This window comes from Mycobacterium sp. PO1 (assembly GCF_017312405.1).
In the GTDB taxonomy this organism is placed as follows: domain Bacteria; phylum Actinomycetota; class Actinomycetes; order Mycobacteriales; family Mycobacteriaceae; genus Mycobacterium.
Window position 1 is genome coordinate 1 of the sequence record NZ_BLTG01000089.1, and the last position, 42,956, is coordinate 42,956.

At 68.6% G+C, this 42,956-nt stretch carries 39 protein-coding genes; 18 read left to right on the forward strand and 21 right to left on the reverse strand.

Going from position 1 to position 42,956, the window contains the following annotated elements:
* Positions 1–1,222: 1,222 nt before the first annotated feature.
* The 11 genes from J3476_RS23945 to J3476_RS23995 form a co-directional block, all read right to left on the reverse strand.
* Positions 1,223–2,188, reverse strand: a complete 966-nt coding sequence (locus tag J3476_RS23945; RefSeq protein ID WP_207068817.1) for a hypothetical protein — start codon at positions 2,186–2,188, stop codon at positions 1,223–1,225.
* A 280-nt stretch (positions 2,189–2,468) separates the two neighbouring features.
* Positions 2,469–2,807, reverse strand: coding sequence for a YbaB/EbfC family nucleoid-associated protein (locus tag J3476_RS23950; RefSeq protein ID WP_207068818.1), 339 nt, complete (start codon positions 2,805–2,807; stop codon positions 2,469–2,471).
* Positions 2,804–4,399: an ESX-1 secretion-associated protein gene (locus J3476_RS23955; RefSeq protein WP_207068819.1), complete on the reverse strand. Its 1,596-nt coding sequence runs from the start codon at positions 4,397–4,399 to the stop codon at positions 2,804–2,806. The genes J3476_RS23950 and J3476_RS23955 overlap by 4 nt, the downstream gene beginning before the upstream one ends.
* 25 nt (positions 4,400–4,424) lie before the next feature.
* On the reverse strand, positions 4,425–5,822 hold the full coding sequence (eccE, locus tag J3476_RS23960; RefSeq protein ID WP_207068820.1) for a type VII secretion protein EccE: 1,398 nt from the start codon (positions 5,820–5,822) through the stop codon (positions 4,425–4,427).
* The gene (mycP, locus tag J3476_RS23965) at positions 5,819–7,165 is read right to left on the reverse strand and encodes a type VII secretion-associated serine protease mycosin (protein WP_286183628.1); all 1,347 of its coding nucleotides are present in this window, start codon (positions 7,163–7,165) and stop codon (positions 5,819–5,821) included. Before mycP ends, eccE begins: the two co-directional genes overlap by 4 nt.
* Before the next feature lie 213 nt (positions 7,166–7,378).
* Entirely contained in the window at positions 7,379–7,765 is a 387-nt protein-coding gene (locus tag J3476_RS23970) for a type II toxin-antitoxin system VapC family toxin (protein WP_207068821.1), read from the reverse strand.
* Entirely contained in the window at positions 7,762–8,007 is a 246-nt protein-coding gene (locus J3476_RS23975; protein WP_207068822.1) for a type II toxin-antitoxin system Phd/YefM family antitoxin, read from the reverse strand. The genes J3476_RS23970 and J3476_RS23975 overlap by 4 nt, the downstream gene beginning before the upstream one ends.
* A 116-nt stretch (positions 8,008–8,123) precedes the next feature.
* A complete protein-coding gene (locus J3476_RS23980) occupies positions 8,124–8,381 on the reverse strand; it encodes an HPr family phosphocarrier protein (RefSeq protein ID WP_152514905.1) in 258 nt (85 codons plus the stop codon).
* Positions 8,382–8,437: 56 nt separating this feature from the next.
* Positions 8,438–10,438, reverse strand: a complete 2,001-nt coding sequence (locus tag J3476_RS23985) for a fructose-specific PTS transporter subunit EIIC (protein ID WP_207068823.1) — start codon at positions 10,436–10,438, stop codon at positions 8,438–8,440.
* 24 nt (positions 10,439–10,462) lie between these two features.
* Positions 10,463–11,440: a 1-phosphofructokinase family hexose kinase gene (locus J3476_RS23990; RefSeq protein ID WP_207068824.1), complete on the reverse strand. Its 978-nt coding sequence runs from the start codon at positions 11,438–11,440 to the stop codon at positions 10,463–10,465.
* Positions 11,437–12,216 (reverse strand): DeoR/GlpR family DNA-binding transcription regulator, encoded by a 780-nt coding sequence (locus tag J3476_RS23995; RefSeq protein ID WP_207068825.1) that lies wholly within the window; start codon positions 12,214–12,216, stop codon positions 11,437–11,439. The genes J3476_RS23990 and J3476_RS23995 overlap by 4 nt, the downstream gene beginning before the upstream one ends.
* A 102-nt stretch (positions 12,217–12,318) precedes the next feature.
* Between J3476_RS23995 and ptsP the strand changes: the two genes are divergently transcribed.
* Positions 12,319–14,016, forward strand: coding sequence for a phosphoenolpyruvate--protein phosphotransferase (gene ptsP / locus J3476_RS24000; RefSeq protein ID WP_207068826.1), 1,698 nt, complete (start codon positions 12,319–12,321; stop codon positions 14,014–14,016).
* A gap of 166 nt (positions 14,017–14,182) precedes the next feature.
* Here the strand turns inward: ptsP and J3476_RS24005 are convergent, their stop codons facing one another.
* Both J3476_RS24005 and J3476_RS24010 read right to left on the reverse strand, forming a co-directional pair.
* On the reverse strand, positions 14,183–14,440 hold the full coding sequence (locus J3476_RS24005; RefSeq protein ID WP_207068827.1) for a hypothetical protein: 258 nt from the start codon (positions 14,438–14,440) through the stop codon (positions 14,183–14,185).
* A gap of 62 nt (positions 14,441–14,502) precedes the next feature.
* Entirely contained in the window at positions 14,503–14,658 is a 156-nt protein-coding gene (locus tag J3476_RS24010) for a hypothetical protein (RefSeq protein WP_207068828.1), read from the reverse strand.
* A gap of 111 nt (positions 14,659–14,769) precedes the next feature.
* Here J3476_RS24010 and J3476_RS24015 point away from each other — a divergent pair, with 111 nt between their 5' ends.
* Positions 14,770–16,512, forward strand: coding sequence for an FAD-dependent oxidoreductase (locus J3476_RS24015; protein WP_207068829.1), 1,743 nt, complete (start codon positions 14,770–14,772; stop codon positions 16,510–16,512).
* A gap of 88 nt (positions 16,513–16,600) precedes the next feature.
* On the opposite strand, the gene J3476_RS24020 is transcribed toward J3476_RS24015, so the two are convergent.
* Both J3476_RS24020 and J3476_RS24025 read right to left on the reverse strand, forming a co-directional pair.
* The gene (locus J3476_RS24020) at positions 16,601–17,023 is read right to left on the reverse strand and encodes a hypothetical protein (RefSeq protein ID WP_207068830.1); all 423 of its coding nucleotides are present in this window, start codon (positions 17,021–17,023) and stop codon (positions 16,601–16,603) included.
* A gap of 129 nt (positions 17,024–17,152) precedes the next feature.
* Positions 17,153–19,939: a LuxR family transcriptional regulator gene (locus tag J3476_RS24025; protein WP_286183632.1), complete on the reverse strand. Its 2,787-nt coding sequence runs from the start codon at positions 19,937–19,939 to the stop codon at positions 17,153–17,155.
* A 132-nt stretch (positions 19,940–20,071) separates the two neighbouring features.
* Between J3476_RS24025 and J3476_RS28055 the strand changes: the two genes are divergently transcribed.
* From J3476_RS28055 to J3476_RS24050, 5 genes are all read left to right on the forward strand, one after another.
* Complete coding sequence (locus J3476_RS28055) at positions 20,072–21,217, forward strand: DUF5995 family protein (RefSeq protein ID WP_286183634.1); 1,146 nt, start codon at positions 20,072–20,074, stop codon at positions 21,215–21,217.
* Between the two features lie 126 nt (positions 21,218–21,343).
* Positions 21,344–23,053, forward strand: coding sequence for a carbon starvation protein A (locus tag J3476_RS24035; RefSeq protein ID WP_207068833.1), 1,710 nt, complete (start codon positions 21,344–21,346; stop codon positions 23,051–23,053).
* Positions 23,054–23,057: 4 nt separating this feature from the next.
* Positions 23,058–23,333, forward strand: coding sequence for a cory-CC-star protein (locus J3476_RS24040; RefSeq protein ID WP_207068834.1), 276 nt, complete (start codon positions 23,058–23,060; stop codon positions 23,331–23,333).
* On the forward strand, positions 23,324–24,385 hold the full coding sequence (locus J3476_RS24045; RefSeq protein WP_207068835.1) for an ArsA family ATPase: 1,062 nt from the start codon (positions 23,324–23,326) through the stop codon (positions 24,383–24,385). Before J3476_RS24040 ends, J3476_RS24045 begins: the two co-directional genes overlap by 10 nt.
* 200 nt (positions 24,386–24,585) lie before the next feature.
* Positions 24,586–25,560: a pirin family protein gene (locus J3476_RS24050; protein WP_207068836.1), complete on the forward strand. Its 975-nt coding sequence runs from the start codon at positions 24,586–24,588 to the stop codon at positions 25,558–25,560.
* Positions 25,561–25,906: 346 nt separating this feature from the next.
* On the opposite strand, the gene J3476_RS24055 is transcribed toward J3476_RS24050, so the two are convergent.
* Complete coding sequence (locus J3476_RS24055; protein ID WP_207068837.1) at positions 25,907–26,572, reverse strand: nitroreductase; 666 nt, start codon at positions 26,570–26,572, stop codon at positions 25,907–25,909.
* A 184-nt stretch (positions 26,573–26,756) separates the two neighbouring features.
* The gene (locus J3476_RS24060; RefSeq protein ID WP_207068838.1) at positions 26,757–27,236 is read right to left on the reverse strand and encodes a MarR family winged helix-turn-helix transcriptional regulator; all 480 of its coding nucleotides are present in this window, start codon (positions 27,234–27,236) and stop codon (positions 26,757–26,759) included.
* 236 nt (positions 27,237–27,472) lie between these two features.
* Between J3476_RS24060 and J3476_RS24065 the strand changes: the two genes are divergently transcribed.
* Genes J3476_RS24065 through J3476_RS24075 form a run of 3 tightly spaced genes read left to right on the forward strand, consistent with a single transcriptional unit; the run spans position 27,473 to position 31,229 of the window.
* Positions 27,473–27,958, forward strand: coding sequence for an MmpS family transport accessory protein (locus J3476_RS24065; RefSeq protein WP_207068852.1), 486 nt, complete (start codon positions 27,473–27,475; stop codon positions 27,956–27,958).
* Positions 27,937–30,783, forward strand: a complete 2,847-nt coding sequence (locus J3476_RS24070; RefSeq protein ID WP_207068851.1) for an RND family transporter — start codon at positions 27,937–27,939, stop codon at positions 30,781–30,783. Before J3476_RS24065 ends, J3476_RS24070 begins: the two co-directional genes overlap by 22 nt.
* Positions 30,780–31,229 (forward strand): hypothetical protein, encoded by a 450-nt coding sequence (locus J3476_RS24075; RefSeq protein ID WP_207068839.1) that lies wholly within the window; start codon positions 30,780–30,782, stop codon positions 31,227–31,229. The genes J3476_RS24070 and J3476_RS24075 overlap by 4 nt, the downstream gene beginning before the upstream one ends.
* A gap of 50 nt (positions 31,230–31,279) precedes the next feature.
* Here J3476_RS24075 and J3476_RS24080 read toward each other — a convergent pair whose 3' ends face one another.
* The 4 genes from J3476_RS24080 to J3476_RS24095 form a co-directional block, all read right to left on the reverse strand.
* The gene (locus tag J3476_RS24080) at positions 31,280–32,194 is read right to left on the reverse strand and encodes an MBL fold metallo-hydrolase (RefSeq protein WP_207068840.1); all 915 of its coding nucleotides are present in this window, start codon (positions 32,192–32,194) and stop codon (positions 31,280–31,282) included.
* Positions 32,195–32,347: 153 nt separating this feature from the next.
* Entirely contained in the window at positions 32,348–34,516 is a 2,169-nt protein-coding gene (locus J3476_RS24085; RefSeq protein WP_286183637.1) for an FUSC family protein, read from the reverse strand.
* Between the two features lie 19 nt (positions 34,517–34,535).
* Complete coding sequence (locus tag J3476_RS24090; protein ID WP_235682427.1) at positions 34,536–35,084, reverse strand: hypothetical protein; 549 nt, start codon at positions 35,082–35,084, stop codon at positions 34,536–34,538.
* Positions 35,077–35,643 carry a TetR/AcrR family transcriptional regulator gene (locus tag J3476_RS24095; RefSeq protein ID WP_207068841.1) on the reverse strand — a complete coding sequence of 189 codons (567 nt, stop codon included), beginning with the start codon at positions 35,641–35,643 and terminating at the stop codon, positions 35,077–35,079. Before J3476_RS24095 ends, J3476_RS24090 begins: the two co-directional genes overlap by 8 nt.
* A gap of 146 nt (positions 35,644–35,789) precedes the next feature.
* Between J3476_RS24095 and J3476_RS24100 the strand changes: the two genes are divergently transcribed.
* The 8 genes from J3476_RS24100 to J3476_RS24135 all read left to right on the forward strand — a co-directional run bounded on the left by J3476_RS24100 (position 35,790) and on the right by J3476_RS24135 (position 42,942).
* Positions 35,790–36,425, forward strand: coding sequence for a TetR/AcrR family transcriptional regulator (locus J3476_RS24100; protein WP_207068842.1), 636 nt, complete (start codon positions 35,790–35,792; stop codon positions 36,423–36,425).
* A gap of 134 nt (positions 36,426–36,559) precedes the next feature.
* Complete coding sequence (locus tag J3476_RS24105; RefSeq protein WP_207068843.1) at positions 36,560–37,492, forward strand: class I SAM-dependent methyltransferase; 933 nt, start codon at positions 36,560–36,562, stop codon at positions 37,490–37,492.
* Positions 37,493–37,609: 117 nt separating this feature from the next.
* Positions 37,610–39,019, forward strand: coding sequence for an aldehyde dehydrogenase family protein (locus tag J3476_RS24110; RefSeq protein WP_207068844.1), 1,410 nt, complete (start codon positions 37,610–37,612; stop codon positions 39,017–39,019).
* Between the two features lie 36 nt (positions 39,020–39,055).
* Entirely contained in the window at positions 39,056–39,919 is an 864-nt protein-coding gene (locus J3476_RS24115) for an SDR family oxidoreductase (RefSeq protein WP_207068845.1), read from the forward strand.
* Positions 39,920–39,926: 7 nt separating this feature from the next.
* Positions 39,927–40,889 carry an NADPH:quinone oxidoreductase family protein gene (locus J3476_RS24120; RefSeq protein WP_207068846.1) on the forward strand — a complete coding sequence of 321 codons (963 nt, stop codon included), beginning with the start codon at positions 39,927–39,929 and terminating at the stop codon, positions 40,887–40,889.
* Between the two features lie 68 nt (positions 40,890–40,957).
* On the forward strand, positions 40,958–41,674 hold the full coding sequence (locus tag J3476_RS24125) for a haloacid dehalogenase type II (RefSeq protein WP_207068847.1): 717 nt from the start codon (positions 40,958–40,960) through the stop codon (positions 41,672–41,674).
* Positions 41,675–41,684: 10 nt separating this feature from the next.
* Positions 41,685–42,416 (forward strand): methyltransferase domain-containing protein, encoded by a 732-nt coding sequence (locus J3476_RS24130; RefSeq protein ID WP_286183639.1) that lies wholly within the window; start codon positions 41,685–41,687, stop codon positions 42,414–42,416.
* A 40-nt stretch (positions 42,417–42,456) separates the two neighbouring features.
* Entirely contained in the window at positions 42,457–42,942 is a 486-nt protein-coding gene (locus J3476_RS24135; protein WP_207068849.1) for a DUF456 domain-containing protein, read from the forward strand.
* Positions 42,943–42,956: the final 14 nt, after the last annotated feature.

The following is a 42,956-nucleotide window of genomic DNA, read 5'->3' on the forward strand; positions in this document are numbered from 1 at the left end:
GGGCAGGAGTTGTTGGGGGGCCCAGAGGAACCGGGGGAGGAGCAGCCGTAGACCCGCCCACGGGAGCGGCGCCGACCGGAGCCGCGCCGCTCGGCGCGGCGCCGGAGGCAGCGCCACTTGCATTTGAAGACGAGGGACTTGCGGGTGTCACCGCAGACGCTGAAGAATTCGTTGGCGCTGTTGATGGAGAGGGTGAATTCGCGGGGGCCGCAGTGGAAAGCGGTGTGGACGGACTTTGCGTGGCCAACGTGGACGCCCTATTAGTAGACGAAGAAGAAGCTCCCTTCGACGCTTCGGTTGCCGTTGGACTCGATTGGACAGGCCCGACCGCAGTGGGGGAAGCCGGAGAGTTAGGACCTCCGACTGCCGGGCTGTTGGGAGATTGGGGTGCACTATTAGAAGTCCCGCTCGTTGCGCCTAGCTGCGCAGGCGTGGTTGTCGGAGCCGTCCCTCCGGACGCGGTGGTAGGCGCTGCAGAAGCCGTTGCGCCGGAAGCAGGAACATCACCCACCGTTGGGGGAACGGGTGAGGGATTAGAACTTTCGGCAGGTAGGGCAGTTGCAGTGCTAGGGGTCGGCGGCGGCTGCCGGACGAAACCATCGAGACGATTAGACGCTGAGGCAGGGGAGACGGGCTTGAACGTTGGGTTCGGCATCGTCTGCGGAGCGCCCCCGGTTCCAGGCGGATTCTGAGCCGGAATAGCCGGAGGTATCGAGCTCGTTGGGGGGTTCCATTGTCCAAACTGCGGTACCTGTCCACGCGCGCCGGAGACGATCTGCCGGTGGCTATCTCTTCGCCTACCGACTTCGTTCATAATTTCTTCTTGTTGGTTGACTGACGAATCCCCTCGAATTCGGTTGAACTCGACTTCAGCAGCTCCAAGGCTCGCGTTAATTGACAATTTGGTGTTTTCGACGATCATCGCAACCCAGTTGTAGTACGCAAATCCTTTAGCCAAATGTTCGTCAAGATTCTTCATCGCGCTTAAGCGAGATACAATCGATACGCCGCCTGCATCTGCGGCGCCGCCCGACCATATCCCGCCCTCAAACACACGCGCATACTGGCCATTCCACGCATTAGTAACCGACGCAATTTCATTACGTAGCAGCTGGAGCTGTTGCGCGCGCGCAAACAGTGTGGACTCGTCGGTGTCTGGCCAGCCGCCTCCAGCAGTCATCGCATCGACGAACTCGACCTCTAGTTTCTGGATTCCCACCCTTCAGACTCCGGTTGCTTGGCAAGCTTCGTCAATAGCGACCATTAGTTCAGTTGCCGCGCTGTCTAAGTAATTGTCCGCCGGCATATACGTCGGGATGGCTTGCACGTAAGCTCGGCGGTAGGTCGCCGCGAGCGCGGCAAAATCAATCCAGATAGAATTTTTGGTTGGTAGCGCAATCTGTTGCATGGTGCTGGCGTTCTCGCTCATAACCGTCACCATGTTGGCGAACAACGTTTGCTGCTCGGGGGACCACTGACTCGAAGGGAGGGCGGGATCCGACTTCTGCATCCATTCCGAAGTCGCGAGGCGGTAATCAGAAACCATATTTTGCCACTGCCCACAGGCTGAGGCATCCTCCTCACCTAGGAAGCGCGCGGGATTTGAAGCAAGTTCAGGCAGAGCCACTTCTTGAGGTGGCATGCCAGGTGGCAGTAGTTGACTCCGAGCTAATGCCGAGCCGTAAGCGATTGCCCCACAAATCCAGTTCACGGAATTCGATAAACCGCTTGCAGCGGTCGCAAGATGATCGTCGTTGGGGCCGTACTCACCGATCGCGGCCGCGTATGCCCGCCAGTAGGAAATTGTCTGAGAATATAATTCCCTCATTACACGGTGCGGCGTCCGGGCTACTAAGGCCTCGGCTTGATCAGCCGCTGCAGCCATGTCGGTCGCGGCTTTCTCGAAAATTACTCGCTGCGAAGACGTCCAGTCAGAGGCTGGTACGGATCGGTCAATTTGTCGCCAACCCTTATCCTGTTCTTCCGACAGTTTCTGCACGATCGGCCCCCAGGCTGCACACGTCGGGTCCTCAGTGATGATCCCGACTGGCCCCCGATCAGCAGCACTGGCGATGTCCGACGTGTCTGCTGAAGTGCTCGGCGGCGCCGACGCGGTGGGCTCACCAGAACCAGAACCGTCCCTTGTCACCAGCAACGTCGCGACGACGGTCAGACCGATGACGACCACCAGCGCGATCCCGCCGAGAATCCACTTCGCCCGGTTTCCGCGGCCATTCGGCGGCGGTTCCCACGGAGGCTGCGGGCCCCATGCGGGAGGCTGCTGACCAGGCCCGGGCGGCGGTGGCGGCCATGGACCCGAAGGCGGCATCGTCACCCGAACTGCCTCCCGTCACGCCTGACCATCCCATTCCTCCCAGATCCACCGCACGGAGCACGCGCGGCATGGCTCAAACCAGCTTACGAGAGGCTCGAGACCACCTGAGACACCGATTTGGCGCGAGAGGCCCCTACGACCCGCCCGGCATTTCCGCCGTGATCTCGGCGACTACCGCGTCGATGCGCTCCCGATCGGCATCGATCGAGGCAGACGCAGCCTCGTTGGCCTTCTGCAGGGCTTCGTTCACCCGCTGCTCGACGACTTCGGCCCCGAGGCGCAGCAGTCCATCCTGGATGTACACATCGGTGAGCAGATGGTGCCCGTTCAGCGTCACCTCGACGGTCTCGGTCTCATCCGAGGCGGTGAAAGTCTCGTTGGCCATCTTGTCCAGCTGCTCGTCCATCAACGACTGCAGCCGCTTCGCCTGCCGCAACACAGCCGCCACCTCGGGGTGCATGTCGTCGGTCATTGCGACTCCCTCTTCGACTCATCCGGTCCGCGGCGTCGCGGCCGATGCCCGATCACCGGCTCGGTGTGCGGCCGCTCCTCGGTGTAGATCTCTTCATCCTCCGACAATTGAGGGTTGCGCTTTTTGTCACCGCTCTCGCCGCCGCGCGCCCCGCCCATCATCGGAGCCATACCCCCCATGCCGCCGCCGGCCGTCCCACCGCCTGACGATCCGCCGGGCGCTGTTGTCGAGGAACCCGCCGCAGTGACCGGCGTCGGGGCGACTGTCTCGGCACCCACCGCCGGCTGCAGCGGAGACGACGGCATCCCACCGCCGCCTGCTCCGCCACCAGAGCCGCCACCGCCAGCCGCGGCAGGCCGCAGGCTCGGATCGGTGGGCAGCTTCGGATCTCCCTTGCCCAGCCCCGGCATTCCTGAGGGCGCTCCGCTCGACGCGCCCCCGCTGGGAGCCCCACCGGGCGAGCCGCCCTGCCCACCGCCTGGCGACCCTCCTCCTTGGGGGGCGCCCTGCGACGCGGCCTGACCGGCCTGCTCGGCCGCGGACATCGGCGACACCGGGGCTTCCTGCGGCATCCCCTCGGGTGGCGCCTGCCCGGCGCCGCCGGGCTGCCCACCACCGGCGCCGGCACCCGCCTGGCGCGCATCAGCGGCATCCGGGGCGGGCCGTCTGGCACGTCGGTGATCCTCCGCGGTCACCGGGGTTCCGGACACCACCGGGCTCGGCGGGTCATCCGGCTCGACCTGACGGGTCTGAGCACCGGCCGCATACGAGGTCCGGATCTCCTCGGACGACGCTTGAAGCTCGGCCATGCGCTCGAGGTTCGCCATCATTTGCGGGGTCAGCGGCTTGCCCATGGTCTGCTCTTCGAGCCGCTTGTACTCCTCGGCGATCGGCTGGTGCGCGGCGCGGGCCTTGTCGTGCTCAGAGGCGATCCGGTCGGCCTCGTCGGCCAGGTCCTTCCACGATTCGGCGAGGCTGACCAACCAGTCCCGGTAGGCGTTGAACTTCCCGTAGGCCGCGTCGGCGGCCTCCCCCTCCCAGTCAAGGCTGTTCACCTCGAACGCCTCTGCCGACGTCGCCAGCGACTGCCCGTTGGCCCGCCACATTGCTGCCGCCGCACGCAACGACTCGCCGTCGTCGCCGGCGTCCAGTGCGACCTCGGCCGCGCTGACGTCCATGAACCCCTGATCAGAGGCCAGCTGCCCCTTGGGGATCGGCATCGCCTCAGGCGACGGCAGTGCCGGGATGTCCACGGGCTTCGGGTAGACCGTCGCACCGGGACCGGCCGGAGCGGGGCCGCCGATCGTACTGTCGATGTCCTCACCGGACATCTCATCGATCTGGGCGTAGGCGTCGCCGACATTGCGCAACGTCTGCGCCAACCGCTCACCTTCCCTCTGGCCGTACGCCTGCCGGGCCCACAGGCCGTCGGCGTTGACTTGCAGGTTCGTCACGGCAACGCTGGCGATGACAAGTGCATCAGCCGATATCAGCGGCGGCTGCGCGGCCTGGCTCGGCCACGACAGCGCGTCAATCTGGGCGGCCTTGCCGTGCAGATCGTGCGGATCGACCTGCAGTTCCTCACCACTCATGTGCGTCCCCCGACCTCACGAGTCCTCAGCTCTCCAAGACCATTTGGTAGCGGCTCTCCTCACGCGGATTGATCAGCCGGATCGGCAGCTGTTTGTGCCGCGGTGTGGCGATGTAGTTCTGCCGCAACATCACCTGCCCCACCCCGGCATGCGCCCCGAGATAGGTGGTGGAGTGCGGCCAGACCACCTTGGGCACCTGGCCGACCCGTGCGTTGATGTAGCCGGCGAACTCGCGGAACTGCGGTGCCAGCGTGACGACCGCACCGGCCGCCGCGCTGCGCACGACGAACTGCGTGAACAACCGCGCATCACCGAGGTTGATGCTGACGTCGACGTCGTCGAACGGCATGTACACCGGGTAGCGGTCGGCGGTCTCTCCGACGAGCACGCCGGCCGAGCCCACCGGCAACTCGTAGTGCCGATCGGTCACGGGGCTCCCGCCGAGCAGCGCCGCGCGTTGTCCGCCGTAAAGGCACGAAAACCCGCGCGGGGTCGACGGATTGGACAGCGTCGTCAACAGGACCGTCGCGGTGGGTGCTGCACCGGGAGCGACGCGCACTCGCGTCAACGTGTGGTCGGCGCGCGCTGACCACCACACATCGGGACCGCCCGGCGCGACATAGGCTGCGGTGAACGTGCTGCGCCCCTTGATCATCGACCATGTCTCGCGTTCGAAACTGATCTCGGTGGCCCGGTCGTAGTCGTCGAAGCTCCGCGCTGGCCGCGCGTCGACGCCGTGGCTGGCCAGATGGTCGGCGATGCGTGTCGTCGACGCGACCAGGTACTGCGCCAACCCCGACAACCCGGCGTCGCGGCGCAACGCCGACCTGCGAGTCCGCTCCGGATCGGCACGCAGCACGATCCAGGTGCGACGGTTGGCCGGAGCCGGGTAGGGGCCCACGACCTGCTCGTAGAGCGCCACCAACGCTGCGGGCGCGGTCTTCCCGACGCGATAGCCGGACGACACCACGTCGGCTTCCAGGTCCGGGCAGTAGGCGCTGAGCAACTCCTCGACGAACCGGGTGTGCACGACGTCGTCGGTGAACGCCTCGCCGTTGACGATCACCGTGGGGGTGAAGGGCCGCGGAATCAGCTCGATGGCCGACACCAGGTGATCACCCTGCCAGCGCAACGCCACGTGATCGCCGGGGACGACCGTCGCCCCGACGGCGGGCTCCGACGGGGTTGCCGGGGGTTGGCGGTGCCGGCGCCGCCACGCGAACAGTGCCGCCACCCAGCCGGTGAGTCGACGTCCGCGGACCGTGACCACCGCCGCCAGTCCGATGATGACCGCCAGCGTGATGCCCAGCCACAGCATGTCCATCTCGGCGAACACCAGCACACACGCCGGGATCAGCACGGCCGCCCACAGCGCGTGGCCAGTGGTGAAGCGCAACCCGAACAGAGCCAGGAACCGGTTCATCGGCGCCTCAACGCCCGTCGTGCCAACGCCCCGACCCCCAGCGCCAGAGCCACCCCACCACCCACGACGACCACCCAGGTGATGGGAGCGCGGTCCGGCGGTGGCACATAGGCCGGCGGCGGAACTTCGTTGACCTGGTATGGAATCCGCTCCGGCCCAGCCGGGACATCCCAGGTGAGCGCCGCCACCGGATCGATCACGCCGGCGCCCACCACGTTGTTCACCCCGCCTCCGGGATGACGCGCGGTGGCGGTGATGCGGTTGATGATCTGCGCCGGGGTGTAGTCGGGGAACCGCTGCCGCAGCAACGCTGCCAGCCCCGAGACATAGGCCGCCGAGAAGGAGGTGCCGCTGATCGGGATGGGGCCGTCCTCCCCCTGCAGCGCGTTCACCGGATTGCCGTCGTAGCCGAGGGCCACCAGGTTCTCGCCCGGCGCGGCGGCCCCCACCCACGGGCCGTGCATCGAGAATCCGCTGGGCTGGCCGTTGGGGGCGATCGCCCCGACGCTCAACACGAGCGGTGAATACCAGGCCGGCGAGACGATCAACTGCACCTGCTGCCAGCCCCGCGGGTCGGCGGGGACGGCCGGATCGGGTGGCGGGTTCTGCGTGCAGTCGCCACCGGTGTTGCCCGCCGCGGCGACGACCACCGCCCCCTTGACGTTGACGGCGAAGTTGATCGCCGCGCCGACCGCCCGCTCGTCGATGCGCCGGGTCGGCTTGTAACACGCCGCTTCGCTGATGTTGATGACCTGTGCACCCAGGTTGGCAGCGTGGACGATGGCGCGGGCCAGGCTGCGCAGAGAGCCCGCCGTCTGGGTGGTGTTGGGATTGTTGGGGTCGGTGCGCGCGCCGACGGGCGAGAAGCTGTCAGAGGTCTGGCGCAGCGACAGGATGCGCGCGTCCGGCGCGACGCCGACGAAGGCATCGGCCGGGGCCGGGCGTCCCGCGATGACCGATGCCGTCAACGTGCCATGTGCGTCGCAGTCCGACATGCCGGTTCCGGCTGCGTCGACGAAGTCGCCGCCGGGTTCGGCCGGTACCCGCGGCGAGCCGTTCACCCCGGTATCGATCACCGCAACGGTGACGCCGGCGCCGGTGGCGAACTTCTGCGCCTCAGCCAGTCTCAGGTAGTCACTGGCCCACGGCTGGTCGGCGAAGTTCGAGTCCGGGAACACGGTCGGAGCCGCACAGATGCGGCGTTGCTCCATGGGCTGATCCGGGCCGGTCTCGTCAGGTGGTACCGCCCCGGCATCGATGACGGGCGGCTCGATCGCGCCCGCGGGTGGAGCCAGCAACAGGACCATCGCCACTGCGGCGACCAGCGCACCTATTCGGCGCACGCGGCGTCACCCCCCGATTCACCCGACCGGCGCCCATTGCTCTGGTGCGCCACCAGCAAACTCGCCACCCAGCCGCGGGTGGCATTGAAACTGGTGTCGAGGGTACGTGGCGTGGGCACCAGGAAATCTTATGGGGCCCGCGCGGGGGGTCGTTCCGCTTTCTGTGCCGGGTGCACGGCTACCCCGGCGACCGGCCCGTCGGTGGAGGCGCAGTCACATCTCCAACGTCGGCGTCAGCGCAGCGGCACGGATCTTCGCATCGCGCGTGGCGACGGTGAGATTTCGTCGGAGGGCTTGCGCCACGATCATCCGATCGAACGGGTCGCGGTGATCCCAGGCAAGTCTCCCGGCGAGGATAGCGTCCTCGGAATCGATAGGGAGATCCGCGACCCGCATGGCCTCCAGCTGTCGATTCCAGGACGCCAACAACGTCGCGCCGTCGAGCCGGCGACGCGTCTTGATGGAAACTTCCCAGGCCGAGGCGGCACTCACCCAGACCGAGGTCGCCGGATCGGCCAGCTGGTCGAGTGCTGCGGAACTGAGGGTTGCGGGCTTGCTGATCAGCCACAGCAGAACGTGCGTGTCCAACAGCACATTCACGTCGTCAAGACGCCTTCCCACGACGCGAGTTCGGATTCTGGTAGAGGCTCGTCGAAGTCTGCTGGGACCTTGAGACTCGGCAGTTGGCCGAATCGCCTAGGCGACGGATGAGCCGGAACCAAGTGTGCGACCTCGCGGCCATGGTTGGTGATGATCACCGTTTTCCCGGTTCGCTCGACTTCGGCCAAGAGCGCGTTCAACCGGTTCTTGGCCTCGGTGCTGGACACCTTCTGGGAAGCCATGGTGACGAGACTAACCCGAAATGGGCCAGTCGCGCTAGCGCAAATAGCGTGAATGTTCAGCTGGCCGTCCGGCCCGTGGCAGAGTCGCCGTGGGCCACCCCTTGCCGCACTCCCTCCTACGCGTCGAGGTCCTTCTCCACCAGGTCGGCGACGGTGTTCATGGCGCCCTCGTCCTCGGATTCCACGGTGACTTCGGCGCCCTTGCCGGCGCCCAGCGTCATGATCATCAACGCCGAGCCGGCGTCGACGGGCTCACCGCCATCCATCGACAGGGTCACGGGCACTCCGGCGTTGACGACGGCCTCGGCGATGATCGCGGCGGGGCGGGCGTGCAGGCCGATGGCCGAGCCGACGACGACGTTCTTGCTGGGCATGGATTCTCCTTTGTGTTGGTGAAACTCTGTGTGGTGGTGAAACGAGGTCGGGTAGATCAGGCGTTGACGAGTTCGGGCTCGGACTTGTCGGCGGGCTTGATGAACTGCTTGGCGACGATCACCGAGGCCGCGGCGGCGGCCATGCCGGCCAGGATCGCGATGACGAAGCCGATCTTGTTCTCGATGGCGAACAGCACGAAGATGCCGCCGTGCGGGGCGCGCGAGGTGGCGCCGAACGCCATCGACAGACCACCGGTGACCGCGCCGCCGATCATCATCGACGGGATCACCCGCAGCGGGTCGGCGGCGGCGAACGGGATGGCGCCCTCGGAGATGAACGACGCACCCAGCAGCCAGGCGGCGCGGCCGTTCTCCCGCTCCGGCTCGCTGAACAGCTTGGGCCGCAACACGGTGGCCAACGCCATCGCCAGCGGCGGCACCATGCCCGCCGACATCACCGCGGCCATGATCTCGAACGAGGCGGTGGTGGAGGCGGCCAGCCCGGCGGTGGCGAACGCGTAGGCCGCCTTGTTCACCGGGCCGCCCAGGTCGAAGCACATCATCAGACCGAGGATGATGCCCAGGAAGATCGCCGACGTGCCGGACAGGCCGTTGAGCCAGTCGGTGAGGCCGGTGTTGACCCAGGCCAGCGGGCGGCCGACGAAGAAGAACATGATCAGACCGACGGCCAGCGAGGCGAACAGCGGCACGATCACCACCGGCATCAGACCCCGGAACCATTGCGGCACCTTCAGATTGCTGATCCACAGCGCCGCGAAACCGGCGATCACACCGCCGACGATGCCGCCGATGAAGCCGCCGCCGATGAACACCGCCAGCGCGCCGGCGGTGAAACCCGGTGCGATACCGGGCCGGTCGGCGATCGCGAACGAGATGTAGCCGGCAAGCGCGGGCACCAGGAAGCCGAACGCCAGTCCGCCGAGCGCGAACAGCACCGCGCCCAGGTACTGCAGGAAGCCACCCGGGGGCAAATCGGTCAGCGAGTTGTTCAGCGCGATGTCGTTGCCGGTGTCGGCGATCTCGTAGCCGCCGAACAGGAAGCCCAGCGCGATCAGCAGACCGCCGGCGGCGACGAACGGAATCATGTAGCTGACACCGGTCAGCAGGATCTGGCGGGTGCGGGTGCCCCAGCCGACCTTACCGGCGGGCGCCCCTGCGGTGCCGGCGTCGGCGCCGGAGCCCTCGACCTTGGCGGCGTTCGGATTGTCCGCGGCGGCAACGGCTTCGGCGACCATCTTGGCCGGCTCGTTGATGGCGCGCTTGACACCGGAAGCCACGACGGGCTTGCCGGCGAAGCGGCCCTTGTCCTTGACGCCGACGTCGGTGGCGAAGATGACGGCGTCGGCGCCCGCGATGACGTCGGCGGGCAGCGGGGTGCTGCCCGAGGAGCCCTGCGTCTCGACGGTCAGCTCGACCCCGGCCTCCTTGGCCGCGGCGGCCAGCGCGTCGGCGGCCATGTAGGTGTGCGCGATGCCGGTCGGGCACGCGGTGATCGCGACCAGATGCTTGGCCCGCTTCTCCTCGGCGGGCTTGTCGGCGGCAGCGGGTGCGGCATCAGCCGCCGGCTTCGGGTTCACCACCCCGTCGACCAGCTCGACTACCTCGTCGGCGCTGCCGGCGTTGCGCAGCGACTCGACGAAGTCCTTGCGCACCAGCGCCCGCGCCAGCGCGGTCAGCAGCTTCATGTGGTCCTGGCCGCCCGACTCGGGCGCGGCGATCAGGAATGCCAGATCAGCCGGGCCGTCCGGGGCGCCGAAGTCGACCTTGGGGGACAGCCGGGCGAAGCCGATGGTCGGGGTGTCGACGTAGGGGGAGCGGCAGTGCGGGATCGCGATGCCGCCGGGCAACCCGGTGGCCGACTGCTCCTCGCGGGCCATCGCGGCGCCGATCAGGCCGTCGGGGTCGGAGGTGCGTCCGGCGGCGGCCAGCGCGCCGACGAGCTTGGCGATCGCGGCCTGCTTGTCGCCCTCGACGTCGGTGTCGAGCAGCACCAGATCACGGGTGATGATCGGCGGTGAGGTGGTGGAGCTGGTCATGGGAACTACTCTCGTCTCTCGGGGTCAGCGGGTGGCGGGAATCGGTGAGATCGGCGCGACCTGAACGGCATTCAGATCGACCTGGGCGGGGGTGGGCAACGTGGTGCCCGGCAGGGCGGCGGCGGCGCTGCCGTAGGCGACGGCCATCTGCAGCCGCTGCGGCGGGACGGCGCCACCGACTTCGGCGCGCACGTAACCGGCCAGCGACGAATCACCGGCGCCGACGGTGCTGCGCGGCGTGATGGGCGGTGGGGTGGCCAGCCAGGCGCCGTTGCGGTCGACGAGCACCGCGCCGGCCGCGCCGAGCGTGGCCAGCACCGCGCCGATGCCGCGGTCGATCAGTTGGCGGGCGGCGGCCACCACGGGTTCCGGATCACCCTGGGCCACAGCGTCTTCCAGTGAGTCCGCGGGCAGGCCCAGCACGCTGGCCAGCTCCTCGCCGTTGGGTTTGATCAGGTCCGGGGCGCCGCGGTCCAGCGACTCGCACAGCGCGGCCAGCGGCGCGTCGGAGGTGTCGACGGCGATGCGGCAGCGGTGTCCCGCGAGCTGGGCGACGACGTCGCCGTACCAGGAGACCGGCATCCCCGGTGGCAGCGACCCCGACATCACCACCCAGTCCGCGCCGTCGGCGGCGGCCAGCACGGCGTCGGTCAGCGCGGTGACCGTCGCCGCGTCCAGCGTCGCGCCCGGCTCGTTGACCTTGGTGGTGGTTCCGTCGGGTTCGGTGATCGTCAGGTTGATGCGCGCCGGCTCCAGCGTCGGGACCACCTGGAACGGCACGGCGATGGCCTGCAGCGCGGTGATCAGCGGGTCGTTGGCCGCGGCGGGCAGCACGGCCAGCGTGTCGACGCCGGCCAGGGTCAGCGCGCGGGCGACGTTGACACCCTTGCCGCCGGCCTGGTTGGTGACCGAGGTGACCCGGTGCACGGCGCCGCGGGTCAGCTGCGCGGGCAGCGTGACCGTGCGGTCGATGCTCGGGTTGGGGGTGACGGTGACGATCACGGAGTTCCTCCTGCGCAGATGACTTCGACGCCCTGTTCGGTCAGCTCCCGGCTGGCCTCGGCGCTGATCTCGGGATCGGTGATGAGGGTGTCCACACACGAGATGGGGGCGAAGCTGACGAGATCTTCGCGGCCCACCTTCGACGAGTCGGCGGCGACGACGACGTAGTTGGCGGCGCGCACCATGGCCCGTTTGACGGCGGCCTCGTCGCTGTCGGGGGTGGACAGCCCGTGACGCACGCTGATGCCGTTGGTGCCGAGGAACGCGATGTCGACGCGCAGCGTGTCCAGTACGCGCAGCGCCTGCTCGCCGACGGCGGCCTGCGTGACCCCGCGCACCCGTCCGCCCAGCAGCTGCAGCGCCACGGTCGGCATGGTGGCCAGCCGCGCGGCGATCGGCACCGAGTTGGTGACCACGACCAGTGACCGGTCGGTGGGCACCTGCGCGGCGATCCGCATGGTGGTGGTGCCCGCGTCGAGCAGCACGCTCGCCCCGGACAGCGGGAAGAACTCGGCGGCGGCCGCCGCGATGGCGTCCTTGTACTCGGCGCGGGTGACGTCGCGTTCCCCGACGCCCGGCTCGACCAGGTGCAGCGCACGGACCGGCACGGCGCCGCCGTGCACCCGCCGGACGATGCCCGCCTTGTCCAGCACGGCGAGGTCGCGGCGCACGGTCTCGGTGGTGACGTCGTAGGCCTGCGCCAGCTCGGTGACCGAGGCGCGGCCCTTGGCCATCACCAGCGAGGCGATCGCCTGCTGCCGTTCCTCGGGGTACATGGGACTCCGTTTATGTGGTAATCGATCCGTTTGTCTGTGGATATCTTTGGTTTTACTCCTGAACGTGTTGACTTGTCAACGGTTTCTTGTAACCTGGTTCACATGACTGCGACGTCTTCGCCTACATCACCGAGCGCGGCCGGCACCGTCCTGCACGGGGTGCCCGTCGTGGCCGGAGTCCAGTACGCACCCGTGATCCGCCCCGGCGCCCCGCCCGATCTGAGCGCCGACACCACCGCCGAGCTCGCCGAGGGGGAGCGGGCCGAGGAGGTGCAGCGCTTCACCGACGCCGCCGCCACCGTGGCCACCCGGCTGCGCGAACGCGCCGGCAACGCCAGCGGCGCCGCCTCGGAGGTGCTGGCCGCGACGGCCACGCTGGCCCAGGACCGCGGCTGGCTGGGCGCGGCGGAGAAGCGCATCAAAGACGGTGCGCCGGCGGTCGGCGCGGTCAACGCCGCCATCGACCAGTTCGTGGAGATGTTCACCAAGATGGGCGGGCTGATGGCCGAGCGGGTCACCGACCTGCGCGACATCCGCTCCCGCGTCGTCGCCCAGCTCAAAGGCCTGCCCGAACCCGGCGTGCCGGTGCCCGACGAACCGTCGATCCTGTGCGCCGAAGACCTCGCCCCGGCCGACACCGCCGGGCTGGACCCGGCGCTCGTCGTCGCGCTGGCCACCACGCTGGGCGGGCCGACCAGCCACACCGCCATCATCGCCCGCCAGCTCGGCATCCCCTGTGTCGTCGCGGTCACCGGCCTCGACGACGTCACCTCCGGGACGATGGTCATGGTCGACGGCACGCTGGGCACCGTCACCGTCGCGCCCGAGGAATCCGCGGCGCGCGATGCCGTTGCCGCAGCGGAGCAGGCCGCCGCCGAGGCCGCGAGCTGGTCCGGCCCGGGCGCCACCGCCGACGGGCACGCCGTCGCGGTGCTGGCCAACGTGCAGGACGGCGCGGCCGCGCGCTCAGCGCGAGAGACCCCGGCCGAGGGCGTCGGGCTGTTCCGCACCGAACTGTGCTTCCTCAACACCGACACCGAGCCGACCGTCGACGAACAGGCCACCATCTACGCCGAGGTGCTCGAGGCATTCGACGGCAAGAAGGTCGTGGTGCGCACCCTCGACGCCGGATCGGACAAGCCGCTGAAGTTCGCCGGGCACCCCGACGAGGCCAACCCGGCGCTCGGGGTGCGCGGCATCCGCATCGCGGAGAACAACCCGAACTTGCTCGCGCATCAGCTCGACGCGATCGCCGAAGCGGCCGAACGCACCGGCAACCAGCCGTGGGTGATGGCCCCGATGATCGCCACCGCCGACGAGGCGGAACGGTTCGCGGCCAAGTGCCGGGAACGGGGGCTGACGCCGGGGGTGATGATCGAGGTGCCCGCGGCCGCGCTGCTGGCCGAGAAGATCCTCGAACACGTCGACTTCCTGTCCATCGGCACCAACGACCTGGCGCAGTACACGATGGCCGCCGACCGGATGTCGGCCGATCTGGCCACACTGACCGACCCGTGGCAGCCGGCCGTGCTGGCGCTGGTGGCCATGACGATCCGCGCGGGTCAGGCGGCCGGTAAGCCGGTGGGGGTGTGCGGTGAGGCCGCCGCGGATCCGCTGCTGGCCTGCGTGCTGACGGGAATGGGTGTCACGTCGCTGTCCGCGGCTGCGGCGGCGGTGCGCGGGGTGGGCGCCAAGCTCGCCCAGGTCACGCTGAAGCAGTGTTCCGAGGCGGCGGCGGCGGTGTTGGCGACGGGCAGCGCCGCCGATGCGCGGGCCGCGGCCCTGGCGGTACTGGGATAACCGGGCGACGCCGGGTCAAACCCGCTGGGTCGAACCGGTCTCAAGGAGCAGGGTCCGCGAGAGTGCTCCCTCGGTAGTGAAAACTCCCTGGCCACTACAGGGAATGCACGTTCGCGGCCCTGGGGATAGACGTTCGCGGCCCTCGCGCTGTGCCGGCGACGCACGCTCAGACGGTCCAGCCGGTCGCCTGCGGCCAGTTCTCGACGTCGCGGCCGTCGCACCGCAGCGTCACGAAGTCGTATCCGGCCTCGGCGGCCCGGCCCGTCGTGTCGGCGAAGACACGACGGGCCTCCTCCTCAGCGCCTCGGGTCACAATCACCTCTTCGACGCCTTGGGCGGGGTCGCCGCGGTCGAGCAGTGTGGCGGCCACGACCTCCCACTGCAGGGTCTTCTCAGGTGGTTGGTGCGCTCCGGAAATCGTCATCTCCTCCTTCATGCGGGGTGTACCCGACGAGAAGGGCGACTACCGGAGGATTCTCGGCTGGGTCAGAACCAGACTTTTCGACCACCGACCGGCTTGCCGATGGCGCCGAGGATCCACAGCACCACACCGACGACGACGAGGATGCCGCCGATCGTGGTCAGGATCGACAGGCTGGTGAAGTAGCCGATCAGTAGAAGGATGATGCCCAGGATGATCACGTTTGCTCCAGGTCTGTTGTACGGATGTTGACTGTCGGCGCACGAATTACCTCTCACGTCAGTTCCCAAACACAGTCAGCGGCGCCGCGCCACCCTGGATAGGGTTGTTCGGTGACGACAGTGGCCGTCCTGGGTGGGGGCGTCGGCGGACTGAGCGCGGCACACGAGCTGGCCGAACGCGGGTTCGACGTGACGGTGTACGAGACGCGCGACGCGTTCGGCGGGAAGGCGCGGTCGATGCCGGTGCCGGGGTCGGGCACCGACGGACGGGTGGATCTGCCCGGCGAACACGGCTTCCGGTTCTTCCCTGGTTTCTACCGCCACGTGACCGACACCATGAAGCGCATCCCCAGCGGCACCGCCACCGTGTACGACCATCTCACCCGGTGCAGTGAGGTGCTGATGGCCCAGGGCGGTGGGCGCTCTGAGATCGTCACCCCGCTGGGCATTCCCCGCTCGTTCGACGAGCTCGTCATCGGGTTGCGCGGTCTGCGGGAGATCGTCTTCGACGCCGGTGTCCCGCTGCCGGAGTTCGCGTTCTTCGTCGACCGCATCCTGACGTTCATGACCGCGTGCGACGAACGCCGCCTGAGTCAGTTCGAGGCGATGAGTTGGTGGGATTTCGTTGCCGCCGAGGGTAAGTCGCCGGCCTATCAGAAGTTCCTGGCCACCGGCATGACCCGCACGCTGGTGGCGGCCAAGGCCGAGGACATGTCCGCGCGCACCGGCGGGGCGATCCTGTCCCAGCTGATCTACGACATGCTGCAACTCAACAGCCGCGTCGACAATGTGCTCGACGCACCCACCAGCGAAGTGTGGATCGATCCGTGGCTCGAGCATCTGCGCGGCCTGGGTGTCACGCTGCGGCCGGGTTGCGAGGTCTCGGGCATCCACTGCCGGGGCCGCCGGCTGACCGGCGTCACCGTGACCACCGCCGACGGTCCCGAGGAGGTCGTCGCCGACTACTACCTCGCCGCGCTGCCGGTGGAGCGCCTGCGCGAGCTGGTGTCCCCGGCGATGCGGGCGGCCGACCCGGCGCTGGCACGCATGTTCGGGCTGCGCTGGGACTGGATGACCGGCGTGATGTTCTACCTGGACACCGACGTGCCGCTGGAGCACGGCCACGCCATCTTCATCGACTCCGAATGGGCGCTGACCGCGATCTCACAGCGCCAGTTCTGGCCGGCGGTGGATCTGGAACAGCGCGGTGACGGGCGGGTCGAGGGCATCCTGTCGGTCGACGTCTCGGCGTGGGATGTGCCGGGGCGGGTCACCGGCAAGGTCGCCAAAGCGTGCACCAAGGACGAGATCAGGCAGGAGGTGTGGGCGCAGCTGGTCGACCACATCGACGACGGCTCGCTGACCGAGTCCAACGTCGTGACGTGGTTCCTGGACCCGGCGATCGAATTCCCCAACCCCGGTGAGGCCACCAACGCCGAACCGTTGCTGATCAACACCGCCGGCTCGTGGGCGAACCGCCCGGACGCCGGTACCGCCATCGGAAACCTTTTCCTCGCTGCCGATTTCGTGCGCACCCACACCGACCTGGCCACCATGGAGGGTGCCAACGAAGCCGCGCGGGCCGCCGTCAACGGCATCCTCGACGCGCTCGGCTCCGACCAGCCACGCTGTGACGTGCACCCGCTCGAGGAGCCGTGGGTGCTGTGGCCGTTCCGCCAGCTCGACCGGCTGCGCTGGAAACTGGGCCGCGACGTGGCGCGGCCGCCGTTCCGGCTGACCGACGCGGGCACGCTGGAACCGACCAGTGCGATGGCGCGCGCCGCGCTACGGGTGCTGCGCCGACGGTCGAACCGGCCGATGCTGGTCGAACCCGCTGGGCGCCAGCGGTCCTGACGCGGGGCGGAGGGCCTGCCTGACGGGGATGGTGGTTGTTCAGGCCACAGCGGCCACGACTCACTTCGACCGTCACCGCGCGGCTCGTTTACCTCGACCGTGACCGTGGGGTTGCTCTTCGCGCTTCCTCGTCGAGCCGGCTGCGCGCGTCGTCCCAGCGGGGTGGGAGGTGCGTTCCGCCGAGTGGCCAGAAGACGAATACAGATCCCTTGGTCCGCGTGCGGAAGCGCGTCATGACGTCCAGGTGAGGCTGCTGCGCCACAGCTGAGTCGAGCGCGTCGCGGTCGTTCCACGCCGAGAGAGTGTAGAAGGTCTTGGCGAATGGCTTGGCGATCAACGAAACGCCGACAACTCCCGGCGACCTGAGCATCTGCCGGCGAATCTGCAAGGCCGCCAACAGGAACGGGATGACGTCGCGCCATCGGCCCAACTGGAAGCGAGAGGCCATCACCACCACCTCGTCGCGTAGCGACGCGGATCTCTTCGGTTGCGTCCACGGAAGTGTCGGCATGAGCACATCCCCTTGTTTCGTCAGATCGACCCTTGCATCCCAATCGTGACATGTCAATAGTGGAATGTGCAGCTGGATGTCTCACCGCCGTCGAGGAACCGATACGCTGCTGATCGAACCCTCGGCGCGTCAGCGGACGTCGTCGATGCGGCGGCCGAGCTCGGCGCGGGAGCGGATGCCCAGCTTGCGGTACACCCGACTGAGGTTGGACTCCACCGTCTTCGGGCTGATGAACAACGCCGACGCGATGTCGCGGTTGGTCATCCCGGTGGCCGCCAGCTCGGCGACCCGCTGCTCGGTCGGCGACAGCTGCGCCGCCCCGGACCGTCTGACGTTGGTTCGGGCCAGCTCGTGGCGCACCCGCTCGGCCCACAGCTGCGCACCCATGGCCTCGAAGCAGGCCAGCGCCTCGGCCAGCGTCGCCGACGCCGACTCCTTGGCCTTCTGTCGTCGCTGCAGCTGCCCCAGCAGCAGCTGCGTGCGGGCCCGTTCGAACGGCATCGGCACGCGATCGTGGGCGGCCATCGCTGCCCGCGCGGAATCCAGCGCGTCATCCAGCGACCCCCGCGCGGCCAGGACCATCGCGCGGCACCGGTTGCCGGCGGCCAACATCCAGGCCCGGTCGAACCGCTGGCCCTGGGACAGCAGCAGTGCGCAGAGCTGCTCGGCCTCGTCGAGGCGGTTCAGCGACACCAACGCCTCGGCGGCGTCCGGCAGGAACCAGCCCTGCATCAGCTCGATGCCCGGGACCCGTGGCAACCGATCGACCAGGGGTTGCAGCGCCTCGATCGCGGCGTCGAAGTCGCGGCGGGACACCGCGAGGAACCCGGCCGTCATGAGCGCCCAGTCGGCCATCCGCACCGAACCCGACTTCTGCACGGCTTCCAGCACGGCGGCGCAATCCGCTTCGGCCACCGCCTGCTGCCCCCGGTAGGCGGCCACCGCGGCACGCACCGTCAACGGGATGACGTCGACGTGTTCGCCGCCGAGCTGCTGGGCCCGGTGCACCGCCTCCTCGGCCTGCAGCGCGGCCTGCCCCAGATCCCCGCTCCACAGCGCGATCAACGCGCTGTAGGACTCGACCGCCATCATGTTCCGGTCGTCACCGCGCTGCAGGCAGTGCCGGCGGACGGCGTCGATCTGCGTGCGCGCGGCGTCCAGGTCGCCGGTCCAGGCCGAGAGCAGCGCCTGCACGAAGCCGGCCCGCGACGGTGAGGGCACGTCGTCGTCGGGTTCCTCGAGGGCCAGTGCGCGCTGCAGCGCCTGCTCGTCGACGCCGTGGCCGTGGATGAACGCCGTGTGCACCCACATCGTCTGCGCCTGCGAAATCAGCGACGGCATCCCGAGTTCTTCGGCGACCGACACGGCGCGGCGCGCGGTGGCCATCATCTCCTCCACCCACCCGGTGTCGTCGGTCCCGTCGGCGAAGGCGCCCATGCCCCGCGCGAACGTCAGCGACATCAGCGTCTGCACCAACACCGGCGGTGCGTCGGCGGCGTCCTCGGCGGCCTGGTTGAGCAGCTCGGCCGCGCGGGTGAAGTGGTTGTCGTAGATGTGCACCGCGGCAAGCAGATTCAACGCGATCGCGCGCAGCCACCCGGGCCGCAGCTGCTCGAGCACCTCGTCGAGCAGCACGCGGGCGCGGGCAGCGTCACCGGCCTGGAAATGGTCGCCGGCGGCGCGCACCCGGCGCATCGGCTTGTCCCCGCCCAACCCGATCGCGAGCTCGAGCAGCTCGGCCGCGGCCGCCGGGGCGCCACGCTCGCGGGCGCTCTGCGCGGCCGCGTCGAGAGCCGCCAGGGTGGCCTCGTCGGACGTGGTGGCGGCCAGCGCAAGGTGGCGGGCGCGCAGCTCCGGTGCCTGCTCGACAGCGGCCAGGGCGCGGTGCGCCGCACGCCGCCGGGCCGCCGTGGCCTCGGCGTAGGTGCCGCGGGCCAGCAGCGGATGGGTGAACCCGACGCGGTTGCCGTCGATGGCGACCACACCGTCGGTTTCGACGTCCTCCAGCAGCTCGACGATGCGCCCGGCCGTGGCACCGGCCGCCCGGGCCAGCAGGTCCACCGTCGCGGCCGACACGCAGGACAACATCAGGAGCACCTCGGCGGTGTCGCCGCGGTAGCGGCCGGTCCGCTCGCGCACCACCTCGGCCAGTGTGGGGGGCAGCGCGGGTTGGGCGGACGGCTCCCTTCTGCCGTCGAGCACGCGCGCGAGCTCGATCGCATAGAACGGATTGCCGCCACTGATCTCGGCGATACGGACCAGTTCGGCGCGCGGGAAGCCGTGCCCGAACCGGTCAACCAGCACGCTGTGCAACGCGCCGATCGACAACGGCTGCAAGCGCATCCGCGTCACATCGTCGGGCAGCGACAGATCCAGCCATGCCGTGGCGGTCAGCCCGTCGGTGTCGCGGCGCTCGGTGGCCAGCACGCCGACACGGCCCCGTAGCCGGCGGGTGGCGAATGCCAGCACCGCCCTGCTCGACGGGTCCAGCCACTGGGTGTCGTCGATGGCCAGGATGGTCGGCGCGCTCGCGGCCGCCGCCTCGACGAGTGTGGCGAACGCGGCCGCGGTCACCCGCTGGTCGGTCACGGGCCCGTCGCCCCCGGCGCGGAACAGCACCCGGTCGAGCGCGAGCCGCTGCAGGTCGGGCAGCTGGGCGATCACGTCGGCGTCCACGTCGGCGAGCAGGTCCGCCACCGCCGCGTAGGCCAGCACTGACTCGGCCTGACCGACACGTGCCGTCAGAACCCGGAAATCGCTCTGCCGGACCGCGGTGATGGCGGCCAGCCAGGCGGTTGTTTTGCCGATACCGGCCTCGCCGTCGAAAACCAGTGCGGCAGGACCACGTTGCACGGCTGCCACGAAATCGGTGACCGCCTGGTGTTGCGGTTGATGTCCCGCCCCCTGGCTGGTCACCGCAGCATCATCGCAGCCTGCGGTGTGGTCTGCTTCCTGTACGGCGAAACTGTTTGCCGAAATCGCGGCGCCCGGCACGGTTGTGTCCGACCGTGATAGAACGACGAAGACTGGCCCGGCGGGGGAGTGCAGATGAACGGCGACGGGGTGCAGGCCGTGCGCGGCGACACCGAGGTCGCGCTGAGGGAGCTCTGCGACCTGGTGGACGCGACCCTCGACGAGTCGCAGGCAGGGCTCGACGGGCTGACCGAGGTTGCCGCAGGCCTGAAGGCGGTGTACACCGCCGCGGTCGGGGCCGCGGAACTGGCGCGGGTGCGCACCGAGGACATCCTGGCCACTCTGGCGCCGGCGGCGGCGGAGACGGCCGCCGTCGATGCGTCGCTGCTGACCGAGCGGGGCGCCTGGACTCTGGAGAGAATGCGGCGGCGTGACTCGGTGGCACCGTCGGCGGTGGCGCCGCCGAAACCGGGGCCGGCCCTGTCGGGGTTGCCCGCGGCCAAGCTGCCCTACCTGGAGACGGCCCGCACGGTCGACGACGTGATCGCGCGGTTCGACCAGATCATCGACTGGGCCATCGAATTCGGCACGAGCCTCGGGGGCCTCGGGTACTTCGCCACCGTGTACCGGCGGGCCACCGTCGCCATCCGGGAGAAGATCCGCGCCGGAGACTACTTCGACGACAATGCGCGCATGGCGCGCTTCGACGTCATCTTCGCCCAGCGGTACTTCGACGCGCTCAACGCGTTCTTCCATCCCCGCGACTACCAGGCGCCCAGCCACGTCTGGCAGTGGTCTTTCGACGGACACGAACACGACGCGCCGATCCTGTTGCAGCACATGCTGACCGCGGTGAACTCCCACGTGAATCTGGATCTGGGCATCGCGGCGATGCTGGCCGCCGAGGGGGATCTGGCGTCGCTGGAAGACGACTTCGACCGGATCAACCTGCTGCTGGCCGACGAGGTGTCGATCTTCCTGGACACCGCCGGGCAACTCTCGCCGCGCGTCACGGTGCTGCGCCGGCTGGTGCCCTGCCAGGACCGTGCGCTGAACCTGCTGCTGCGCGTCTTCCGCAACCTGGCCTGGTCGTTCGCCAACCAGCTCGACGCGCACGAGAAACGGCGCCCCGACGACATCGCCGTGCACGACGCGTGGGCCGGGGTCCTGGGCTCCTACTACCTGCACACCACCGAGACGATCGACCGGCTGGTGCGATGGATCGCCGACAAGGAGAGTCGCGACGTGGCCTACAACGTGCGGGTGCTGGCCGGGCGTTGATCGGGCGACCGTGCACGTTAGATCCGAGCGGCGGACAAGGGCCCGCGATGTGATCTAGTTCACACAGCGGTAGCATGGTCACTCAGACCGAGACCCACCGAGACCCTGCACCGAGATCGGAGCGACATGAACTCCGTCGTCCTCGCCGTGGTCGGCGTGGCCATGATGGTCCTCGGGTACGTGCTGTACTCGAAATTCCTGGCCCGCCGCGTCTACAAGCTCCAGGACTCCTTCGTCACCCCCGCCCACGAGCTCGGTGACGGCGTGGATTACGTGCCCACCAACAAGTACGTGTTGTGGGGCCACCACTTCACCTCCGTGGCGGGGGCGGCACCCATCGTGGGGCCGGCGATCGCCGTCATCTGGGGGTGGGTGCCGGCCTTCCTCTGGGTGACCATCGGCACCGTCTTCTTCGCCGGCGTCCATGACCTCGGCGCCCTGTGGGCTTCCAGCCGGCACAAGGGCAAGTCCATCGGGTCGCTGTCTGGGCAGTACATCGGGAACCGCGGGCGCAACCTGTTCCTGGTCGTGATCTTCCTGGTCCTGCTCATGGTCAACGCCGCGTTCGCCGTGGTCATCTCCGGGCTTCTCGTCAACACGCCCACCGCGGTGATCCCCACCTGGGGCGCCATCGTCGTCGCGCTGCTCATCGGTCAGGCCATCTACCGGCTCAAGTGGAGCCTGCCGCTGGTGTCCGTCATCGGCGTCGTGGCCCTCTACGCCCTGATCCTGCTCGGCGACCGCGTCCCGGTGGTGCTGCCGGAGACGGTCCTCGGATTGTCGGCGAACGCGTTCTGGATCGTGGTGCTCTTCCTCTATGCCGGCGTGGCCTCGGTGCTTCCCGTCTGGTTGCTGCTGCAACCGCGCGACTACATCAACGGTCTGCAGCTGTTCATCGCCCTGGGCATCCTCTACGGGGCCGTGCTGATCTCCGCTCCGACCGTGGCCGCGCCCGCGTTCAACGACTCCCTGCCCGAAGGCACGCCCAGCATCGTGCCGCTGCTGTTCGTGACCATCGCGTGCGGTGCCATCTCCGGCTTCCACGGGATCGTCGCTTCGGGCACGTCCTCCAAACAACTGGACAAGGAGCCGGACGCCCGCTTCGTCGGCTACTTCGGTGCGGTCGGCGAGGGCCTCCTCGCGCTCGGCGCGATCATCGCGACCACCGCCGGATTCCGGACCATCGCCGACTGGGAGGCCGTCTACTCCGCGTTCGGCCAGGGCGGGGTGTCCGCGTTCATCGAGGGCGGCGCCACTATCGTCAACCAGGGCCTCGGCATCCCCGCCGGGCTCAGCGCCACCATCCTGGCGACGATGGCCATCCTCTTCGCGGCCACCACCATGGACACCGGCATCCGCCTGCAGCGGTTCGTGGTGCAGGAGGCGGCCCACATCATCGGCTTCTCCCTCAACAAGGCCCTGGCCACCGTGATCGTCCTCGGCGTAGCCATGGGCCTCACGTTCGGCGCGGGCGGGGACGGATCGGGCGGAATGCTCATCTGGCCGCTGTTCGGCACCACCAACCAGCTGCTGGCCGGCCTCACCCTGTCGATCATCGCCGTGATCCTGCTGCGCAAGGGCCGCCCCGTGCTCCCGGTTCTGGTCCCGCTGGTGTTCCTGCTGGTGATGTCGGTCTACGCCCTGATCGTCCAGATGGGTGAGTTCTGGGCAACAAAGAACTGGTTGCTGCTCGTGCTCGACATCATCATCCTCATCGCCGCGGTGTGGGTCATCTTCGAGTCCGCGATCGTGATGTCCCGGGCGAAGAAGAGCCCGCCCGAGCTCGACGAGGACGCCATGGAGGGCACGGCGGCGGGGAAGCGGTCCTCCCGGTGAGCCGGTGACTGTCCGATACCGGCTGCGCAGCCTGCAGGCCCGAATCGGTGCGGGTCTGCACGAGTTCTACGTGGCGCCCTACCGGCGCACCTTCGCCCGTGCCCAGCGCGACGAAGAGGACCTGTTCATGATGCTCGTCCTCTCCGAGGCGCTGGGCGTGCCCAATCCCGCCGGCTACTACACCGTGGAGCTGCTGCCCGTGGTCTACGACCGGTTCCACGAGTGGCACCGGCGGATGGACATGGAACGCTCGCCGTTGGAGCACGTCTCGTGCTGCTAGAGCTCGCCGCCGCCCGCCGGGTCCTGTTCGTCGGCGGCAAGGGCGGTGTCGGCAAGACCGCGGTCGCCTCCGCGACCGCCCTCGCCCAGGTCCGCGCCGGCCGCCGGGTGCTCGTCGTCTCGACCGACCCGGCCCACAACCTCGGGCACCTGTGGGAGTGCCGGATCGGGGACCGGATCACCCCGCTCGCCCGGAACCTCGGCGGCCCCGGAGGGGATTTGACGGGCGGTGTCCTCGACGGCCTCGAGGTGGACCCGGCCGCCACGGCCGACGCGCACCTCGCCACCGTGGGCGCCACGATCCGCCGGCTCATGCCCGAGCACCTCGCGGCCGAGGTCGACAAGCACATGGAACTCGCCCGAGACTCGCCGGGCACGCACGAGTCGGCCGTCTTGGAGCGGATCGCCGACCTCGTCGACACGGCCCTGGCCGATTACGACCTGATCGTCTTCGACACCGCCCCGTCCGGGCACACCGCCCGGCTCATGGCGCTGCCCGAGATCATGTCCGCCTGGACGGAGGGGCTGCTGCGGCGCCGTGGTAGGGCGGAGAAGTTCGGGGCCGCCCTGCGGGGCCTCGAGGACCGGGACGCGGCGGGCGAGAGCACCGTGGGTACCGCGAGGCCGCGGGACCCCCGCGAGGAGCGCGACCTCGACATCCGGCGCATCCTGCTGCGCCGCCGCAAGCGGTTCGAGGTCCTGCGGGAGACGCTGGTGGACGCCGAGCGCTGCAGCTTCGTCATCGTCCTCGCGGCCGAGCGGCTACCCGTCCTCGAGACCGTCGAACTGCACGAGCAGCTGGTCCGCGCCGGCGTGGACGTGGGGGCGCTCGTGGTCAACAAGCGCTCGCCGGCCGACGCCGGAAACTTCCTCGCCGGGCGCCGCGCCCTGGAGGAGGTGCACGTCGCCGCCCTGCGCCGCGCGCTGCCGGACGTCCCGCTGCTGCAGGTCCCCCTGCTGCCGGGGGAGGTCGTGGGCCGGGAGGCGCTCGAACGGTTCGGGGACGCGCTCGCCCACGGGGACGCCGGGACCGTGACAGCCTGGCGCGCATGACCACCGCCGCGGCCGACCCGAATGATCGGGCGCGCATGACCACCGCCGAGGCCGACGCGAAAGCCTGGCGCGCACGGCCTCGGCCAGGGATGAACGTCCGGGCGCCATGCTCAGGGCGCCGACGATCGCGACGCGGGACTTCTCGCTGCGCCCACGGTCGACGGGGGAATTAATCGGACCACGGTCCGGTTGATTTGGGCATGCCTGCCATCACCGCCGACACCCTGACTCTGCCCCGCCTGACCGAACCCGCACCGACCGACACCGAACGCCCGGTCCGGTCGGTGACCACCGGACCCCGCGGCTACGAAGGAGAGGGCTTCCCTGTCGTGCGGGCCTTCGCCGGGGTCAGCGCCCGCGACCTGGACCCGTTCGTGCACATGGATCAGATGGGCGAGGTGGAATACCAGCCCGGCGAACCGCGCGGCACCGACTGGCACCCACACCGCGGCTTCGAGACCGTCACCTACATGATCGACGGGCGCTTCGCCCACCAGGACTCCCACGGCGGTGGTGGGCTCATCACCGACGGCGCCACCCAATGGATGACCGTCGGGTCGGGCATCCTGCACATCGAGACCCCGCCGGCCGAGCTGGTGGACAGTGGCGGCCTCTTTCACGGCGTCCAGCTCTGGGTGAACCTGCCCAAGAAGGACAAGTTCGCCGCCCCGCGCTACCAGGCGATCGAAGGCACCCAGGCCCGGCTGCTGTCCTCCACCGACGGGGGCGCGTTGGTGCGCCTCATCGCCGGGGACATCGACGGCAAGGCCGGACCCGGCATGACGCACACGCCGATCACGTTGGCGCACGCCACGATCGAGCCGGGTGCGCAGCTCAACGTGCCGTGGAACCGCGACTTCAATGCACTGGTCTACGTGCTGTCCGGGCGGGGCTCGGTGGGGCGGGTCGCGCACCCGATCCAGCAGGGTCAGCTGGCGGTGTTCGGCCCCGGCGACCGCATCACCGTGGCCGCCGACCCCGGCCAGGACGCCAACCGGCCTTCGCTGGAGGTACTGCTGCTGGGCGGCAAGCCGATCCGCGAACCCGTCTTCCAGTACGGCCCCTTCGTGATGAACTCCAAATCCGAGCTCTTCCAGGCGATGGAGGATTTCCAGGCAGGCAAGTTCGGTGCGATCCCGCCGGACGCGCTGATGCCGCACCGGCCGCTGCGCTGAGGACGCGTGGCCCAAGGGCGCCGAGCGGTTGGCCCGAGGGCGCCGAGAGTGAACCTCTTGCGAATCTGCCGCCTGGATTTCGCACAGGGTTCACACTCGGCGACTGTTCAGGGGTGGGGGCGGGCAGGGCGCGCGCCGAGAGTGAATCTCGTGCGAAACATGGGCCCGACCGTCGCGCAGGGTTCACAGTCGGCGACTGCTCAGGCTCCGGGTGGGCATCGCGCGCGCCGAGAGTGAATCTCGTGCGAAACATGGGCCCGACCGTCGCGCAGGGTTCACAGTCGGCGATTGCTGAGGACGCGTGGCCCGGGGCCGGTCGCACGACGTGGCGTCTGGGCCCGGGGCATCAACCGTCGATGAAGGTGACCGTCTCGTGGATGGACGCACGGCCGGTACGGGCGTAACCCACTGTCTCATCGGCGAAACCGATCGACACACCGCAGAACAGAATGAGCTCGGCCGGCGGACGGACCAAGTCCGCCACCGTCCGACGCACCTGCGACCATGCCATCTGCGGACAGCTGTGCAGTCCTTCAGCGCGGAGCAACAACATGACAGTCTGCAGATACATGCCGACGTCGGACCATTGCGGAAGGCCCAAATCTCGGTGCACGTAACAGAAGAGCGCAGCCGGGGCCCCGAAGCAGTTCCAGTTGGCGATCGCGGCACGCTGGCGTGCCTCCCAATCCTCCCGTGCGATCCCGAGGGCGGCGTAGCGCTCTCGGCCGAAGGCCGACCTGCGCTCGCGGTAGGGAGATTCCAGACTCGTCGGATACATCTCGAACTGGCGCTCATCCCAGGCCTGACCGGTGCTGACCCGCTCCGTTGCCCGCTTCTTCAGCTCCGCCAGCGGCGCACCGGTCACCACGTAGGTGTTCCAGGGCTGGATGTTTGAGCCCGACGGCGCCCGGGTGGCGGCCGTGAGCACCCGCTCGAGCGTCTCCGGCGAAACGGGCCTGTCGGTGAACGCCCTTACTGATCGCCGACTTTCAACTGCCTCGTATACGTCCACGAGCTCCTGCCCTCCCGCTGGTCATGCCTTCTGGATGAAGTGCCCCGCCGCGGCCAGAATGGCTTCCGTCCATCTCCCAGAACGGGGGGAACGCCGCCGATTCATCCCGGCGTCTAAATCCGGCTCGGGTCAATGTCCGTGCGGTAGCCACCGCATGCCCCTCCTGCGGCTGACCACCGAGCGGTCACCCTCCCACGACCCCTCCGGAAACCGCTGATGTATCGGCGATCTCACGCATCTGATCGAGAAGGCGGGACGCGACGCGAGCAGCAAGCCAGAGCGAGACCTGATCGTCGTCCGACAATCCGGCCAACAGACCGGAGATGCGCTGCTTGCGGATCCCGGAGCGTGCGTCCCACAGCCGCCGCCCCTCCTCGCCGACCTGGACCAGGCATGCTCGCCCGTCGTCAGGGTCGCCGCAACGTTCCAGCAGCCCTTGACGTTCCATCCGCTGCACGAGCTGTGTCATTCCCGATTGACTGGCGCCCTCGGCCTCGGCGAGAGCGGTGACCCGCATGGGACCCTCCCTGTGGAGTCGGTTCAGCACGAGTGTTGCGCTGGCACTCAGTTCGTCACGGTCGGCGAGGTGTCGCCACATCAAATCTGCACTCGAGACGAGCATCTCCGAGATGGCGTCGACGTCACTGGCGGTCGTGTTGCTCATCCGACATTTATATCATTAACAGGAAGTAAAGTGGCGACGCTCCTTCGCTGAACCTGGGGAACGAGGGCGACAGAAACGCGCGGCTCCGGGCGAATTGATCCTGGCAATCAGCACTCAAATGCGGATTAGTGGCAGCGGTGGTGGAGCCGCAAAGGTGGCGCACCGCTGATGTCAGCGCACGCCAGGCAGGCACCTCGACTTGTGAAGAATATTGCGTATGCGATATAGATTGCAGCATGAGCGTGCAACCACCGGCGCGTGGGAGCGCGGATCGAGCAGGCCACCGCCGCCCATCCGGCCGGGCCGTTCTCCGGAACGGGTGGCTACCTCTCGTCACCGTGACAGCCCTCGCCACCGGTTCGGTCTGCATCTGGCACGTGCACCAGATGTCCGAGCCGGGCTCCGTCCCTTCCGTTCCCGCCGCGCAGGCGCCTGAACAGTTCACTCCGAAGCGGCTCACGTACGAACTGTTCGGGTCCATCGGCGACGGCGGGATCGTGAGCTATGTCGATGTCAGCGGCCACCCGCACGTCATCGAGCTCGCTGAACTGCCGTGGTCGCACACCGAGACGACCACGCTCACCGTCGTGTCCGGCAGTGTCTCAGCGCAGGTCGACGGCGGCGATCTGAGTTGCCGGATGCTGGTCAATGACGTTGTGCGCGACGAGCACCACTCCGACCATGCCGACGCGGACGTCACCTGCCGGGTGAAGTCGGCGTGAGCACTCATCGCGCCAACAAGCCGTTCGTCGCACGAACGGTGCGGTTCCTGGCGGTACCGATCATCATCTTCTGGGGCCTCGTCGCCGTGAGCACCAACACGTTCATCCCCCAGGTCGAGCGGGTCGCCGAGCAACTCGCGGGTTCGATGATTCCCAGCTATGCGCCCTCACAGGTCGCGATGCTCGAGATCGGCAAGAAGTTCGAAGAGTCGACGTCCACCAGCCTGGCGATGGTCGTCCTGGAGGCGGACCGTCCGTTGGACGGAGCCGATCACGACTACTACGACGATCTGATCGATCGACTAGGGCAGGACACTGAACACGTCCAGTACGCAATGGATCTGTGGGGTAAGCCGATCACCGCGGCGGGTGTCCAAAGCATCGACGGCAAGGCCACATTCGTGTTATTGCGGCTCGCCGGCAACACGGGCCAGATTCAGGCGAACGAATCTGTCGACGCTGTCCGCGAGATGGTCGCCGACAGCGCCCCGCCGCCAGGCCTCACCGTGTACGTGAGCGGCGCCGCACCGCTGGCGGCGGACACACTGTCGATCGCCAACTCAAGCCTGAACAACATCACGATCCTCACGATCATCCTCATCGTGGTGATGCTGCTGGTCGTCTACCGATCGTTCTCCACCCTGCTGGTCCCCCTCGTCAGCGTGCTGATCCAAATGCTGGTAGCAAAGGGAATCATCGCCACGCTCGGACACTTCGGCATCATTCCGCTGTCGTCGTTCGCAGTGAACATCGTTGTGGCGCTGACATTGGGGGCAGGAACCGACTACGGCATCTTTCTGCTCGGCCGCTACCAGGAAGCCAGACAGGCCGGCGAGAGCCGCGAGGCCGCGTTCTACACGGCCTACCGCAGCGTGGCACCCGTCATCATCGGCTCGGGGCTGACCATCGCCGGTGCGTGTTACTGTCTGAGCCTGGCGCGTCTGGACTACTTCCACACCATGGGTCCAGCCGTCGCCATCAGCATGTTGTGCACCATCGCGGCTGCGCTGACGCTCGCACCCGCGCTGCTCACCCTCGGTAGCCTGTTCGGTCTCTTCGATCCCAGGCGTGCATCCGCGGGCCGGCTGTATCGGCGAATCGGGGCCAGCGTGGTGCGTTGGCCCAAGCCGATCTTCGTGGCCAGTTGCGCCGTCGTGATGATCGGGGCCATCTTCGTCCCCAGCTATCAGGTGAACTACGACGACCGCGCATACCAGCCGGCCGACGCCTCGGCGAACCGTGGCTTCGCAGCATCGGACCGGCACTTCGCGGAGAGCAAACTGTTCAGCGAGATGCTGATGATCGAGACCGACCACGACATGCGCAACCCCGCAGACTTCATCTCGCTGGACCGCGTCGCTAAGAGCCTCATCCGACTCCCCGGCGTAGCCATGGTGCAGAGCATCACCAGACCGTTGGGCCGACCGTTGGAACACGCCACGATTCCGTACCTATTCACGACGCAGGGCAGCGGTAGCGGTCAGCAACTGCCTTTCAACGAGAAACAGAACGAGAACACCGATCGGCAAGCCGATATCCAAACGCGCTCCGTCGAGGTGTTGGCGCAGGTGCTCGATCTGACACAGAAGATGTCGGACGAACTGCACTCAACGGTACTCACCCTGGACAACGTCAAGCAGGTCACCGACGACATGAACGCGGGGATATCGAACCTCGATGACTTTCTGCGGCCGCTGCGTAACTATTTCTACTGGGAGCCGCACTGTTTCGATATTCCAGCGTGCTGGGCGATGCGGTCGCTGTTCGATGCGCTCGACGGCGTCGACAGCCTCTACGCAGAGATCACCGATGCCGTCGCCTCACTGCAGGCCGTGGACAGGCTGTTGCCGCGGATGATCGCTCAACTGGACCGGATGATGGAGGACACGCTCGCGCTACAGACCGTCATCACCAACTCGTACGGTCCGGCACATCTGCAGTCCACTCAGACCGATCAGACATACGACGACCTCATCAATGTCGGTAATGACTTCGACCAATCACGCAGCGATGACTTCTTCTACATATCCAGGGAGGCGTTCGACAACGAAGACGTCAAGACCGGCATGCAGTTGATGATGTCGCCGGACGGCAAGGCTGCCCGGTTCATCATCACCCACGAGGGCAACGCCATGGGGCCGGAGGGTGTCGAGCACGTGGAGCAGTTCCCCGAGGCGATCAAGATCGCGCTGAAGGAGACTTCACTGGCCGGGGCCAAGATCTACATCGGCGGTGCGGCGTCGAACGACAGAGACATCAAGGCCTATGCCGCGTCCGATCTGCTCATCGTCGCGGTGGCCGCATTCGTGCTCATTTTCCTCATCATGCTCTATCTGACCCGAAGTCTGCTGGCAGCGATGATCATTCCCGGAACTGTAGCGTTCTCCTATGCCGGCGCCTTCGGCCTTTCGGTGCTGGTCTGGCAACACCTTATCGGTCTGCCTCTGCACTGGTTGGTCCTGCCGCTCACCTTCATCATCCTCGTGGCTGTCGGCTCGGACTACAACCTGTTGCTGATCTCCCGAGTGAAGGAGGAGACGGGCGCCGGGTTGAACACGGGACTCATCCGCGCACTCGGTAGCACCGGCAGCGTGGTGACGTCGGCGGGTCTGGTGTTCGCTTTCACGATGCTGGCGATGCTCATCGGCGATCTGCGCACCATCGGCCAGTTGGGATCGACAGTGTGTATCGGGCTTCTGCTCGACACCCTGGTGGTGCGCTCGTTCGTCGTACCATGCATGATGCGTCTTCTCGGGCCGTGGTTCTGGTGGCCGACTCTTATCCGGCAACGGCCACTTCGGCGGAGACCGGAGGCGCGCAGATGACCACGTCCAGTCTCTACGGCACGCTGGCGATCGTCGCCTTTGCGCTGATAGGGGTGTTCGCCGCGGTTGCCTTCGTGTTCACCGGGCGGATGATGGGCCGCAGGCACGTCAGGCGCAGCCTGGACATCGGCGTGCTGCCGGCAACATTGCGAAAGGTCCGAAACCGCGACCCGCTTACCGACGATGAAATCGTTCTGGCGCGAGAGGTGCTTGCAGACCGAGGTAGTCTGCTGGCGCTGGCCGTGCCTGCCACCCTGTTCTGCCTCGGTTGCTTCTACGTGTTCGGCAGCCTCGAGCAACTTCATGAGCACATCGCCTCGGAGAGAACGTTTCTCGGAGTGATCCCGATGATCACGTCCACCAATATGGCGGTACAGATCCTGCGAAGCGTACGGCTCAAGCGGCGGTTGGTGAACGCAATCACGCCGAACGCACAGCCACGGTAGCGAATTCGGCAGACTGCCTACCGTGGTAGCACGCTCGGCGCGGGAGATCGTCAGTGATCCCAGACGATCGGCACGAACCGAAAAGCGTTGCCGGCGAAGGCCACGTGGCACACGGACGGAAAGGGCAGATGCGTGGCCACCAGCTGTTCCCCGCTCGCCGCCAGCTCAGACAACAAGCGGACCCGGACGCGGGCAGATTCCTCGGGATCGTGTTCGAAACCGTTCTGCCACTCGGGGTTGTCGAAGCCGGGCTGGAAGACCGCGTCACCGGCGAACGTCAACGCCTCGCCGCGGGACTCCAGGCGCACGATGCTGTGACCGGGTGTGTGGCCGCCTGTGCGCCGGACCAACACCCCGGGAGCCACCTCGTACTCCTTCTCGAACGGCCGCAACTGGTTGCGGTACACGCCCAGAAACTGCGTGGCAGTCGCTCGGAGAACCTGCGGGATCGGCGCCGGCATGACGGTGCGGGAGAAATCTGGCGCCTCCCAGAACTCGGCCTCGGCGGTCGCCACATGCACGCGCAGGTCCTGGCGCAGCCGGCCGCGCAACCCGTCGACCAGCAGTCCACCGATGTGGTCCATGTGCAGATGAGTGAGTACCACGTCGGTCACGGAGGACGGGGCGATCCCGGCGTCGTCCAACCGGGCGGCCAACTGTCCGGCACGCGGGAAGCCCGGAAACTCCGTCCCCAGGCCGGAATCGATGAGGATGATCTTGCCGGCGCTGCGTACCACCGCCACGTTCAGCGGCCAGTCGAGCACCTCCGGCGGCAGATACATGTCCTCGAGCCAGGCCGACAGTTCCGCAGGGGCGACATTCGTGGCCATCGTGGCGGCGGCGATGGGCAATACGCCGTCGCTGATCACCATCACGTCGATGTCGCCGACCTTCAGCGCATAACGCGACGGAACCAACTCGCCGAGGCCGGTCCTACCGCGGTGGGAAATGCTGTCCACGCTCATGTTCTTCTCCTAGTGCCTGACCCGAGGACGCGGTGGAATTCACCTGTCCGTCTACCCGAACGCACCGCGGCAGCGGAATTTATCCGGCCGCCGATCCGCATGCTTCACGTGATCGCCGAACGCACGGCGGCGGTGCTGAATGCGACTGGGCCGCTACCGTGGTTGCACGTCGGCCGTGGCGTTCTGCAGCGGATAGATCAGTTCCAGCTCCCCGAGCGCCGCGGCCACCGTCAGCAGGGGCAGCGCCGCCGAGACCGCCAGATCGTCGTCGGGGACCTCTGAGCGCAGCGCCAGCACGAAGTCGTCGCCGATCGGCGACCAGTCCTGATCCGGGTCGAAGCGCCCGGCCAGCCGGTCGCTGATCGCGTCCACGTGGAACTCCAGCACCTTGCGGACGTTCGGGTACGCCCCGAGCGGTGGCGGGGTGGGGATGTCGGCGATCAGGTCGGCCGCGGCGCGCAACCGGATCGCCCGGTTGAACGACCGCACCACCGGCGCGCGGAAGTCAGTCTCACCGCTGCTCTCGGACAGGTACTGGCGCACCGCGTCGTCGATCACCCGGGAGGCGGCCAGCGCGTTGTGACTCAGCGTCGCCACTTCGTCGCGGCGCTCCTCGAACGCGCCGCGGGTGATGCGCAGTACCGCCACCTGCAGGTACCGGCCGAAGATGCCGCGCGCGGAGTCGATGGCCCTGGTGACCGAGGCGGTCGCGCCGCGCGGCCACAGCAGCACCGACACCACCACCCCGACGAGTGCGCCGACGACGACGTCCTCCACCCGGATCAGACCGACCTCCCAGCCGGTGGGCACGATCAGGTTGAAGAAGATCAGCACCATCATCGTGAAGGCGGCCTGCGCCGCGGTGAACGACGCGATCTCGGGCACATACGCCGACCCGAACACCACCAGCGGCATCAGCAGCCACAGCACCGGCGGATCCACGCCGACGAGGTTGATCAGCAGGGCACCGAGCAGGAAGCCGATGCCGGTGCCGATCACCGCGCGCCACACCCGGGTGCCGGTGGTCAGAGCACTCGAGCGCAGCACCGACAGGGCACCGAGCACCACCCAGAAGCCATGTTCCACGGGAAACAGGTGTGTCACGGCCACGGCCAGCGCCAGCCCCAGCCCGGTGCGCAGGCTGTTGCGCACCGCCACCGCCCGGCTGGTGACGAACCCGGACGCGATCTGGGCGGCCACCTTCGTCTCGGGCAGCAGACGTTCGGACGCCCCGGTCGGCGGCAGTCGCAGGCCCAGCGCACGCGCCCACACCGGGCGGGCGTCGGCGGCCGCCGCGGCGGCGATGATCCGTCCGGTCGCGCCGATGGTCGCCGCGATGGTCCGCCGCCGCAGCAGCTCGCGGCCCAACCGCACGGCATGGTCGTCGTCGACGGCGCCCAGGATCGTCTGCAGGTCCTCGCGGTAGCGGCCGCGCGCCACGGTGCGCAGGTCGGTCAGGGCGGCCTCCAGTGCGGCGCGCCCGGCGTCCCGGTCCACCGACCGGGGCTGCTGCAGGACCGCGGCCGCGCACCGCAGCACCCGCACCGCCGGAGCCCGCATGTCCGCCAGGGCCGCCCCCGCGCGCTGCCCGGTCCGGTCGGACACCCACTCCAGATCGTCGACGACACGGACCAGCGCCCGGCTGCCGGCGGTCAGACCGACCGGGCGGAAGTCGGCGCCCAGGAACGTCTCCCGCAGCCGGTCCATCGCGCGGGTGACGTCCTCGGCGGTGGCCGCGCCGTCCAGCCGGTCGGCCAGCGTGCGGCAGGCGCGGGCCGCGCGGCGGCGCAACTGGCCGTGGTGACGCGGCGGCAGGAAGAACAGCGCGGCAGGCACACACACCGCCAGCGCGATAGTCCAGCCCAGCAGCCGTTCCTCGACCGGGCCCACCGGTGTGCACGCCGGGAGCACGAACGTCAGCAGCGTGGCGCGCTGACCTGCGGCGATCGTCTCACTGAACACCCCGCAGAACGTCACCACGACGCCGAGCACGAACATCGTCACGACCGCGGGCACCGGATACGGCGCGACCAGTGTTCCGAGCGTGATCATCACGTAACCGTTGAGGGCCAGCCCGGTGTAGGCCAGGGCGCGGTTGTTCGCGTTGCCCGGGAAATCGCTGAACACCAGCAGTGCGACCGAGCCGAAGATCGTGAACAGCGGCGTCTGCGAATTGCCCGCCACGACGAAGCCGACCGCCCCGGCCAGCGGCACCACCAGGGCCGCGCGCAGGGCCCGCCGCAGCGCGTCGCCGTCGGGATCGCGCCGCTGGATCCGCTGCGCGATGCGGTCGCGCAGAGCGGCTGGCCGGAGGGAGCGCACGGCGGTCGTCAGCGCGCCATCAGTGCGCCAGCACCTTGATGGCGATGACGAGGAGGCCGACGGCGACGAGTGACAGAACCGTCAGAGTTTGCTGCCACCAGGGCAGCGCCGTTTTGCGGACGGCCAGCAGCGCGATTACGCCGAGCTCGATGACGAGAATCCACTTGGCGATCCACACCGCGGTGTCGGTGTCGAGCAGACCCAGGCCGGCGGTCGCCAGCGCGCCCAGCGGCAGCACGCTGGCCTCGAGGATCTGCCCGGAGGCCTGCAGCATCCGCCAGCCCTCGACCCCACGTGGGGCGTGGCCGTACACGCTCAGATGCGCGACGAAGTCCGACAGCAGGCTGGCCAGCCACAACCCGCCCATCGTCACCGCCACGTCGAGCATGCGGTCCCAGCCGCTGGTCTCGTCGCCGGTGTAGCGGGTGAGCACCGCCAGCGTCGCCAAGCAGGAGATGGCCCCGTAGAGGCGCTCGCGCAGCATGGCCACCACATGGGTGTCGGGGACGGCCGGCTCGTCGCCGCGGGCAGCTGCCGAATCCTCGGCCCGGCCGGTGGCCTCAGTCATCGGTGAGCACCGTGGCGAAACAACCGGAGTCCAGGGCGTCGAGCAACTGCTCGACGATCCACGTCAGCCCGGGCGTGTCAGCCGGCAGCAGCGTCTGCTCGTAGCCCACCAGCAGGTAGACCGCCCACGCGGCGAACAGGTGCGCCTGGCGGGGGGAGCGCAGGATCTCCAGCGCGCTGACATACAGCGCGTCGAACCGCTGCCGGTCCACGGCGGCCTGCACCGTGCGGACCTCCGGGTCGATGGCGGCCCACACCCGGATGGCGGCCTCGGCGCCGTGCGGCAACAGCAGCCCGGCCCGGATCAGCTTGTCGATGCGCTGCCGGGCGTCCGGCTCGGCCTGCACCGCCTCGACGACTTTCACGGTCATCCCCTCCTGCCAGTGCGCCACCAGCTGCCGGGTGAAAACCGGCCAGTTGGCGAAGTAGTGATAGAAGGATCCCGTGGTGACGCCCAGTCGTTGGCACACTTCGGCCAATTTCAGTCCGCCGTAACCCAGGTCGGAAAGCACTTCCAGCCCGGTATCGAAAAATGACTCTCGCGACGCGACGCCCCCCATGCGGTAGCACGATAGTTCGATGCGCTGTCACGGCGCGGTGCGCGCGCCTGGCGACACCGCGCCGAATGTTTGCCCGATTGTCACGGTTGGGCCGCTGACAGCCACTGTGTGGCCAACTGCCAGGTGACGTGTGGCACAATTTGACCGTGCCGTATACGGCTAGTCGAGGTCCAGGTCGCCCTCCCGCAGCGAAGGCTGCTGAGACGCGCGAGCGCATTGTGCGTGCTGCTCGTGAAGTTTTCAGCGAACTTGGCTACGACGCTGCCACGTTTCAGGCCATCGCGGTCCGCGCTGACCTCACCCGTCCCGCCATCAATCACTACTTCGCCAGCAAACGAGTGCTGTGGGCCGAGGTGGTTCGGCAGACCGATGAGTCGATTGTTAGCGCGGGGATCGCGCGGGCGCAGGAGCAGACCGGGTTGATCGGGCGGCTGTCGGCGTTCCTGTCGGCGGCGACGCAGTCCGACGTCGAGGACCGCGCCGCGGCGGCGTTCCTGGTGACCTCGGTGCTGGAGACCCAGCGGCATCCCGAGCTGGTCAGCGAGGAGCACGATCCGCTGCGGAACTCCCGCGCCTTCGTCACGTGGGCGGTCAACGATGCGATCGCCCGCGGCGAGCTCAGCGAGGACACCGATGTCGACCATCTGGTGGAGATGCTGGTCGCCGTGGTGTGGGGGATGGGTTTCTACGCCGGGTTCGTCGGCGATCGCTCGGCGCTCGGCGCGGTGGTGCACAAGCTCGAACTGCTGCTGGCCAACAAACTCTGGAACCTCAGCGAGTAGTTCCTCACATTCTCGGGTCCCACCCGGGCCGCCATGTTCTGACGTGGATCGCTGTGGTGTGCAGCACACCCGCGGGCCCCACGTCACTCTGTTAGATAGACTCGCGAAGTAATTCTTCTCGAGACGGAGCTGTCATGAGTTCACTGCGCACCGACAACGACACCTGGGACATCGCCTCCAGCGTCGGCGCGACCGCCGTCATGGTCGCCGCCGCGCGTGCCGCCGAAACAGCGCGCGACGACGCCCTGATCAACGACCCCTACGCCAAGATCCTGATCGCCGACGCCGGCACGGGGGCCTGGGAGTACATGCTCGACGACGACTTCATCGCCAAGGTCGCCGAGGCCGACGCCGAGCTGGCGCCGCTGTTCGAGCACATGGGCAACTACCAGGCGGTGCGCACCCTCTTCTTCGACGACTTCTTCGCCCGCGCGCTCGAGGCCGGCATCCGCCAGGTCGTCATCCTGGCCGCGGGCCTGGACTCCCGCGCCTTCCGGCTTCCGTGGCCGGCCGGCACCACGGTGTACGAGATCGACCAGCCCAAGGTGCTCGAGTACAAATCCGCCACACTGGCCGCGCACCGCGTCCAGCCCAGCGCCGACCGCCGGGAAGTGCCCATCGATCTGCGCCAGGACTGGCCCGCCGCCCTGTGCGCCGCCGGTTTCGACCCCGCAGCGCCCACCGCCTGGCTGGCCGAGGGACTGCTGATGTATCTGCCCGCAGACGCCCAGGACCGGCTGTTCGCCCAGGTCACCGAGCTGAGTGCGCCGGGTAGCCGGGTCGCCGCCGAATCCATGGGCATGCACGCCCAGGACCGCCGTGAGCGGATGCGGGAACGGTTCGCCGCGCTCACCGCGCAGTTCGGCATGGACGAGCCGATGGACATCGCCGAACTGACCTACGAGGACCCGGACCGCGCCGAGGTGGCCGACTGGCTGTCGGCGCACGGCTGGCGCGCGCAGCGGGTCGAGTCGAAAGACGAGATGCGTCGCCTGGGCCGGCTCGTCGAGATCGTCGATGCGGACGAGGATTCGTTCTCGGCGTTCACCACCGCCGAGCGGGTCTGACCTCCGCTTCAGGCCACGATTACCCCCGTCGGGGGTCGCATCCCGCCCCATCGGGCGCTGTTCACCAACCGGGTGGTTGGTTAGGATTCGGGTATTCCACAGGCCAGGAGGACCACCATGACCACCGAATCCGTCGCGCCCGTCGAGGTGAGTAGCACGACGACCGACATTCCGGCAACGGTGCGCCGCCTGCGGCAGACGTTCGCCACCGGGCGCACCCGCAGCGTCGAATGGCGTAAGGGCCAGCTGCGCGCGCTGGAGCGGCTGATGACCGAGAACGAGACGGCGATCGCCGACGCGCTCGACAAGGACCTCGGCCGTTCGCCGTTCGAGGCCTGGCTGGCCGACGTGGCCAGCACCGCCGGGGAGGCCGCCTTCGCGGCCAAGAACGTCGGCAAGTGGATGAAGCGCCGACACCGGCTGCTCGAGATGTCCCAGCTGCCCGGCCGGGGCTGGGTGGAACACGAACCGTACGGCACCGTGCTGATCATCGGCGCCTGGAACTTCCCGTTCGCGCTCACCCTCGGCCCGGCCGTCGGGGCGATCGCCGCCGGCAACACCGTGGTGCTCAAGCCCTCCGAGGTTGCGCCGGCATCCGCGGCGTTGATGGCCGAGCTGGTGCCGCGCTACCTCGACAAGGACGCCATCGCCGTCATCGAGGGTGACGGTGCGGTCAGCCAGGAGCTCATCGCCCAAGGCTTCGACCACCTGCTGTTCACCGGCGGCACCGAGATCGGCCGCAAGGTCTACGAGGGCGCCGCGGCGCACCTGACCCCGGTGACGCTGGAGCTCGGCGGCAAGAGCCCGGTGATCGTGTCCGCCGACGCCGACGTCGAGGTCGCCGCCAAGCGCATCGCCTGGACCAAGCTGATCAACTCCGGGCAGATCTGCATCGCCCCGGACTACGTCATCGCCGAGGCGCCCATCCGCGATCAGCTGGTCGACCGGATCCGCGCGGCTGTAGAGGAATTCGAGGCCGGCAACGCCGCGGGCAAGAAGATCGTCAACGAACGCCACTTCAACCGGCTGACCACCGCGCTGGCCGCCACCAAGGGCCAGATCGCCGTCGGCGGCGGCTCCGATCCCACGGGGCTGAAGATCCAGCCCACGGTGGTGGTGGACCCGGACCCGGCCGAACCGCTGATGACCGACGAGATCTTCGGCCCCATCCTGCCGATCGTGACCGTGCAATCCCTCACCGAGGCAATCGATTTCGTCAACGCCCGGCCCAAGCCGCTGGCGGCCTACCTGTTCACCAAGACCAAGGCGGTGCGCGAGCGCGTGATCAGGGAGGTGCCCGCAGGCGGCATGGTCATCAACCACCTGCTGTTCCACTTCGCCACCCACAAGCTGCCGTTCGGCGGTGTGGGGCCGTCCGGCCTGGGCGCCTACCACGGCAAGTTCGGGTTCGAGGAGTTCAGCCACCGCAAGTCGGTCATGACCAAACCAACCCGACCCGACATCGCCGCCTTCATCTACCCCCCGTATACAGAGAAGGCGTGGAAGCTGGCGCGCAAGCTCTTCTGACCGCGCCGGTTCGGACCCTTTCAGAGAGGAAGATCAGTGCCAGGAGTGCAGGATCGTGTCATCGTCGTCACGGGCGCCGGCGGCGGGCTGGGGCGTGAGTACGCGCTGACGCTCGCCAAGGAGGGCGCCAGCGTCGTCGTCAACGACCTCGGTGGCGCGCGCGACGGCACGGGCGCCGGCCACAACATGGCCGACGAGGTGGTCAAGGAGATCAAGGACGCGGGCGGTCGGGCGGTCGCGAACTACGACTCCGTCGCCGAGCCCGAGGGTGCGGAGAACATCATCAAGACCGCCGTCGACGAGTTCGGCAAGGTCGACGGTGTGGTGAGCAACGCCGGCATCCTGCGCGACGGCACCTTCCACAAAATGGAGTTCGCCAATTGGGACGCGGTGCTCAAAGTGCACCTGTACGGCGGGTACAACGTGATCCGTGCTGCGTGGCCGCACTTCCGCGAGAACGGTTTCGGCCGCGTCGTGGTCGCCACCTCGACCAGCGGGCTGTTCGGCAACTTCGGGCAGGCCAACTACGGCGCCGCCAAGCTCGGCCTGGTCGGGCTGATCAACACGCTGGCCCAGGAAGGCGCCAAGTACAACATCAAGGCCAACGCCGTCGCCCCGATCGCGGCCACCCGCATGACGCAGGACATCCTGCCGCCCGAGGTGTTCGAGAAGCTCACTCCCGAGTACGTCGCTCCGGTGGTGGCCTACCTGTGCACCGAGGAGATGCCCGAGACGGCGTCGGTGTTCATCGTCGGCGGCGGCAAGGTCCAGCGGGTCGCGCTGTTCCAGAACAGCGGTGTCACGTTCACCGAGGTGCCGTCGGTGGACGACATCGCCAGGCGGTGGGACGAGATCGCCGACCTGTCGGCGGCCGAACGCGCCACCTTCAGCCTGGGCTGATACCTGCATGAAAGCGCTTGTCGCGCAGGAGCTGTCAGGGCCGACCGGGTTGGTCTACACCGATGTCCCGGATCCGGCGAACCCGGACCAGGTGGTCATCGACGTCGGTGCCGCCGGCGTGTGCTTCCCGGACCTGCTGCTCCTGCGCGGTGAGTACCAGATGCGCCTCGACCCACCCTTCGTTCCCGGCATGGAGGTCGCCGGCGTGGTGCGGTCCGCCCCGCAGAGTTCCGGTTTCACGGCCGGGCAACGGGTTTCGGCGTTCACGATGCTCGGCGGCTACGCCGAGCAGGTCGGCGTCGCGCCAGATGCGGTGGTGCCCACACCGGCCGACATCGACGACGCATCGGCCGCCTCGCTGCTGGGCAACTACTACACCATGCAGTTCGCCCTGCAGCGCCGCGGCGCGCTGCACCCCGGCGAGACGGTGCTGGTGCTCGGCTCCGCCGGCGGGGTCGGCACCGCCGCAGTGCAGATCGCCAAAGCCATGGGCGCCACCGTCATCGCGATGGTGCACCGGCCCGGGGCCGTCGAGTTCGTGGAGTCACTCGGCGCTGACGCGGTGCTGCCGCTGACCGACGGGTGGCGCGACGCGGTCCTGGCCCACACCGGCGGACGCGGGGTGGACATGGTCGTCGACCCCGTCGGAGGTCCGGCCTTCGACGACGCGATCCGGGTGCTGGCCACCGAGGGCCGACTGCTGGTCATCGGATTTGCGGCCGGCGGCATCCCCACCGTCAAGGTCAACCGGCTGCTGCTGCGCAACGTCGGGGTCCTCGGCGTCGGATGGGGAGAGTTCGTCAACCGCACTCCGGGCGCGCAGGCTGAGGTCGGCGCGGCGCTCGGGGCGCTCGTCGAGGCCGGGCTGCGCCCCCCGCCGCCGGTGCGGTGGCCCCTGGCCGAGGGGGCGGCGGCGCTGCAGCGGCTGGCCGACGGCGACGTGCACGGAAAGCTGGTGCTGCAGCCGTGACCAGCCCTCAGGTTCTGCCGTGACGAGCCGCAAGGTTCTGCCGTGACGAGCCGCCCTCTGGTGCAGCCGTGACCAGTCCCCAGGTGCTCGCCTTCGATGTGTTCGGCACCGTCGTCGACTGGCACTCCAGCGTCACCCGCGAACTGACGGCGTTCGGTGAGCGCCACGGTGTGCACGCCGACTGGGCCCGCTTCGCCACCGACTGGCGGGCGGGTTACGTGCCGGCGATGGACCGGGTCCGCCACGGCGAGCGGCCCTGGACCCGGCTGGACACGCTGCACCGCGAACGGCTGCTCGAGCTGCTCGACTCGGCCGGCATCAGCGCCGGGGATGCCGACATCGACCACCTCAACCGGGCGTGGCACCGCCTCGATCCGTGGCCCGACTCGGTCGCCGGACTGGCCAGGCTCAAGGAGCGGTTCGTGCTCACCACGCTGTCCAACGGCAACGTCTCGCTGCTGACCGACATGGCCAAGCACGCCCGCCTGCCGTGGGACTGCGTGCTGTCGGCCGAGCTCTTCGGCCACTACAAGCCCGATCCCGAGGTCTACCTCGGTTGCGCCGACCTGCTCGACGTGTCGCCCGGCGAGGTCATGCTCGTCGCGGCGCACCCCGCCGACCTGCGCGCCGCCCGCGCCGCCGGGCTGCGCACCGGGTTCGTCTACCGCCCCGCCGAGCAGGGCCCAGGCCGCACCGCGCGACGGCCCCCCGACGGCGAATTCGACGTGCACGCAGAGGATTTCCTCGACCTCGCCGACCAGCTGGGCTGTCCGCCCGGCGGGTAGCGTGGACGGTGTGACTGCGACACTCCCGCCCGCGCTGGCCGCGGCGCAGAAGCTGCTGACCGACCCGCCCGCCGACCTGGACGTCAGCCGCGGCTACCTGGACCTGCTGGGCGCCCAGATCAGTGACGTACCCGAGAACACCGGCCTGATCCAGGCGCTGTGGGCGTCGCCGATCGGGTCGCTGCTCTACGACAACGCCCAGACCGTCGCGCGCCGTCTCCTGACCGCCTGGCAGCAGCCCACCGAATGGCTCGATCTGCCGGCCGGCGGCATCGCCCTCGACGTCGGCTGCGGGCCCGGCAACGTCACCGCCGCGCTCGGTCGCGCCGTCGGGCCCGACGGGCTGGCGCTGGGCGTGGACATCTCTGAACCGATGCTGGCCCGCGCGGCGGCCGCCGAGGCCGGACCCAACGTCGGATTCCTGCGGGCGGACGCGCAACGGTTACCGCTGCGCGACGCATCGGTCGATGCCGTGACGTCGATCGCGATGTTGCAGCTGATCCCGGATCCGGCCACCGCGATCGCCGAGATGGTGCGGGTGCTGCGGCCGGGACGGCGCATCGCGGTGATGGTGCCCACCGCGGGGCGTGCCGCCAGCCTGATCCGGCTGCTGCCCAACGGCGGCGCCCACGCGTTCGGAGACGACGAACTCGCCGACATCTTCGAAAGCCTGGGACTGAGCAGCGTGCGCGCCAAGAACACCGGCACCATCCAGTGGGTGCGCGGCGTCAAGGCCGCATGACCCACCGCCGCCGCCCGGCTGAGCCAGTAGGCTCGCGGCCGTGAGCACCGGCGGCCTCGCCCTCGTCGCGCTGGCGATCGCCGTCGGCCTGGTCGGCATCATCGTGCCGATCCTGCCCGGCGGGCTGCTGGTGATCGCCGCCATCGGCGTGTGGGCGTTCGTCGAGGGCAACGCGATCGCGTGGGTGACCTTCTCCGTCGCGGCCGCGGTGTACCTCGCTGCCGAGGTCATCAAGTACACCTGGCCGGTCAAGCGGATGCGGCAGGCTCAGGTGCGCACGTCGGTACTGGTCGCCGGCGCGTTGGCCGGCATCGTCGGCTTCTTCGTGATTCCGGTGATCGGACTCGTGATCGGCTTCGTGGCCGGCGTGTTCCTCGCCGAGGTCGTGCTGCGCCCCGACCTGCCGAGGGCGTGGGCGTCCACCGTGCACGCGCTCAAGGGAGTGGCGCTGTCGGTCGGCGTCGAGCTGGCCGGCGCCCTGCTGGCGACGATGGCCTGGGTGATCGGCGTCGTGCTGACGGTCTGAGAGCCCTATGTCAA

Bases quoted from the DNA above. Each gene is read 5' to 3' on its own strand.
- eccE (WP_207068820.1), bottom strand. From the start codon at position 5,822: ATGAACCGGTTCCTGGCTCTGTTCGGGTTGCGCTTCACCACTGGCCAC.
- J3476_RS24035 (WP_207068833.1), top strand. From the start codon at position 21,344: ATGAACTCCGTCGTCCTCGCCGTGGTCGGCGTGGCCATGATGGTCCTC.
- J3476_RS28055 (WP_286183634.1), top strand. From the start codon at position 20,072: ATGAACGGCGACGGGGTGCAGGCCGTGCGCGGCGACACCGAGGTCGCG.
- J3476_RS24090 (WP_235682427.1), bottom strand. From the start codon at position 35,084: ATGACTGAGGCCACCGGCCGGGCCGAGGATTCGGCAGCTGCCCGCGGC.
- J3476_RS24020 (WP_207068830.1), bottom strand. From the start codon at position 17,023: ATGCCGACACTTCCGTGGACGCAACCGAAGAGATCCGCGTCGCTACGC.
- J3476_RS24050 (WP_207068836.1), top strand. From the start codon at position 24,586: ATGCCTGCCATCACCGCCGACACCCTGACTCTGCCCCGCCTGACCGAA.
- J3476_RS24005 (WP_207068827.1), bottom strand. From the start codon at position 14,440: ATGACGATTTCCGGAGCGCACCAACCACCTGAGAAGACCCTGCAGTGG.
- J3476_RS24110 (WP_207068844.1), top strand. From the start codon at position 37,610: ATGACCACCGAATCCGTCGCGCCCGTCGAGGTGAGTAGCACGACGACC.
- J3476_RS24060 (WP_207068838.1), bottom strand. From the start codon at position 27,236: ATGAGCAACACGACCGCCAGTGACGTCGACGCCATCTCGGAGATGCTC.
- J3476_RS24095 (WP_207068841.1), bottom strand. From the start codon at position 35,643: ATGGGGGGCGTCGCGTCGCGAGAGTCATTTTTCGATACCGGGCTGGAA.
- J3476_RS24120 (WP_207068846.1), top strand. From the start codon at position 39,927: ATGAAAGCGCTTGTCGCGCAGGAGCTGTCAGGGCCGACCGGGTTGGTC.
- J3476_RS24080 (WP_207068840.1), bottom strand. From the start codon at position 32,194: ATGAGCGTGGACAGCATTTCCCACCGCGGTAGGACCGGCCTCGGCGAG.
- J3476_RS24105 (WP_207068843.1), top strand. From the start codon at position 36,560: ATGAGTTCACTGCGCACCGACAACGACACCTGGGACATCGCCTCCAGC.
- J3476_RS23980 (WP_152514905.1), bottom strand. From the start codon at position 8,381: ATGCCCAGCAAGAACGTCGTCGTCGGCTCGGCCATCGGCCTGCACGCC.
- J3476_RS23985 (WP_207068823.1), bottom strand. From the start codon at position 10,438: ATGACCAGCTCCACCACCTCACCGCCGATCATCACCCGTGATCTGGTG.
- J3476_RS23955 (WP_207068819.1), bottom strand. From the start codon at position 4,399: ATGAGTGGTGAGGAACTGCAGGTCGATCCGCACGATCTGCACGGCAAG.
- J3476_RS23975 (WP_207068822.1), bottom strand. From the start codon at position 8,007: ATGGCTTCCCAGAAGGTGTCCAGCACCGAGGCCAAGAACCGGTTGAAC.
- J3476_RS24065 (WP_207068852.1), top strand. From the start codon at position 27,473: ATGAGCGTGCAACCACCGGCGCGTGGGAGCGCGGATCGAGCAGGCCAC.
- J3476_RS23995 (WP_207068825.1), bottom strand. From the start codon at position 12,216: ATGTACCCCGAGGAACGGCAGCAGGCGATCGCCTCGCTGGTGATGGCC.
- J3476_RS23950 (WP_207068818.1), bottom strand. From the start codon at position 2,807: ATGACCGACGACATGCACCCCGAGGTGGCGGCTGTGTTGCGGCAGGCG.
- ptsP (WP_207068826.1), top strand. From the start codon at position 12,319: ATGACTGCGACGTCTTCGCCTACATCACCGAGCGCGGCCGGCACCGTC.
- J3476_RS24075 (WP_207068839.1), top strand. From the start codon at position 30,780: ATGACCACGTCCAGTCTCTACGGCACGCTGGCGATCGTCGCCTTTGCG.